The organism is Lacinutrix sp., assembly GCF_037625555.1.
Lineage (GTDB): Bacteria > Bacteroidota > Bacteroidia > Flavobacteriales > Flavobacteriaceae > Lacinutrix.
Genome location: NZ_JASJHV010000140.1, coordinates 1 through 57,671, shown reverse-complemented (window position 1 = coordinate 57,671; position 57,671 = coordinate 1). Strand labels below are relative to the sequence as shown.

Annotated in this window: 56 protein-coding genes, 1 tRNA gene and 2 pseudogenes (1 of these 59 running past the window's edge); 28 read left to right on the top strand and 31 right to left on the bottom strand. The window is 31.7% G+C overall.

From position 1 onward, the window contains the following. The 10 genes from QNK89_RS11745 to QNK89_RS11700 form a co-directional block, all read right to left on the bottom strand. Positions 1-1,491, bottom strand: partial view of an FAD-dependent protein gene (locus QNK89_RS11745; RefSeq protein ID WP_340171356.1) — the 5' portion only. It extends 66 nt beyond the left edge of the window; the window shows 1,491 of its 1,557 coding nt (coding positions 1-1,491); its start codon is at positions 1,489-1,491; its stop codon lies beyond the left edge, outside the window. 75 nt (positions 1,492-1,566) lie between these two features. Continuing rightward, positions 1,567-2,769: an OmpA family protein gene (locus QNK89_RS11740; protein ID WP_340171355.1), complete on the bottom strand. Its 1,203-nt coding sequence runs from the start codon at positions 2,767-2,769 to the stop codon at positions 1,567-1,569. Next, a complete protein-coding gene (locus tag QNK89_RS11735; RefSeq protein ID WP_340171354.1) occupies positions 2,756-3,646 on the bottom strand; it encodes a dihydrofolate reductase in 891 nt (296 codons plus the stop codon). Before QNK89_RS11735 ends, QNK89_RS11740 begins: the two co-directional genes overlap by 14 nt. Before the next feature lie 51 nt (positions 3,647-3,697). Beyond that, positions 3,698-4,081 (bottom strand): energy transducer TonB, encoded by a 384-nt coding sequence (locus QNK89_RS11730; RefSeq protein ID WP_340171353.1) that lies wholly within the window; start codon positions 4,079-4,081, stop codon positions 3,698-3,700. Beyond that, positions 4,082-4,300, bottom strand: a complete 219-nt coding sequence (locus tag QNK89_RS11725) for a hypothetical protein (RefSeq protein WP_340171352.1) — start codon at positions 4,298-4,300, stop codon at positions 4,082-4,084. A gap of 5 nt (positions 4,301-4,305) precedes the next feature. After that, a complete protein-coding gene (locus QNK89_RS11720) occupies positions 4,306-5,130 on the bottom strand; it encodes a thymidylate synthase (RefSeq protein WP_340171351.1) in 825 nt (274 codons plus the stop codon). Between the two features lie 253 nt (positions 5,131-5,383). Then, the gene (locus QNK89_RS11715; RefSeq protein ID WP_340171350.1) at positions 5,384-7,123 is read right to left on the bottom strand and encodes a nucleoside transporter C-terminal domain-containing protein; all 1,740 of its coding nucleotides are present in this window, start codon (positions 7,121-7,123) and stop codon (positions 5,384-5,386) included. A gap of 4 nt (positions 7,124-7,127) precedes the next feature. Further along, the gene (locus QNK89_RS11710) at positions 7,128-7,742 is read right to left on the bottom strand and encodes a bifunctional nuclease family protein (RefSeq protein ID WP_340171349.1); all 615 of its coding nucleotides are present in this window, start codon (positions 7,740-7,742) and stop codon (positions 7,128-7,130) included. A gap of 77 nt (positions 7,743-7,819) precedes the next feature. Further along, positions 7,820-8,782, bottom strand: coding sequence for an electron transfer flavoprotein subunit alpha/FixB family protein (locus QNK89_RS11705; RefSeq protein WP_340171348.1), 963 nt, complete (start codon positions 8,780-8,782; stop codon positions 7,820-7,822). Between the two features lie 20 nt (positions 8,783-8,802). Continuing rightward, positions 8,803-9,549, bottom strand: a complete 747-nt coding sequence (locus QNK89_RS11700) for an electron transfer flavoprotein subunit beta/FixA family protein (protein WP_340171347.1) — start codon at positions 9,547-9,549, stop codon at positions 8,803-8,805. A 206-nt stretch (positions 9,550-9,755) separates the two neighbouring features. On the opposite strand from QNK89_RS11700, the gene QNK89_RS11695 reads away from it, so the two are divergent. Both QNK89_RS11695 and QNK89_RS11690 read left to right on the top strand, forming a co-directional pair. Then, positions 9,756-10,733, top strand: a complete 978-nt coding sequence (locus tag QNK89_RS11695; RefSeq protein WP_340171346.1) for a pyruvate dehydrogenase complex E1 component subunit beta — start codon at positions 9,756-9,758, stop codon at positions 10,731-10,733. 74 nt (positions 10,734-10,807) lie between these two features. Beyond that, a complete protein-coding gene (locus QNK89_RS11690) occupies positions 10,808-13,309 on the top strand; it encodes a DUF5686 family protein (RefSeq protein WP_340171345.1) in 2,502 nt (833 codons plus the stop codon). 82 nt (positions 13,310-13,391) lie between these two features. On the opposite strand, the gene QNK89_RS11685 is transcribed toward QNK89_RS11690, so the two are convergent. Further along, a complete protein-coding gene (locus QNK89_RS11685) occupies positions 13,392-15,188 on the bottom strand; it encodes a DUF6029 family protein (RefSeq protein ID WP_340171344.1) in 1,797 nt (598 codons plus the stop codon). A 31-nt stretch (positions 15,189-15,219) separates the two neighbouring features. Continuing rightward, positions 15,220-15,699: a TlpA disulfide reductase family protein gene (locus QNK89_RS11680; protein WP_340171343.1), complete on the bottom strand. Its 480-nt coding sequence runs from the start codon at positions 15,697-15,699 to the stop codon at positions 15,220-15,222. A gap of 142 nt (positions 15,700-15,841) precedes the next feature. On the opposite strand from QNK89_RS11680, the gene QNK89_RS11675 reads away from it, so the two are divergent. After that, a complete protein-coding gene (locus QNK89_RS11675) occupies positions 15,842-17,149 on the top strand; it encodes an Omp28-related outer membrane protein (protein ID WP_340171342.1) in 1,308 nt (435 codons plus the stop codon). Positions 17,150-17,433: 284 nt separating this feature from the next. On the opposite strand, the gene QNK89_RS11670 is transcribed toward QNK89_RS11675, so the two are convergent. The 3 genes from QNK89_RS11670 to pruA all read right to left on the bottom strand — a co-directional run bounded on the left by QNK89_RS11670 (position 17,434) and on the right by pruA (position 22,527). After that, positions 17,434-17,742, bottom strand: coding sequence for a hypothetical protein (locus tag QNK89_RS11670; RefSeq protein WP_340171341.1), 309 nt, complete (start codon positions 17,740-17,742; stop codon positions 17,434-17,436). 567 nt (positions 17,743-18,309) lie between these two features. Then, on the bottom strand, positions 18,310-20,763 hold the full coding sequence (locus tag QNK89_RS11665; RefSeq protein ID WP_340171340.1) for a T9SS type A sorting domain-containing protein: 2,454 nt from the start codon (positions 20,761-20,763) through the stop codon (positions 18,310-18,312). Between the two features lie 138 nt (positions 20,764-20,901). Then, complete coding sequence (pruA, locus tag QNK89_RS11660; RefSeq protein WP_340171339.1) at positions 20,902-22,527, bottom strand: L-glutamate gamma-semialdehyde dehydrogenase; 1,626 nt, start codon at positions 22,525-22,527, stop codon at positions 20,902-20,904. Between the two features lie 205 nt (positions 22,528-22,732). On the opposite strand from pruA, the pseudogene QNK89_RS11655 reads away from it, so the two are divergent. From QNK89_RS11655 to QNK89_RS11640, 4 genes and pseudogenes are all read left to right on the top strand, one after another. Continuing rightward, positions 22,733-22,882 (top strand): annotated as a pseudogene (locus tag QNK89_RS11655) (hypothetical protein); the annotation flags it as partial. A gap of 36 nt (positions 22,883-22,918) precedes the next feature. Next, a complete protein-coding gene (locus tag QNK89_RS11650; RefSeq protein WP_340171338.1) occupies positions 22,919-23,380 on the top strand; it encodes a hypothetical protein in 462 nt (153 codons plus the stop codon). Continuing rightward, on the top strand, positions 23,376-23,852 hold the full coding sequence (locus tag QNK89_RS11645) for a DUF6695 family protein (protein WP_340171368.1): 477 nt from the start codon (positions 23,376-23,378) through the stop codon (positions 23,850-23,852). The genes QNK89_RS11650 and QNK89_RS11645 overlap by 5 nt, the downstream gene beginning before the upstream one ends. Continuing rightward, positions 23,801-24,259 (top strand): DUF6695 family protein, encoded by a 459-nt coding sequence (locus QNK89_RS11640; RefSeq protein ID WP_340171367.1) that lies wholly within the window; start codon positions 23,801-23,803, stop codon positions 24,257-24,259. Before QNK89_RS11645 ends, QNK89_RS11640 begins: the two co-directional genes overlap by 52 nt. A gap of 102 nt (positions 24,260-24,361) precedes the next feature. Here QNK89_RS11640 and apaG read toward each other — a convergent pair whose 3' ends face one another. Next, entirely contained in the window at positions 24,362-24,748 is a 387-nt protein-coding gene (apaG, locus tag QNK89_RS11635; RefSeq protein WP_340171337.1) for a Co2+/Mg2+ efflux protein ApaG, read from the bottom strand. A 96-nt stretch (positions 24,749-24,844) separates the two neighbouring features. After that, entirely contained in the window at positions 24,845-26,101 is a 1,257-nt protein-coding gene (locus QNK89_RS11630; protein WP_340171336.1) for a type IX secretion system plug protein domain-containing protein, read from the bottom strand. Between the two features lie 181 nt (positions 26,102-26,282). On the opposite strand from QNK89_RS11630, the gene QNK89_RS11625 reads away from it, so the two are divergent. The 10 genes from QNK89_RS11625 (at position 26,283) to QNK89_RS11580 (ending at position 36,121) form a co-directional block, all read left to right on the top strand. Continuing rightward, positions 26,283-27,638, top strand: coding sequence for a Na(+)-translocating NADH-quinone reductase subunit A (locus tag QNK89_RS11625; protein WP_340171335.1), 1,356 nt, complete (start codon positions 26,283-26,285; stop codon positions 27,636-27,638). After that, positions 27,638-28,915 (top strand): NADH:ubiquinone reductase (Na(+)-transporting) subunit B, encoded by a 1,278-nt coding sequence (locus tag QNK89_RS11620; protein WP_340171334.1) that lies wholly within the window; start codon positions 27,638-27,640, stop codon positions 28,913-28,915. The genes QNK89_RS11625 and QNK89_RS11620 overlap by 1 nt, the downstream gene beginning before the upstream one ends. Positions 28,916-28,917: 2 nt before the next feature. Then, a complete protein-coding gene (locus QNK89_RS11615) occupies positions 28,918-29,727 on the top strand; it encodes a Na(+)-translocating NADH-quinone reductase subunit C (RefSeq protein WP_340171333.1) in 810 nt (269 codons plus the stop codon). 1 nt (position 29,728) lies between these two features. Continuing rightward, a complete protein-coding gene (locus QNK89_RS11610; RefSeq protein ID WP_340171332.1) occupies positions 29,729-30,388 on the top strand; it encodes an NADH:ubiquinone reductase (Na(+)-transporting) subunit D in 660 nt (219 codons plus the stop codon). Between the two features lie 35 nt (positions 30,389-30,423). Then, complete coding sequence (gene nqrE, locus QNK89_RS11605) at positions 30,424-31,161, top strand: NADH:ubiquinone reductase (Na(+)-transporting) subunit E (RefSeq protein ID WP_340171331.1); 738 nt, start codon at positions 30,424-30,426, stop codon at positions 31,159-31,161. 1 nt (position 31,162) lies between these two features. Continuing rightward, on the top strand, positions 31,163-32,476 hold the full coding sequence (gene nqrF, locus QNK89_RS11600; protein WP_340171330.1) for an NADH:ubiquinone reductase (Na(+)-transporting) subunit F: 1,314 nt from the start codon (positions 31,163-31,165) through the stop codon (positions 32,474-32,476). 1,042 nt (positions 32,477-33,518) lie between these two features. Then, positions 33,519-33,671: a hypothetical protein gene (locus tag QNK89_RS11595; protein ID WP_340171329.1), complete on the top strand. Its 153-nt coding sequence runs from the start codon at positions 33,519-33,521 to the stop codon at positions 33,669-33,671. Positions 33,672-33,828: 157 nt separating this feature from the next. Then, complete coding sequence (locus tag QNK89_RS11590; protein WP_340171328.1) at positions 33,829-34,701, top strand: DUF4846 domain-containing protein; 873 nt, start codon at positions 33,829-33,831, stop codon at positions 34,699-34,701. A 67-nt stretch (positions 34,702-34,768) separates the two neighbouring features. Further along, positions 34,769-35,146 carry a Na(+)-translocating NADH-quinone reductase subunit F gene (locus QNK89_RS11585; protein WP_340171327.1) on the top strand — a complete coding sequence of 126 codons (378 nt, stop codon included), beginning with the start codon at positions 34,769-34,771 and terminating at the stop codon, positions 35,144-35,146. After that, a complete protein-coding gene (locus QNK89_RS11580; RefSeq protein ID WP_340171326.1) occupies positions 35,147-36,121 on the top strand; it encodes an FAD:protein FMN transferase in 975 nt (324 codons plus the stop codon). Positions 36,122-36,323: 202 nt separating this feature from the next. Here QNK89_RS11580 and QNK89_RS11575 read toward each other — a convergent pair whose 3' ends face one another. Together QNK89_RS11575 and map are read right to left on the bottom strand one after the other, a co-directional pair. Then, positions 36,324-37,088 (bottom strand): methyltransferase domain-containing protein, encoded by a 765-nt coding sequence (locus QNK89_RS11575; RefSeq protein ID WP_340171325.1) that lies wholly within the window; start codon positions 37,086-37,088, stop codon positions 36,324-36,326. Between the two features lie 8 nt (positions 37,089-37,096). Beyond that, the gene (gene map, locus QNK89_RS11570; RefSeq protein ID WP_340171324.1) at positions 37,097-37,915 is read right to left on the bottom strand and encodes a type I methionyl aminopeptidase; all 819 of its coding nucleotides are present in this window, start codon (positions 37,913-37,915) and stop codon (positions 37,097-37,099) included. Between the two features lie 120 nt (positions 37,916-38,035). Here map and QNK89_RS11565 point away from each other — a divergent pair, with 120 nt between their 5' ends. After that, positions 38,036-38,188 carry a hypothetical protein gene (locus QNK89_RS11565; RefSeq protein ID WP_340171323.1) on the top strand — a complete coding sequence of 51 codons (153 nt, stop codon included), beginning with the start codon at positions 38,036-38,038 and terminating at the stop codon, positions 38,186-38,188. Here the strand turns inward: QNK89_RS11565 and QNK89_RS11560 are convergent. The 7 genes and pseudogenes from QNK89_RS11560 to QNK89_RS11530 all read right to left on the bottom strand — a co-directional run bounded on the left by QNK89_RS11560 (position 38,145) and on the right by QNK89_RS11530 (position 41,828). Beyond that, on the bottom strand, positions 38,145-38,435 hold the full coding sequence (locus QNK89_RS11560; protein WP_340171322.1) for a hypothetical protein: 291 nt from the start codon (positions 38,433-38,435) through the stop codon (positions 38,145-38,147). The two genes, QNK89_RS11565 and QNK89_RS11560, sit on opposite strands and share 44 nt — an antisense overlap. 5 nt (positions 38,436-38,440) lie before the next feature. Further along, positions 38,441-38,653, bottom strand: a complete 213-nt coding sequence (locus tag QNK89_RS11555; protein ID WP_340171321.1) for a hypothetical protein — start codon at positions 38,651-38,653, stop codon at positions 38,441-38,443. A gap of 46 nt (positions 38,654-38,699) precedes the next feature. After that, positions 38,700-40,217 (bottom strand): 2,3-bisphosphoglycerate-independent phosphoglycerate mutase, encoded by a 1,518-nt coding sequence (gene gpmI, locus QNK89_RS11550; RefSeq protein WP_340171320.1) that lies wholly within the window; start codon positions 40,215-40,217, stop codon positions 38,700-38,702. Between the two features lie 122 nt (positions 40,218-40,339). After that, positions 40,340-40,813, bottom strand: a pseudogene (locus QNK89_RS11545) (M48 family metallopeptidase). Between the two features lie 45 nt (positions 40,814-40,858). Then, positions 40,859-41,071 carry a hypothetical protein gene (locus QNK89_RS11540; protein ID WP_340171319.1) on the bottom strand — a complete coding sequence of 71 codons (213 nt, stop codon included), beginning with the start codon at positions 41,069-41,071 and terminating at the stop codon, positions 40,859-40,861. A 29-nt stretch (positions 41,072-41,100) separates the two neighbouring features. Then, positions 41,101-41,451 carry a D-alanyl-D-alanine carboxypeptidase family protein gene (locus tag QNK89_RS11535; RefSeq protein ID WP_340171366.1) on the bottom strand — a complete coding sequence of 117 codons (351 nt, stop codon included), beginning with the start codon at positions 41,449-41,451 and terminating at the stop codon, positions 41,101-41,103. A 50-nt stretch (positions 41,452-41,501) separates the two neighbouring features. Continuing rightward, the gene (locus tag QNK89_RS11530; RefSeq protein WP_340171318.1) at positions 41,502-41,828 is read right to left on the bottom strand and encodes a D-alanyl-D-alanine carboxypeptidase family protein; all 327 of its coding nucleotides are present in this window, start codon (positions 41,826-41,828) and stop codon (positions 41,502-41,504) included. A gap of 85 nt (positions 41,829-41,913) precedes the next feature. Between QNK89_RS11530 and QNK89_RS11525 the strand changes: the two genes are divergently transcribed. After that, positions 41,914-42,183, top strand: coding sequence for a hypothetical protein (locus tag QNK89_RS11525; protein WP_340171317.1), 270 nt, complete (start codon positions 41,914-41,916; stop codon positions 42,181-42,183). Between the two features lie 203 nt (positions 42,184-42,386). Next, positions 42,387-42,459, top strand: a tRNA-Gly gene (locus tag QNK89_RS11520). Between the two features lie 31 nt (positions 42,460-42,490). Here QNK89_RS11520 and pepE read toward each other — a convergent pair. Beyond that, a complete protein-coding gene (gene pepE, locus QNK89_RS11515) occupies positions 42,491-43,198 on the bottom strand; it encodes a dipeptidase PepE (protein WP_340171316.1) in 708 nt (235 codons plus the stop codon). 116 nt (positions 43,199-43,314) lie between these two features. Here pepE and QNK89_RS11510 point away from each other — a divergent pair, with 116 nt between their 5' ends. The 5 genes from QNK89_RS11510 (at position 43,315) to QNK89_RS11490 (ending at position 50,349) form a co-directional block, all read left to right on the top strand. Beyond that, the gene (locus tag QNK89_RS11510; RefSeq protein ID WP_340171315.1) at positions 43,315-44,121 is read left to right on the top strand and encodes a hypothetical protein; all 807 of its coding nucleotides are present in this window, start codon (positions 43,315-43,317) and stop codon (positions 44,119-44,121) included. Continuing rightward, the gene (locus QNK89_RS11505) at positions 44,105-44,872 is read left to right on the top strand and encodes a hypothetical protein (RefSeq protein WP_340171314.1); all 768 of its coding nucleotides are present in this window, start codon (positions 44,105-44,107) and stop codon (positions 44,870-44,872) included. Before QNK89_RS11510 ends, QNK89_RS11505 begins: the two co-directional genes overlap by 17 nt. Before the next feature lie 46 nt (positions 44,873-44,918). After that, on the top strand, positions 44,919-45,419 hold the full coding sequence (locus tag QNK89_RS11500; protein WP_340171313.1) for a DUF6702 family protein: 501 nt from the start codon (positions 44,919-44,921) through the stop codon (positions 45,417-45,419). A gap of 66 nt (positions 45,420-45,485) precedes the next feature. Then, positions 45,486-47,786 carry a M1 family metallopeptidase gene (locus tag QNK89_RS11495; protein ID WP_340171312.1) on the top strand — a complete coding sequence of 767 codons (2,301 nt, stop codon included), beginning with the start codon at positions 45,486-45,488 and terminating at the stop codon, positions 47,784-47,786. A gap of 157 nt (positions 47,787-47,943) precedes the next feature. Next, positions 47,944-50,349, top strand: coding sequence for a sodium-translocating pyrophosphatase (locus QNK89_RS11490; RefSeq protein WP_340171311.1), 2,406 nt, complete (start codon positions 47,944-47,946; stop codon positions 50,347-50,349). A gap of 415 nt (positions 50,350-50,764) precedes the next feature. Here QNK89_RS11490 and QNK89_RS11485 read toward each other — a convergent pair whose 3' ends face one another. After that, the gene (locus QNK89_RS11485) at positions 50,765-50,890 is read right to left on the bottom strand and encodes a hypothetical protein (RefSeq protein WP_340171310.1); all 126 of its coding nucleotides are present in this window, start codon (positions 50,888-50,890) and stop codon (positions 50,765-50,767) included. 7 nt (positions 50,891-50,897) lie between these two features. Between QNK89_RS11485 and QNK89_RS11480 the strand changes: the two genes are divergently transcribed. After that, positions 50,898-51,428 carry an App1 family protein gene (locus QNK89_RS11480; protein WP_340171309.1) on the top strand — a complete coding sequence of 177 codons (531 nt, stop codon included), beginning with the start codon at positions 50,898-50,900 and terminating at the stop codon, positions 51,426-51,428. A 176-nt stretch (positions 51,429-51,604) separates the two neighbouring features. Here QNK89_RS11480 and QNK89_RS11475 read toward each other — a convergent pair whose 3' ends face one another. Next, positions 51,605-52,219, bottom strand: a complete 615-nt coding sequence (locus QNK89_RS11475) for a deoxynucleoside kinase (protein ID WP_340171308.1) — start codon at positions 52,217-52,219, stop codon at positions 51,605-51,607. A 1-nt stretch (position 52,220) separates the two neighbouring features. Then, on the bottom strand, positions 52,221-53,000 hold the full coding sequence (locus QNK89_RS11470) for a hypothetical protein (RefSeq protein ID WP_340171307.1): 780 nt from the start codon (positions 52,998-53,000) through the stop codon (positions 52,221-52,223). A gap of 183 nt (positions 53,001-53,183) precedes the next feature. On the opposite strand from QNK89_RS11470, the gene QNK89_RS11465 reads away from it, so the two are divergent. Both QNK89_RS11465 and QNK89_RS11460 read left to right on the top strand, forming a co-directional pair. Next, entirely contained in the window at positions 53,184-54,140 is a 957-nt protein-coding gene (locus QNK89_RS11465; protein ID WP_340171306.1) for a GLPGLI family protein, read from the top strand. Positions 54,141-54,178: 38 nt separating this feature from the next. Beyond that, positions 54,179-56,938, top strand: coding sequence for a carboxypeptidase regulatory-like domain-containing protein (locus QNK89_RS11460; RefSeq protein ID WP_340171305.1), 2,760 nt, complete (start codon positions 54,179-54,181; stop codon positions 56,936-56,938). Positions 56,939-56,985: 47 nt separating this feature from the next. Here the strand turns inward: QNK89_RS11460 and QNK89_RS11455 are convergent. Next, on the bottom strand, positions 56,986-57,671 hold a 686-nt coding region (locus QNK89_RS11455), incomplete at its 5' end, for a nitroreductase family protein (protein ID WP_340171304.1).

The window sequence follows — 57,671 nt, the reverse complement described above, 5'->3', positions numbered from 1 at the left end:
AGCATAACCACCACCTTCTCCACACGGAAATAAATTAGAAATTTCTGGATGTTGTAAAGTTTCGGTTCTAGGAATATTTACAGGAGAGCTTGTTCTAGATTCTACACCAATTATATTAGCCTCTGCAGTATAATAGCCATTCATTTTTCGGCCAAAAGCTTCAAAGCCTTTTCGTAATCTGCTACCAATTAATTTTGGTAATAGGGAATGTAATGGTGCACTATTTAAACCAGGTTGATAAGACGTTTCGTTTAAAGAGTTTGATAAATTACCTTCTACAAAGTCTGTTAAGCGTTGTGCAGGAGCTGCTTGAGTTCTTCCTCCAGATGTAAACGCAATACGTTCTAAGTTTTTTTGGTATTCTAAGCCTTTTAAAGCACCAAATTGTTCGTATTTTGGGATGTCTTGATCTACATTAATTTCTACTACAATTCCAGAATTTGCAAATTTATTATTGCGTCGAGATGGCGACATTCCGTTTACTACTACTTCGCCATTTGCAGTAGCTGCTGGTACAATAAATCCACCAGGACACATGCAAAAAGAATAAACACCACGATCTTTAACTTGTTGTACTAAACTATAGGAAGCTGCTGGTAAAGATTCATGACGCTCACCAGAACAATGGTATTGTATAGAGTCTATAATGTATTGTGGATGTTCTACACGAACTCCCATTGCAAAAGATTTTGCTTTTAAAGCAATCTTCTTTTTATCTAGAAGATAGAAAATGTCTCTAGCCGAATGTCCTGTTGCCAGAATAACACGGTCTGTTACCATCTCGTTGCCATTTTGCAGTACTATAGATTCTATTTTGTTATTTTTTATATTAAAATCTGTTAGACGCGTTTCAAAATGAACTTCACCTCCAAATTTTATAATATTTTCTCGAATATTTTGAACCACTTTTGGTAGTTTATTAGTTCCAATATGTGGATGTGCATCTACTAAAATTTGCTCTGTTGCACCATGGAAGACTAGATTTTCGAATATTTTTATTACATCACCACGTTTTAAACTTCTTGTATACAATTTACCATCGCTATAAGTGCCTGCACCTCCTTCACCAAAGCAGTAGTTGGAGTCTTCGTTTACAAAATGGTCTTGGTTAATGGCTTTTAAATCGCGTCTACGATCTTGAACATTTTTACCGCGTTCTAGAACAATAGGTTTGTAGCCTAACTCTATACATCTTAAAGCAGCCCACATTCCTGCAGGTCCAAAACCAATAATATGAACGGGTTTTGCCTTAGAAACATCTTTGTAATGAAATTGATAATCTGATTTTTCTGGTAAAGCTTCCTTTATATAAATAGATAATTTATAGTTAAGAATAATCTTAGCTTTTCTGGCATCTATAGATTTGCGCAACACTTTTATTCCTGTAATATCCTCTCTAGGAATGCTTAAATATTGAGCTGCTTTTATTAGCAATATATCACTACATTCTTCGTCTTTTAAGGTTAAACGTAATTGTATGTCTTTTACCATGTTGTAAAATTAGGGAAAAATGATGGTTTTTAACAATAGTAATGTTGATGTTTTCTGGCAATAAAAGTTATGGGTTTACTTGAAGAATATTATTTCTACACGACGATTATCTTTTGCTACATTATTTTTAAGTTTACTTTCTCCATAGCCTTCTATTGTAAAACGGTTTTTACTAACACCATTACTATATAGGTAATTACTTATGGTGCTTGCTCTTCTAAGAGAGAGTTTGTGGTAATAATTAATGGAACCAACGGAATCTGTGTGCCCAATAATTTTAATAGTAAGTTTAGGATTGTTTTTTAATGATTTAACGATTTTATCTAGTAATAAAAAATGATGTTTTCTTATTATTTCATAAGAGTCTGTTTCAAAATGTATTAAAACATCTGAAGGAATTTTAGCCTCTAAAGTACTTAGTAAAACTTCTTGTTTTGGTTTTTTGCCTATACTTTTTAAAGAATTTGTTTCTAGAAACATTGCAGAATCATAAAGTTGGTCTCCAACATCGCTAATACCTAGTTTAAAGTGATATTTAACATTTGGGATTACTTTTGTTCTTGCTGTTAAAATAGTTGTAAACCCATCATACTGGAAAGTTTTTGCTAACTCGAATTTTTTTTCATCTTTTTGAAGTGTTTCTATTGTTGAAACATCGTATGTGAAATTTTCAATATAATATTCTGAATTAATCTTTAAATTTATATGGTCTACAGTAATAGGTGTATTAACATCTCCATTTAATAAGGCTATATTTTTTGATGCTTTAGTGTCTGTATTGGTGACTAAAAATATAAAAACGTCATTAACATTTTTAAATACATATTCAGAATATTCTTCTGAAGCAAAACAGTATTTAAATTCAATTTCGTCTGTAGCAGATATAAGATCAAACTCAAACAAAGCAGTGTCATAACAGCCTTTTCTATCTGCTATTATATTAATATCATTATCACTTAAAAAATTAATTTTTGAGCTTTTTTTTGTGTCGTTGTTTGGTCCCTCAGCATCTTTTGCAACTCCAGTACTCATTATAATACCTTCTTTAAAAAAAAACATTATACTTTGAGGCTGTGGTAAAAGCCCAAAAGTTTTTTTGCTACCTTTAATAGTTGTGTTGCTAATAATTATGTTTTCGCCATCTCCAAGTAGGCTATTCATTAATTGGTTTGCATTAGAAATATTAGATACTTCTAATTGTGCAAAACTTAATTTACTTATAATTAGTAAAATAAATACGATGCTATTTTGTGTTAGTCTTGGTTTAGTGCCTTTCATATGTTAAAAAAGAAAATGCATACTTATGGTTTTCATCTTGAGCATGAACTTTGCTTTCTGTTTCTTTCCACTCTTTTAAATTTAATTCTGGAAAAAAAGTATCTGCTTCGAACGTAGAATGCACACGTGTTAATTCTATTTTAGAAGCAAAAGGCATGGCTTGTTTGTAAATTTCTCCACCACCAATTATAAAAGGCTGACTGTCTCCATTTGCAGCATCTAGAGCATCTTCTATAGAATTCACTACCAAGACGCCTTCTGGTACTTGGTAGTCTTTCTGTCTTGAAATCACAACATGAGTTCTATTAGGAAGCGGTTTTGGGAAGCTTTCAAAAGTTTTACGACCCATTATTATGTGGTGTCCAGAAGTTAAAGATTTAAAACGCTTTAGGTCGTCTTTTAAGTGCCAAATAAGATCATTATCTTTTCCTATTTCGTTGTTTTCTCCTGCAGCGACAATAATTGTTAGGCTTTTATGGTGTTTAATTGTTTGTATTGCCTCTTTTTTAACTTCAGGTTGGATAGTCCTTTTTAATGCTTCAATTTTTTCTTGTTGTTTTGCAACTAACTTTTCTATTTCCGATTTCTCCCAGTCTTTACCCATAAATTTATTAGTAATAAACACATTAAACACATGGTATAAAAAGAAAAATAACCATACAGAAATAGCAATTACAAACCAATTTAAGCCAAAAATGGTAAGGTCTTTTCCAATGCCTAAAACAGTATTAGCAAGTATTAGAAATACTGCGCCAATTAAGAAAATTACAAAATGGACATATAGTCCTTTTTTTTGTTTAACACGACGTTGTGCGTTTTCTATAAGTGCTAATTGCTCTTGATTTATTTGTGGTTTTTGTTTTTTTTTTCCAAACATAAAAGTGTTTTTAATTTAAATATTAGATGATTTGTATTAATCTCTAATAATTTATTTATTTCTGGCATCTTTTTTTGCTTGCTTTAATTGTTTTTCAATTTTTTTTGCAAGTTTTCTTTTGTCACGTTCTATTGCCTTTTTTTCTTTTTTAGTTAAAACTTTTGTGCTGCCTCCTACCATGAAATTTATTGGTAAAGCAAAAGTAACGTTAACCGGTTTGCCTTTATGCATGCCTGGTTTTTTAAATATAGGTATTAAATTAATAAGCCTTCTACTTTCTTCTTCCAATTTGGGATGTGGAGCTCTTACTCTAATATTGTCGACTAAACCATCTTTATTTATACTAAATAAAGTGTGTATTCTATTTTTTCCGCTAGGTAAGTTTAAATCTGTAGCGAGATCTACATTAAAATTTTTAATAATAAGTAACATCATTTAATTATTCATGCATTTTTTTAATGCTTGATTACTAAGAGATTCGTTACAGTTGGCATGAATTGGAACGCGTTCAATAACAGTAAAAGCTATTTCTTCTGCATCTGTATTTGTTTTACCTTCATCTGTGAGTGAAATTATTTCGTCTTTTGTTTCTTCTTGTGAAAAACCTAAACTTATAGAAAAGAATAATAGTAGTGTTTTAAATGTTTTTTTCATAAAATTTATACCGCAACTGCACCTTTAATGTGTGGATGCGGATTGTAATCTTCCAACGTAAAATCTTCAAATTTAAAATCGAAAATATTTTTAATATCTGGATTTAACTTCATTTTTGGCAATGGTCTGCAATCGCGAGAGAGTTGTAATCCTAATTGCTCAACATGATTGTTGTAAATATGTGCGTCTCCAAAGGTGTGAATAAACTCTCCAGCTTGGTAGCCACAAACTTGTGCCATCATTTCTGTGAATAATGCATAAGAAGCAATGTTAAAAGGAACACCAAGAAAGATGTCTGCACTACGTTGGTAGAGTTGGCAAGACAATTTACCATCTGCTACATAAAACTGAAAAAAGGCATGGCAAGGTGGTAAAGCAGCTTTACTATTGGCAACATTCTCGTCGAAAGATTTTGAGGTGTCTGGTAAAACTGAAGGATTCCAAGCAGACACCATCATGCGTCTACTATTTGGATTGGTTTTTAATGTGTTAATAACATCTGTAATTTGGTCTACCTCATCACTATTCCAATTACGCCATTGGTGACCGTAAACAGGTCCTAAATCACCGTTTTTATCTGCCCAACTGTTCCAGATTTTAACCCCATTTTCTGTTAGGTAATTAATATTTGTATCACCTTTTAAAAACCAAAGTAGCTCGTATATAATAGATTTTAAGTGTAGTTTTTTAGTTGTAACCATTGGAAAACCTTCGCTTAGATCAAAACGCATTTGGTACCCAAAAACACTTTTTGTTCCTGTACCAGTTCTGTCTCCCTTTTCGTTTCCGTTTTCTAAAACGTGCTTTACTAAGTCGTGATATTGTTTCATAATATTATTCCTGTAAAGACAGGAATCTCTTAATTAATAATAATGTTGCTAAAATTTTAAATTATAAAAATTACTAATACGAATTTAAAGAAAAAGTACTTTTACGATAAATTCTTATGGCTATTTATATGAAAAGTTATTAACGTTGAATTTTTTTATAAAAAACGCTCGAAACAATTTACCGTTAGGAGCGTTTTTAAAATATGTTGTATTTCTCTCAATTAAAAGCTTCTTGCTTTTGTAAGAAATTAGTTTATCCAATAATCATTCCTGCAATTGTAGCAGAAATTAAAGAAGCGATTGTTCCACCAATTAGTGCTTTCATTCCAAATTTAGAAAGTTGTTTTCGTTGTCCTGGTGCTAAAGAACCTATACCTCCAATTTGTATTCCAATAGAGGCAAAGTTAGCAAATCCACAAAGCATATAAGTAGCTATGATAATAGATTTCTCGTAAGTTAAATGTGTTGCGTTTGCAACATTTTTAAGTTCTGCTAATTGTATGTAGCCTATAAACTCACTTGCTGCTAATTTAATACCTAAAAGTTGTCCCATTAATGCCATATCTTCTTCTGCAACTCCCATTAACCACATTAAAGGCGCAAAAAGATATCCAAGGATAAGCTCTAACGATAAGCTTTGGTAAGGTGTGTTGGCAGTAATAAGTGTATTTAGAGATGTCACTTCTCCAATTGCGCCAAGAATGCCATTAAACATTGCTATGAAAGCAACAAATACTAAAAGCATAGCACCTACATTTACAGCTAATTTTAAACCTTCTGTTGTTCCATTTGCTATAGCATCTAAAAAATTAGAACCTATTTTTTCTTGAGATACAGTTACATCTGTATCGATTTTTTCAGTTTGTGGATATAATATTTTTGAAATTACAATAGCTCCTGGAGCAGCCATAACAGAAGCTGCTAATAAATGTTTGGCGTAAAATAATTTTAAAGCTTCGTCTTCTCCTCCTAGAAAACCTATATAAGCCGCTAATACAGCTCCTGCAACAGTTGCCATACCACCAATCATGACAAGTAGAATTTCAGACTTATTCATTTTTTCTAAATAAGCTTTTATTAAAAGTGGTGCTTCAGTTTGACCTAAAAAAATGTTTCCTGCAACGCTTAAGCTTTCGGCTCCAGAAATACCTAATACTTTAGATAATAACCAACCTAATGCTTGAACAAGCTTTTGTATAACACCTAAATAGAAGAGTACAGAAGTTAAAGCAGAAAAGAATAGAATTGTTGGTAGTACTTGAAAAGCGAAAATAAACCCAAAAGAATTAACATCTAACATGCCACCAAATAGAAACTCGCTTCCTGCTTGTGTAAAGCTTAAAAGTTCTATAAAACCTCTTCCTATAAATTCGAAAATGGTTTTTATAAAATCAACTTTTAATACTCCAATGGCGATAACCAGTTGTAAGGCTAGGCCTAATCCTACTGTTTTCCATTTAATTGCACGTCTATTACTACTGAATAAAAATGCAATAAAGATTAAAGAAATCATTCCTAATAAACCTCTCAAAAGACTATTAATCGAGAAACCCTGACTTGGGATAATTGAGTCATTATCGGTTGTTGTAATATCAGCTTTTGCTAATTTATCTTCAATAGATTTGTCAGAGTTATTTGTAACTGAACTAAATCTAGCAATACTTTTTTTTCCAGAAAACACTAACGTAGAATCTGTAAACTCTCTTATTTTATATTTTACAATTGTATCGTTTGGCTCATCGAAATATAGAACTAATACATTGTTTTGATGTATGTAATCTCCATTTGCTTGGACTTCAGTTTCAGATTTTAAAAAACTAAAAGAGCCATTATTAAATTCTAAAAATTTGAAATCATCAATCTCAAAAGGAACTTCTCCATAAACATAAGATGAAGCTGGAATATTTTCCCATGTTTTCTCTAAATCCTGCCCAAAAGAAGTTATTATTCCAAAAAAAATAGCTGTAATAGTTAATAGTAAATTCTTAATCATAAGGTTAGCGTTTAGAAATCTCATCACGAATTTTTGCCGCTTTTTCGTAGTCTTCGTTTGCAACAGCTTCGTTTAGGAGGTTATTTAATTCTTCTAGAGTATGAGATTTGTAGTCTTCTTTTGTAATATGTTCTAATTCTTCATTAATTATGTCTTCAACTAGAATACTGTCTATATCTGTATCTTCATCTTCTTTACTTGGATCTACCTTTAAGTAGATTCCAGCTTTGTCTAATATGTTTTTATAAGTAAAAATTGATGCTTGAAAACGTAAAGCTAAAGCAATAGCATCACTGGTTCTAGCATCGATTATTTCTTCAATATTATCACGTTCGCAAATTAAGCTAGAATAAAAAACACCATCTACTAATTTATGGATGATAACTTGTTTTACAACAATATCAAATCTATCTGCGAAATTTTTAAATAAGTCGTGAGTGAGTGGACGAGGAGGACTAATTTCTTTTTCAAGAGCAATAGCAATAGATTGTGCTTCAAAAGCACCTATTACGATTGGTAATTTGCGTTCTCCATCTACTTCGTTTAATATTAAAGCATACGCGCCATTTTGTGTTTGGCTGTATGATATTCCTTTTATTTTTAGTCTTACTAAACTCATATATTAAAAATAAAAAAACGATTTAAATTGTAAAATGCAACTTAAACCGCTTTTTTACGAGCACAATTTATAAAAAATTAAGCGTTTGTCGCTTTAAATGCTTTTAATTTTTCGATAAGTGTTGGTACTACTTCAAAAGCATCACCAACAATCCCATAGTCAGCAGCTTTAAAGAAAGGAGCTTCAGGATCTGTATTAATTACAACTTTTACTTTACTAGCGTTTATTCCTGCTAAATGTTGAATTGCTCCAGAAATACCAATAGCTATATATAAATTAGAAGCTACAGGTTTTCCTGTTTGTCCAACGTGTTCACTATGAGGTCTCCAGCCTAAATCACTAACTGGTTTAGAACATGCTGTTGCTGCACCTAGAACTTCGGCTAATTCTTCTATCATTCCCCAATTTTCTGGGCCTTTTAATCCTCGACCAGCTGATACTACTATTTCGGCATCTGCAATTGTTACTTTATCTGTAGCTTTATCTACTGATTGAACTGTTATACCAGATTCTGGAAGTGTAGGAGAAAAATCTTCAGAAGTAGCACTTCCGCTATTTTCAACCAATCCAAAAGCATTATTAGAAACGCCTACTATTTTTACATCTGTATTAATAGTGGTCATATTAAAAGCTTTATTTGTAAACGCTGTACGTTTTACCGTAAATGGAGTTGTGTTTGATGGTACTCCAACTACATTTGAAGCGTAACCTGCGTTTAATCCAACTGCTAAAACAGGAGCTAAATATTTGCTGTCTGCACTTTGGCTAACCACAACTACTTTAGCATCTTCTTTTTCTGCTGCTTGCTTTATAATTGCTGAATATGATTTTGCATTAAATTTATCTAAAGCAGAATTTATAACATTCAATACTTTATCTACTCCATAATTCCCTAATTCGCTTGTATCTGTTGCATTTACTGTAACAGCTGTAACAGTAGTTTTTAATTGGTTTGCTAATGCTTTTGCATAAGAAGCGACCTCTAAAGCTGTCTTCTTAAATTTTCCGTTTTCTGATTCTGTATATACTAAAATTGACATGTTTATTTTTTTTAAGATGATTAAATGACTTTTGCTTCGTTATGAAGTAAGTTTACTAACTCGTCTATGTTTCCTGCGTCTACTAATGTAACAGCACCTTTAGGTGCTGGCTTTTCAAACTGTACAGAAGAAGTGTCTGTGTTTGCATTTGTAGGTTCTATTACAGTTAAAGGTTTTTTACGAGCCATCATTATACCTCTCATGTTTGGAATACGTAAATCGCTTTCTTCAACTAATCCTTTTTGTCCTCCAATTACTAAAGGTAAACTTGTTGAGACTGTTTCTTTTCCTCCATCAATCTCTCTTGAAGCTGAAGCGCTTGTGCCTTCAACTTCTAAATTAATACAGTTAGTTACAAAGTTTGCACCTATTAATTCAGATAACATTCCTGGAACCATAGCTCCATTATAATCAATAGATTCACGACCAGCAATTACTAAATCGTATCCACCATCTTGTGTTACTTTTGCTAATTCTTTAGCAACCTGAAAGCCATCTTTAGCTTCTGTATTTACCCTTATTGCTGCATCTGCACCAATAGCTAAAGCTTTACGTAAAGTAGGTTCTGTTTCTGCACCACCAACATTTACAACATCTACAGTTGCACCTTGTTTCTCTTTAAACCACATGGCACGCGTTAATCCAAACTCATCGTTAGGGTTTATTACAAATTGTACACCATTTGTGTCGAATTTAGAATCTCCATCTGTAAAATTAATTTTTGATGTAGTGTCTGGTACGTGACTTATACACACTAAAATTTTCATATTTTTTTTTTAAAATTAAGACAATTTTTTAAAAAACGCTTTACTATAACGTTATCGCCATAGGTTAAATCTAAGCTTCTTTTTTCAGCTTACGAAGATAAATATTTTATTTCATAAAAATACTATGCACGCATAGTAAATTTTAAATAAATTCTTCTGCTTTAGTTTATAGTTATTCCTATTTTTGTTTCAATATTATAAAGAATATGAAGACAATTCAATTTAGAGATGCTATATGCGAAGCCATGAGTGAAGAAATGCGCAGAGATGAAAGCATTTATTTAATGGGTGAAGAAGTAGCAGAATATAATGGTGCTTACAAAGCATCTAAAGGTATGTTAGATGAGTTTGGTGCCAAAAGAGTAATAGATACTCCTATTGCAGAGCTTGGTTTTGCAGGAATAGCTATTGGTTCTACAATGACAGGTAATAGACCTATTGTAGAATACATGACTTTTAATTTCTCTTTAGTTGGTATTGATCAAATAATAAATAATGCTGCTAAAATTAGACAAATGTCTGGTGGCCAATTTAAATGTCCAATAGTTTTTAGAGGACCAACAGCATCTGCAGGACAACTAGCAGCAACTCATTCTCAAGCTTTCGAGAGTTGGTTTGCCAATACTCCTGGTTTAAAAGTTGTAGTGCCTTCTAATGTTTACGATGCCAAAGGACTATTAAAATCTGCAATTCGTGACGACGATCCAGTAATTTTTATGGAAAGTGAACAAATGTATGGAGACAAAGGCGAAGTTCCAGAAGGAGAGTATACTATCCCATTAGGTGTTGCAGATATAAAAAGAGAAGGAACAGATGTTACTATAGTTTCTTTTGGTAAAATTATTAAAGAAGCTTATAAGGCAGCAGACGAGTTAGCTAAAGAAGGGATTTCTTGCGAAATTATAGATTTACGTACTGTTAGACCTTTAGACAAAGAAGCTATTTTAAAATCTGTTAAAAAAACAAACCGTTTGGTAGTTTTAGAAGAAGCTTGGCCTTTTGGAAATGTTTCTACAGATATTACTTACATGGTTCAAGCTGAAGCTTTCGATTATTTAGACGCACCAGTAGTAAAAATTAATACAGCAGATACTCCTGCTCCATATTCACCAGTATTATTAGCAGAATGGTTACCAGATTATAACGAGGTAATTAAAGCGGTAAAAAAGGTGATGTATAAATAAAAACATTTAAAAAGTTAAAGACAAACTTCATTAGCACATTTGTTGATGAAGTTTTTTGTTTATATCGGAATTCTATGAAAAATAAATTACTTCTATTAATCTTTGCATTAATATCTTTTACTGCCTTAGCACAAACTAAAGTTAGTGGTCATGTGTATGATGAGGCTAACGATCCTGTACCTTATGTTAATATTTATTTTGAAGGCACAAGCATTGGTACAATTACAGATGAGAATGGAACTTATTACATAGAAGATGATGAAACTCATGAGGCCATCGTGTATTCATTTATTGGTTTTCAAACACAAAATGTAAAACTAACACAAAAGGTAAACTACAAGTTTAATGTTGTATTGCTAGAGGATACAGCTACTCTTGATGAAGTTGTTCTTGTAAGTGGTAAGCAACCAAAGAAAAATAATCCTGCAATAGATATTCTTCGTAAAATATGGGCAAATAAAAGAAGCAATGGTTTAAAACAGTATAAACAATACCAATACGATAAATATGAAAAGGTAGAGTTCGATTTAAATACAATTGATAGCGCAACAATGAAAAGTAAATTATTTAAAGGGATGGAATTTATTTTCGAGCAAGTAGATACATCTAAAGTAACTGGTAAAACGTATTTACCAATGTTTATAAACGAGTCTTCTGCGCAAGTTTATGGAGATAATATTATAAAAGAAAAACGCGAGATATTAAAAGGTAACAAAAATTCTGGTTTTAGTAATAACCAAGTTATTATTGATTTTGTTGATGATTTGTATAGTGATTATGATATTTATAATAACTATTTAAAATTTTTCGATAAGAGTTTTACCAGCCCAATTTCTAGAACAGGAATTCAAACCTATAATTATGTTTTAGCAGACAGCTCTTTTATAGATAATAAATGGTGTTATAATATTATTTATTATCCACGTAGAAAAAACGAGTTAACCTTTAAAGGCGATTTTTGGGTTGCAGACACCACTTTTGCTATTAAGAATATTAATATGCAAGCTTCTAAAAGCGCAAATATTAACTGGGTTAAAGAAATATATATTGAACAAGACTTCGATGTTTTAAACGATTCAACATTTTTAATAAAGAGAGATTATTTTATGTCTGATTTTGCTTTTAATAAAAAAGAAAAATCTCAAGGTATTTATGGAAAACGAACAACCTTATATAATAATTATAAGTTTAATGAAGAGAAAGAGCCTAAATTTTATAAAGAAAAAATTTACAGCTTTGATGAAGATTTGTATAACCAAGACGAAGCCTTTTGGGATAAAAACAGAATGGAATCTTTAAGCAAAGATGAACAAGGTGTCTATGTCATGCTTGATTCTTTAAAGAAAACTAAAAAGTTTAAACGATTATATAATTTAGGAAGCATATTAGCTTCTGGCTACATAGAGTTTGATGAGCTAAATTTAGATTATGGGCCTATTTTTTCAACATTTGGTTATAATGAAGTTGAAGGAGTAAGGTTAAGAGGTGGTGGAAGAACCTATTTTGGACAAAACGATTTATGGCGTTTAGAAGGATTTCTAGCTTATGGTTTTAAAGACGATAAATTTAAATATGGCATTTCTGGTAAATGGTTAATAGATAAGAAAAGTAGATTAATTATTTCTGGAGGAAACCGGAGAGATGTAGAGCAAATAGGAGCAAGCTTAACAAGCTCTACAGATGTTTTAGGACGTAGTTTTGCATCTTCATCTGTTGTAAATACAGGAATTAACGATAAGTTAACGACTGTTAATTTAACCACTTTAGCATTAGAAGCAGAAGTGTTTAGAAATTTTGTTACGCGCTTAAGTGGAACCTATAAAACACTAGAGTCTGCATCACCAACCTTTAGTTTAGATTATTTTACAGATGCAAGCCAAACTACAACAGAATCGGAAGTTAAACAATACGAAACTGCTTTATCTCTTTCTTATTTTCCAAAACGAGAAATGACAGGTTTTGGTGTAGAACGTAGAACAAAAAACGATGACTTTGCTAGGCTTTTTGCGCAAGTTACTGTTGGAGATCCAGATTTGTTTAATAGTGATTTCGATTATAAGAAACTACAGTTTTCTTACTACCAACCATGGGCTTTGGGTAGTTTAGGTCGCTTAACAACTAGTCTTGAGGTAGGTAAAACGTACGGAGAAGTTCCATTAGGCTTAATGAGTGTTGTACCTGGAAACCAAAGTTATTTTTCAATATATAATACGTTTTCTAATTTAGATTTTTATGAATTTGTAACAGATGAATATGCCACGCTTCATGTAGAACATAATTTTAATGGACGTTTGTTTTCAAGAATTCCTTTGCTTAAAAAATATAACCTTAGAGCTATTGTTGGATTTAGAGGAGTCATGGGTAACGTGTCGCAACAAAATAGAGACATAAATGCTTCAGGTTTAGTTTATGTTGCTCCAAACAAAGAAGCTTATTACGAATACAGCGTTGGTGTTGGTAATATTTTTAAAGTCTTTAGAATAGATTTTAACTTTAGAGGAAATTATTTAGATCCAATTGTAAATCCTGATGCTAGAAAATTTGGTGTAACAGGTAGCTTTGGGTTTTATTTTTAATCCACATAATACTTAGAGTATATAAAAATAGGCTTCCATTTGGAAGCCTATTTTTATATTTTTTAGTCTTAAATATTAAGTTTTAAAATGAAGTAGCTAGATTTAAAGAAAGACCTGTGTTTTCTGGTACAATTCTACAAACACCACCAACACATAGTAAGCCACCACGTTGTCTTCCGTAATTTAAAGCAACACGAGTAGCACCTTTAGTATAGCTGCCACCAATATTATAATAATGTGCCTTTGTTTCTGTGCTAAACTCATTATCATTACCATAATCATAAATATCTGAAACGTAAAAGCCTAGTCTTCTATTTGCAATATATTCTAAAGTTCCACCTACCCAGTTTTTTCTGTCCTGTTTTGTCCATAAATGTTGTGCTTCTACTCTAAAAGATTTTCCTTTACCTAGCTTGTGTGTAACATCAAAAATAGCAACTTGAGATTTTATGTCACCATCTGTGCCTAGGTTTCCTCCCAAGGCAACACCTTTATCAATAATAGAGTTTATATATGTGAAAATTGAAGACCAATTTTTAGATATTTTCTTTCTTACTTCAAAGTTAAAGTCTCTGTTTAAGCGCTTACCAAACTTTAAAAACTCGGCATTGTAAGTAGATTCTGCCTGATCAAACTCGGCATCTAAGAGTGCCCAATATGCAAAGTTGGCTGTAAATTTTGTTCCATATTTACCACCTAAAGTAGAGCCTTTTTTAAAGTTGGAAAAAACATCAAGGTTGTTACCTATTTCTCCGGCTTGTCCACCAAAATTTTGTAAAAATAATCCAGGCTGTACATTATAGATATATATGTTTGCTAAAGAATAGTCTTGCTGTTTAGTTAAAGTAGGAAGGTAATTAAAGTTTTGCATGTTAAATTGAAACTCAACAGAAGAAATATCTGCTGCATTTCTTTCAGCAGTAGAAACCATGTTTTCTATACGTCTAAATGTAGAAATAACTCCTAATCCTTTTTTACTATATCCTGCTGTAAAAATAAGGGCGTTTCCATCAAAATATTTTCCTTCAAGAACGCCAGTTCCTGGTAAAGAAGGAGGGATAAAAGAAACATCTTCTCCTTTTAAAGCATATTCTGTTTTAAAATAAACATTCCCTAAATCTAAATCTAATCTAGCTGAGTAAGAATTTATCATTTCAGGAAAAGCAGAAGTGTCAAACTCGTAATCTGGATCAAACTCATCTACTGGAGGCGTAAAATCTTCTTGTTTGCCTACGTAGCTAAAGCCTAAATTTAAACGATTTACACCTTTGATTTCTAATACTTTTGAAACATCAAAATTAGCATCAAAACCAAAAATATCACTATCGGATACATTAAAAGCAATACGTTGTTGCCCATATAATGCTGTAACATCAAAATAGTCTGTAGGAGCATATTTAACACGTCCACCTCTTAAAGCTGTATTAAGACCTAGTTGTCTTTCTTCAAAGGCACGTAGTAATAAACCGCTACCAAATTGTTCATAAAAGTAACCTGCTGTAACGTCTAATTGCTCGTTTCTAAAATTAGCATAATAGGTTGCTATTTGTGTATCGTTATATTCTGGATAATAGTTAATAAGTGGAAAAGGTTCGTAACTTTCAGCTTGTAAGCCTACTGTAAAGTTCTTTAAAAAATTATAATCTAAGCGTAAATAACTATTAACTCTTACGTGTTCATCTCTTAAATCAAATTCAGCAATGGGATCTACAAACTCACCTAATTTAGAGTCATTAGTGTACCACTGCGCATTAGTTTCTAAATTACCAGAAAGGTTATCTAAAAATTGTGAAAATATCGTATTGTCTTCTGTATCTGTTTCTTGTGCAAAACTTACAATAGGAAGTATTAGCACAATGAAAATTGCGATTTTTTTCATTTAGGTTGGTTGGTTGATTAGTTTTTGTAGTTTAAAAATGTTTTTTGATTTCTTCGAATAATTCGTCTTCAGCTCCAGGTGTATAGCCAGAATGTCTATACACAATTTTTCCGTTTTTTATTATTAATGTAAGTGGAACAGTTGCTGCTCCTAATTCTCTTTTGAGGTCATTATTAGTGTCTAGTAAGATGTCAAATTCCCATGATTTTCCATTTACTAAAGGCTTTACGCGATTTACAGTTCTAGAGTCATCTACAGAAACAGCATATAGTTTTACATTTGTTTCTTCCTGCCAATCTGTATAAACATCATTTATTGCATCTAATTCGTTCTTGCAAGGTACACACCAAGTAGCCCATAATGAGACAACAATAAGATCATTGTCTTTACTTATTTTTTGTAAGCTAGTTGTGTTTCCATCTAAAGTTTTAATTTCTATAGAAGGTAAAGTTTCTTGAGCTGTAACATTAATAGTTATAGCAGTTAATAATAAAAGAAGGAATTGTTTCATTTGATATATTATTAAATATTTTTTATAAAATTAGTGATTTATTTTTGAATTTTTTGATAAATATGTTATAGATTAGAACATTGAAACAAAAATTGTCTGAGATAATGGATAATTAGTATTTATTAACAAAACACATACCAAAATGAGAGTAAAAAGTATTTTAAAAGAATTAGTAGTATTAACCTTCGTGGTTTTTGCATTTGCATGTAGCGGTTCTGATGATGGAAGTGGAGATGGAAATGGTGGAGGTGGAGGAGGAGCTGCGGCAACTTCAATTACTGTAACAGGTAACCCATCTAGTGCTCTTACAGGAGAAGCTGTAACTTTTACTGTTGTAAACAATTTAGGTACAGATGTCACTTCAAGTTCAGTGCTAACACTTGGAGGTGCAGTAATTGCAAATCCTTACACATTTACTTCTGCTGCAGATTTTACTGTTACTGCTACTAATGGTAGTCTAACTAATTCTGTAACTATAAATGTTCAAGAAGCAAGTACTCCAACTGCATTAACTCTTACAACAAATGTAAATGATTTTTGGTTTGATTCAGGAAGTGCTGCTTTTGTAGTAACAGATAACTTTGGAGTTAACCAAACTGGTTTGGTTACTTATACTGCAGAGTCTGGAACATTAACGAATCCTGCTACTTTTGCAAGTGCTGGTACATATAATGTTTATGCAACTTATGTATTACCTGATGGTTCTGATTTAGTTTCTAATACAGTTGTTTTAAATGCAGTAGCATCTACACATACAACTAAAGTTATGATTGAAGATTATACAGGTACATGGTGTGGTTATTGCCCAAGAGTTGCTTCTTCTTTAGAAGATGCAGTAAACCAAAACGGTAATATTATACCAGTAGCAATACATGATGATAACCAAATGTTATTTCCATATGCTAACCAAATGGAAAGTGCTTTTGGTGTTAATGGATTTCCAACTGCTAAAATTAATAGAACAACAACGTGGAATGAAAACTTTAACCAATTGTCTTCACACATAAATACGAGACAAAATATGGGATTATCAATTACTTCTTCTCTTTCTGGCTCTACAATTACTGCTGAGGTAAACGTACACTATGATTTAAAAGCAAGTTCAGATAATAGAATTGTTGTTTATTTATTAGAGAATGGTTTAGTTTACAACCAAGTAAACTATTATAATGGAGATTCTTCAAGCCCTTGGTACCAAACAGGTAATCCAATTGTAGGTTTTGTACATGATCATGTAGCACGTACTGTTTTTACAGATGTTTTTGGTGATGCAATACCAGCGGCAGATTCTGATACAGGGAGCACACACACAGCTAACTATACTTTAACTGTTCCTGGAACAGTTCAAGATACAAGTGAATTAGAGCTTGTTGCTTTTGTAGTTGGCCCAGATAACAAAGCGTTAAATGTTCAAAAAGCTGATTTAGGAGAGAATAAAGATTTCGACTAATATTGTTTTATATATAGAAAAAGGCTTCCATGTTTGGAGGCCTTTTTTTTGTTTAATTATCTAGTTAATTTTACTTTTAAAACAAGACTAAAAAAAAGCGAACCATTTTGGTCGCGCTTTTTTTATACATTATTATCTCCTTTTAAAAGTAGTGTTTTTATACTATGGGTGTATTGTATTAAATGGTGGTTTGTATATTGCTTTATGAGTCCTAAGAATCATGTAGAAATTCAATTTGATGCAATGCTAGAGACTTCTAGGTTTATTCAAATTTTTATTTGTTGTTAATCTTCTGGTAATTGTTCTTGTATTTGATACGTACTAAAGTTTAAAAAATTACTCGGGTGAACTAAAACATTCTGAAGCACAAAAGGTGTGTCTGGTTCTGTTCCTGTATATTGAGTTTTTCCATCCATGTTTATGTCATTAGAACTGTATCCATTCACCACGTATGTTGGTAAATTAAGTAAGTTTCCCAAATCACTTAATACTTCAGACAAAATACTTATAATGTCTGGAGTGACTCCAGAATACTGTACTACAGTATCACTATTTACATTCCCTGCCCACATTGCTAATGTGTCTGAAGGCATTCCAAAGTTAGTTTGTGCATTAGAGCCAAATGTAATTGGTTTAGTTACGTCGCTAAAATTAATACTTGTAGTAATTATCGATAACGCTATAGGTGTACTTGATATAATACTTAAATGGTTTCTATGTTTAATAGCAACATAGTAATTAGTACCTGGAACATCGAATGCAAGACTAGAAATACCATCAATATCTAAAATATCACCATCTCTTTGTAATAATGCTGATTTTTCTGCAATTATCGATGTGTTATCATTTGCATCTCGTAGTTCTACCCATACCCAATCAATAATATTATCCTCAAGAGCTCCAGTGCCAGTAATACCAACACTATAAAAATGTTAGTTGGAATGCTAATGGTGTCGCTATAAGGACTAATTGCAGGTATTAATCGTCACGCATTAAGTTTTCTTCGCCTGTATTTGGGTTTAATGCAGGTCCTAGTACCTCAAGATGTTTTAGGTATAAGTAGAACTGCTTCTCCAGACTTAGGTGCTTACCAGCATATTACTTTTGATTAGAAATAATCTATGAATTTTTTTGTTTGAATTATGTTAAACAAAATAGATTTACTGTAAAACAACCTTTTTAGTAGTTAATTTTCCATCTTCATCTTTTAAACTAAACAAATAAACACCTTTTGCATAATTGCTAATATCAACTTTGTTTTTATTAGGTGTAAGTACTTGTTCTAATAATTGTCTACCTAAAATATTATAGACTATTAATTTAGTTTTTGATTTAATATTATTAATAGTTACTTTACCATTAGTTGGGTTTGGATGTACGCTTAATTTAGGTGCTTGAAGAACAATCTTAACACTTAAGTCTCCTTTTTTTAATATTTCGTCTAACGCAAATTCTACATTTCCCGAAGTTAATGTTACGTGAGGTTCGTTATTGTCTGGCATATACCAGTTTACAAATGGTGTTTGTGAGTTAGTGGTTGTAATTCCATCCCAAGGTGTATCTCCTATTCCTAAATTAATATTTTGAAACCAATTTATGTTTGGGTTTGTATTTAAAGCCATACCACTAACTGTTGGAATAAAATTAAAATAATCTGTAGATAATGAGGCAAAAAACGCATCAATTGTTGCATCTGTTCCAACCATTCCAGCTGCTAGAGCACCTAAGTCAAATAGGCCTCCAGGAGCTGCATCTACACCATTAGAATATAAAAAAGCTCTAGAGTCTGGCTCTGCATTAATGTCACAAAAACAAATCCAAGGAGCATTTATCCATATATCATCAATTTTAATAGTCTGATTGGCTAATGGTGTAAACCAAGTATCAAAATAGGCATCTGTTAAGGTTGCTACTCCTGGCAAAAATGCATCAATTACTTTGTTTCCAGGAATTAAATCGTTTCCGTTTTTATCCTGATAAGGGTTTCCAATTCCACTTCCATTAATGAGGGAAACATTTCTTGTTGTTTCAGGAAAACCAGTACTTGTCATGCTATTAATACTGTTAAAAAATATAGTTGAGTAAGGGTGTGCTACTGGTAGTAGAATATTTGAATTAAATTCTGCAATTTCTCCATTTGCTAAATGTGGTTCAAAATGATCTGTAAGCATTTGCCTTGCTGCAGCCGATTTTAACATTCCATCTACAATTGGTCTAACGGCTTCAAGACTAAAATCACCAACCCATGTATCTAGACCGTATCCTAAGTAGTTGAATAAATGTTGAAAACCAATTGGCACATTTGCACCTAAATGAGGAGAGTCGAAAGATAGCCATAAACGTGTTTCGTGGTCAATAGAATTAGCTTCCATATAATTTAAAGCGTATCGAGTTATAAGTCCACCCATGCTTGGGCCAATAATAACATTCTCCTCGCTACCTATTTTTTGCGAATTAATTAAATTTATTACTTCGACTACACTAAAAGCATTGCGCTCAATAAAATCTGCACCACCATCTACTAATAAACTTCCAGGATAATCAAGTACATCTATAACAGTATCTCCATTAACATCTGTCGAGTTTTCCAGAGATTGTAATGTTCCATTAGATAAAAGAAAGTAGGAAGGGAAATTAATTAAGACCACATCATAGTCATCATTATTTCTTACTTGGTCTGCAAGATTTTGTGTTGTACCATTATCGTCAAAATTTAATAAATCATATATTCCAGATATATTTCTTGTATCGCTTGGATCGAAACCATCAATAATAAAAATGGGCTTGTCTAAACTATTGTCTGCACCTAAAAAAACTTCATATTCAGCCAAACCAGCGTGTGATATTGCTCCATTATAATTAGATAAATTGGCAACAATAGAAGATGTAATATCAGATGGAGTCATTTTATTTTGAGAACTTAAATCTTTTTTAGAGTTTTCAATAATAATGCTTGAATACCTTGTTGTAATTTCTCCATTAGATAATTTTATATTGAATATGATGTTTTTTTTGCCTTCTACTGTATAATTTACTGTAACTGGTGTATTAAAATTTAATTCTATAAATCCATTACCATTATTAAAATCGGCCTGAATAGAAACAATAGAGTTGTTTGTGTTATTTATATAGAAATCATCATTTAAAACATAAGTGGTGTTTAAGCCTCTTTTAGTTGAGGCTAATGGAGCGATAAGCGTTGATGTATTGTAGTTGAAAATATAATCAGTATTTATCCTGCTAACAAGGCCATTATTTACAGAAACGTCATTGTTTTTAAGATTGTTTTTGTTTAAGGCTTCATATTCTATATGCATTAGCCCAATACTAATAATGCTAGAAGAATTAATTGGAATATTAAAGCGTTGCAGATTCTTAAAGTTGTTAAACAACTCATTATTGTTATTAGCAAACTCTTTATATTGTTGAATGAAACCAAGCATAGAATAAGTATCACTATTTTTTGCTATAGATGATAATGGACTGGCATTTTCAACAAAAAGATTAGTTTTTAAATCAGATACATCAAACCCAGAGTAGTCTAATGGTTGGAATTTTTGCGAATAACAAAATGAGGAGTATAGTAGAATTGCAATAAAGTAGATTTGTTTCATGGTAACTTTTTTAATAAAGTAAAATACAATATACATAATTTTAAATTCGCGCTTTAAACATAGATTAATCGAGGCGAAAAATAAAAAACCCAGAGCTATATGCTTTGGGTTTTTTAATAATTATAATAAAAATGGCTATTATCCTAAAAATGGATATCTGTAATCTGTAGGTGTTACAAATGTTTCTTTAATCATTCTTGGCGACACCCAACGCTGTAGGTTTAAAATACTACCTGCTTTATCATTTGTTCCAGAGCCTCTAGCTCCACCAAATGGTTGTTGTCCAACAACAGCACCTGTAGGTTTGTCGTTTATATAAAAGTTTCCAGCACAATTTTGAAGTGCTTTTGTTGCCTCTACTACAGCATAACGGTCTGCAGCTAAAATAGCTCCAGTTAATGCATAATCAGATGTTTCATCAACTAGTTTTAATGTTTCAGAGAATTTATTATCATCAAAAACATAAATTGTCATTACAGGTCCAAATAGCTCATCGCACATTGTAGTGTATTTAGGGTCGTCTGTTACAATAACTGTTGGCTCAATAAAGTAACCTTTGCTTTTGTCGTAACCTCCACCAACAATAATATCTGCATTTTTGTCTGCTTGAGCTTGATCAATATATTTTGCTAACTTATCAAAAGAACCTTCATGAATTACGGCAGTAATAAAGTTTTCCATATTTGCTGGAGAACCCATTTTAAAAGATTTTACATCTTTAACTAATTGCTCTTTAACTTCATTCCAAATACTTTTAGAAATATAAGCACGAGAAGCTGCACTACATTTTTGTCCTTGAAACTCAAAAGCACCACGCGCAATTGCTGTAGCTACCTGAATTGGATTTGCTGTTTTGTGTGCAACAATAAAATCTTTCCCACCAGTTTCACCAACAATTTTAGGATATGTTTTGTAGTTATGAATATTGTTACCAATTTGTTTCCAAAGTTCTTTAAATATGTAAGTTGATCCAGTAAAGTGTAATCCTGAAAAATCTGGACTTGCTAATACAATATCAGTAATCATTTTTGGATCCCCAAAAACAACGTTTATTACACCTGGAGGAACTCCAGCTTCTTCAAATACATCCATAATAACTTTTGCAGAATAGATTTGAGAGTCACTTGGTTTCCATAAAACAACGTTACCCATCATTGCCATACAAGATGGAAGATTTCCAGCAATAGCGGTAAAGTTAAACGGTGAGACTGCGTATACAAAACCTTCTAAAGGTCTATATTCAAGTCTGTTCCATGCATCACTTGTACTTTCTGGCTGTTCTTGAAACATATCTGTCATGTACTGTACGTTATAGCGTAAAAAATCTATAAGTTCACATGAAGCATCAATTTCTGCTTGGTGTATTGTTTTAGATTGTGCCATCATTGTAGCGGCATTTATTCTAGCTCTATATGGTCCAGCAATTAACTCAGCAGCTTTTAAAAAGATACCTGCTCTGTGTTCCCATGGCATGTTTGCCCAATTTTCTTTTGCTGCTAATGCAGTAGAAATAGCCTCATCAATATGAGATATTTCTGCTAAATGGTAGTGACCAACAACATGTTTGTGATCATGAGGTGGTGACATAGGTTTTGTGTTTCCAGTTGAAACATCTTTACCATTAATGTACATTGGCACGTCTAATACACTATTATACATTTTTTGGTAAGCTTTCGAAATTGCTTCGCGATATTTGCATCCAGGAGCGTAAGCTCTTACAGGTTCGTTTACTGCAATAGGTACATTAAAAAATCCTTTTCCCATTTTATTTGTTGTTTTTATTTGTAAAAAATTGAAGTCCAAAGTTACAAAATTTTTATAGATTTAAAACTTAAGAAAACGTCAAACAATTCTTAATTTTTTGTAAATTGTCATTCTTTTTTCTGACTATCAATATATGTGTACAGTAAGTCTTTTTTTTAAAAACAAATACGATTTTGTCTTAACTTCAAATTGAGACGAAGCACCAAATAGGAATGCATTATCGCCATGTTTTCATACTATTAAAACTACTGAATTGTTGATACCAAAAGATGAGCAGTCTGGAGGAAGTTGGATAGGAGCTAGTAATAAGAATAGAGTTGTATGTCTGTTAAATGGAGGGTTTGTGCTTCATTAGAGAAAACAACAATACAGACAGATTAGAGGTGTTGTTGTGACAGATTTATTAACTTTAAAAAATATTGACGAGGCTAAATTATACAACTATATAGGAATTGAACCTTTTACAATTGTTGTTGCAGATTGGAATACCAGTTTAAATTTCTATGAAATTGTTTGGGATGGTAATAAAGCGCATTTTAGCCAATTGGGTTTAACTAATCACATATGGTCTTCTTCAACTTTATATACTGAAGAAAAAAAAGCAGAGAGATACCAATGGTTTAAAGATTTTGAAACTAAAAACAAATTGTCTTCTGAATCAATTTTAAATTTCCATAAAACCGCAGGAAAAGGTAATACTGATTATGGTGTAATTATGCATCGAGGTTTTGTGAAAATGACCAGTATTACTCAAATAGAAAAAACTGGTGATACTATTGAAATAAAATTTATAAATTTAAAAACTCAAGAAACTTCGGTTAAGATTTTAAACTCTTTTGTATTGATAAATTAGTAACACGGCATTTGTTTTAATTTTAGCCTATCCATATACTATAGTGTCTCATGCCAAAGAATGGTACTCACCATATCTAAGGTTTGTTGTTGTTGGTAATAAAACAAGTGTTCTTGCTGGACATGCCGCTTTAGTTTTAATAAATAAAGAGACAAAGGTTTTAGAATATCATGATTTTGGTCGCTATATAACCTCTGAGCCAAACGGAAGAGTTCGTGGCGTATTAACTGATAATGAGTTACAGTTTCCTTTTAAGGCAGAAATTGAGGGTGATAAAATTTTAAACCTTGATAGAATATTAAAATTTTTAGCTACTAATCCTAAAATCACGCATGGTGATGGAAGGTTAGTTGCCTCGGTTTGTAATAAAATTAATTACCATATAGCTAGAGCTCATATTACTAAAATACAAGAGCGTGAATTTATTATGCAGTTTTTAAAAAAGACGCTTGTAATTGTGCGCGTTTTGTAACAGATAGTTTAATCGTTTCAGTTACAGATTCTAAAATTAAAAAAGCTTTGCAAAAATCTAAATGGTTTACACCTAGTACAGTAGGTAATGTTTTGCTTGCTAACACTCATGATTTTTCATTCGAAGTCTCAGATAAAGCTCTGATTTCGGAGTTTACGGGTTCTCAAAAAAGCGAAAATTTAAAATGTTTTCTAGATAGATTAAGAGGGTATAAACCTAATCCTGTAGGAACAATTATTCCAAAAAAAGTAGAAGGTCTAGATAAAAAAGCACAATGGATCTCTGTTATTGCGGCTGGTGCTTGGTACAAGATTTATGAAATCCAAACAGTAAACCAATATCGCTACAAGCGTATTTCACCTTATGGAAATATAGATTGTGATGCTATTTACATTTCAAGACTCTAGTTTTAATTATAATAAAGCATACCAAATTATTCATTACTCAAACTGCCATTTCTTTTATTTAAAACAGAATAATATGGTTTATAAATTTAATAGAAAAGACTTTTAATTTATAGCAAAAGGAGCGCTTAATTTAAAAGTAGGTATAGCAACATTAAACTTTTTTGTAGTTGTAAAGTTTACCATGCTATAATAACCTTTCATGGCTCCAAAAGGAGAAGTTAATAAACATCCAGAAGAGTAAGTGTGAGATTCTCCGTGTTTTAATACTGGTTTTAAGCCTATTACGCCTTCGCCAGAAACAGTTTCAACAGTATTTAAAGCATCAAGAATTGTCCAACGTCTATTATTTAGCTGTACAGTGTCTTTGCTCTGGTTTTCTATAGTAACATTATAACCAAAGGCAAAATGTATTTTATAGTTTTTATAAAATGTGCCTTCAAAATTTGTTACTACAGAAATTTTGATACCACTTGTTACTTGTTGAACCATTCTGTATGTTTATTTCTAAGCTAAAGTAATGAATTAGCTTAATAATAGCAATAAATAAGGTTTGTGGAAGGCTATTTTTAACTAATCTTTAATAGTTTAGTTTGTTATGTTTATAGAGTTTGCTTCACCTACGCCTATTATTCGATCGTATCGTGCACCCAAGTCTCTGTAATACACTAGCACTTTGTAGTTGTTTTCGGTTTGATGAAAATTACCGCTAATTGCGTTTTCATCTATACTGCCATCTTTGTTTTTTATAACATACTTATAACTATAAAAACCTTGTTTTAATAATAGTTTTCCTTCGTAAGTACTTTCGTCTTCGAAATAGCTTAGTTGTGTTGTTTCGTCTAAAGTATAGTTATTAAAATTTCCGTAAACATGTACCGTTTGTCCTTTGCTTAATTTGTTTAATTCTAGAGTAAAATGAACTTGAGCGTAATCTGCTCCAATTTTTGGATTGTCAGTATCTAATGCTGTAATTAAAAAATTACCATTAATATATTGATTGTAAGTATAATCTCTATCTGCACGTAAGATATTTCTGTATAAATGACTGTTGTAAAGCTCTATTAATTCTATAAACTGAACACCAGTATTTGCGCCTCTTAGGTCTTTGTTTTCAAAATACAAGTATTCGTTTCCTGCATAAAAGCTAGTTTCTTTTATGTAGCGGTATTGTAATTCGTTACCTAAAATATATTGAGGTTTTATGTTCATAATAGCAGTTTTTAAATTGTTATTCTGAATAATTACTGTTTTTATAGTTTCTAAAGGGTTATTGAATCTTAATGCTGAAGAGTTAATAGCTATATCTACAGATTGTCTTTCTTTAATATCACTTACATCTCTAGAACGTTTAATGGCTAAGCCTACATTGGCAATATCTTCATAGATCATGAATTTTCTAGTAAACTCTATTTCGTCATCTTCATTATATATGGTAATAATGTAATTCCCAGATTTTGTTATGGCTCGAGTTTGTTGGTTAGGAATTTTTAATGTAAAATGTGAATATATTTGATAGGTGTTAAATGAATTGTCCCATGTTCTTATACGTTGTTCATTAAAGCCTTGCAGGTATTCTGACTCTACTAATATTGATGGTGTCCAGTCGTAATTGTAATGTTTTATTTCATAGTAATAATCGTCCTCATTTCCATTTAAAACATCGAACTCAAGTACAAGGTATTCGCCAAGTCTTAAAATTGGTAATTGACTTTCTGGTGTATCACCTTTAAAAGTTATAGTTTTAATTTCTTCGGTAGGATTTATTTCTTCAATTTGACTGTATGTATTAAAAGAAATTGAAGCTATAAAAAAAAACAAAAAATGTTTAATGTAAATTCTCATTTATAAGGTTTTAAGGTGTATAAAGATAAACAAAATCCATACCTATTTTTCAGGTTAGTTAAAACTATCTAAATATCTATTCAATTATTGTGAAATCTTTATTATTAATTCGTATTTTTGCACCGATTTTTTATCCTCATAAAATCATATTACTAAACTATTAACAAATAGATTTATACACATGTCAAACGACATTAAGATTAAAAAAGGTCTAGATATAAAACTAAAGGGTGCTGCAGAAATGGTAACTGAAAATGCCATAGTAAGTAACACTTGTACAGTTAGACCACAAGATTTTCATAGTGTAATTCCAAAATTATCGGTAAAAGTTGGAGAGAAAGTTAAAGCTGGTCAGGCTTTATTTTTCAATAAATCCAACGAAAACGTAAAATTTGCTTCGCCAGTTTCTGGAGAAGTTGTTGAGATTGCTCGTGGACAAAAACGAAAAATACTTTCAGTAAAAATTCAAGCAGACAAAGAACAGTCTTATGAAGATTTTGGAACTTTAAATGTAGAATCTGCAAAAGCAGAAGACATTAGAGCAAGATTATTAGCTTCAGGTTGTTGGGCTTTTGTAAAACAACGTCCCTACGATGTGATTGCAAACTCAGAAGTAGCACCAAAAGCAATTTTTGTTTCTGGTTATGCTAGTGCTCCTTTAGCCGCAGATTTGGATTATGCTTTAGCAGGAAAAGAAGCAGAGCTGCAAGCTGCTGTTTCAGCTTTAGCCAAATTAACTGAAGGACATGTTCATGTAGTAGTTGGTAAAAATGGAAATTCACCATTAGCAGGATTATCTGGTGTTTCTATACACAAGGTTTCTGGACCGCATCCAGCAGGAAATGTTGGAACGTTAATAAATAAAATAGACCCAATAAACAAAGGTGAAACAGTTTGGACTGTTGCTGCTCAAGATTTAGTTATTATTGGAGAATTGTTATTAACAGGGAAATTTAATGCAGAACGTTTAGTCGCTTTTGCTGGTTCTTCTGTAAAGAAGCCACGTTATTTTAAAACAAAAATTGGGAGTGAAATCGCGACTATGGTTTACGATAATGGTGTCGATAAAGATGGTAACGATAGAATTATATCTGGAAATGTTTTATCTGGAACACATGTAAAACCAGATGGAAATCTAGATTACTACAGTAATGTAATTACGGTAATTCCAGAAGGAGACGATTACGAGTTTTTTGGATGGAATAAGCCAATTTTTAATAAAGTATCAACATCAAGGGCTTTAACTTTTTCTTGGTTGACACCAAAGAAAGAATTTGCTTTAAATACTAATACAAATGGAGAACATAGAGCATTTGTATTAACAGGAACTTACGAACAAGTTTTTCCATTAGATATTTTTCCATTACAAATCTTAAAAGCTTGTATGTATCAAGATTTAGATGAAATGGAGGCTTTAGGAATGTACGAAGTTGCTCCAGAAGATTTCGCCTTAACAGAATTTGTTTGTGTGTCTAAGCAACCACATCAAGAAATAATTAGAAAAGGTTTAGACTTAATGCTTAAAGAAATAGGATAATGGGTTTAAAAAGTAATTTACACAATTTAAAAGAAAAGTATAAAGGCACAAAAATGGCTCCTGCGTTTAATGCAATCCATACCTTTTTATACTTGCCAAATGAGACGACACACAATGGAACTCATATAAAAGCTGCAGATGATTTAAAACGTACCATGAACATAGTTATTATGGCAATGGTACCGTGTTTAATCTTTGGAATGTTTAATGCTGGTTACCAACATTATTCAGCCATATACGCTGCAAATGGAATTATTAGAGAAGTTTCTGTACTAGGAAACTTTTTAACATGGGATAATTTTATTATAGGAGCCTGGACGGTTTTGCCACTTGTTATTGTTTCTTATGGAGTTGGACTTATTGTAGAATTTATTTTTGCAGTAATAAAAGGTCACGAAGTAGAAGAAGGCTATTTAGTAACAGGAATGTTAGTGCCATTAATTGTACCAGTAGATATTCCACTATGGATGTTAGCAGTTGCTGTTGTTTTTGGTGTAGTAATAGGTAAAGAAGTTTTTGGAGGAACAGGAATGAATATTCTAAATCCAGCTTTAACTATTCGTGCATTTTTGTTTTTTGCTTATCCAACATGGATGTCAGGAGATAAAGTTTGGGTTCACAAAGCTACAGAAATGGCTGGAGGTCCAGATGCAATATCTGGAGAAACAATGTTAGGATTTTACGCAAAAGCAGGTCAGAATTTAACCGTTGAAGGTGTTAATGGTGCTGCAGACGTAGTTACAACCTATGGAGATAGAGCAGCAGAATTATACTCAATGAGTGATATGTTTTTCGGTTTTATTCCAGGATCTATAGGTGAGACTTCAAAATTATTAATTTTAGTTGGAGCAGGATTACTTATCTTTTCTAAAGCAGGAAGCTGGAGAATTATACTAAGTACTCTAATTGGAGCTTTAACAATGGGATTAATATTTAATGGTGTTGTTTCTGCAGAGTGGATTGGAGAATCAAGTAAATTCTACGGATTAATGAACTTACCATTCTGGCAACATTTAATTGTCGGTAGTATATTATTTGGTGCTGTTTATATGGCAACAGATCCAGTAACGGCCTCTCAAACCAATAAAGGAAAATGGATATATGGATTTTTAATAGGTTTCATTTCAATAATGATTCGTGTATTTAATCCAGCCTATCCAGAAGGAGTATTCTTAGCGATTTTATTAATGAACGTATTTGCACCAACAATCGATCACTATGTGATTCAAGGCAATGTTAAACGCAGAATGAAACGTTTAAAAGTTAAAACAGCATAATTATGGCAATTAATACAGATAAAAATTCATATACAATACTATTTGCTATTGCAATGGTTTTAGTAGTCGGTTCATTATTAGCGTTTACAGCGTCTTCTTTAAAACCTGCTATTACAAAAAATAAAGAAATTGAAAAGCAGCAGAATATTCTTTATGCTATGGGAGTTAATGGTAATGAAAGTGCTGGAGATATTACTTTTGTTGCTAAAGAAAAAGCAGTAGAGTCTTTTACTGCAAATGTTTCAGAACAAATTGTTTTAGAAGTAAAAGATGGTAAGGTTTTAAAAGTAATGACTCGAGATGAGTTTATGAAATCTAAAGACCAAGGTGCCGGAAAAGAACCCTTTTTAATAGACATTAAAAAAGAGCAAACCAAAGCAAAAAATGGTGAATCTAGATTTTTACCACTATTCAAAGGACTGCAAGATGGAAAAACAGTTTATGTAACTGTAGTTAGAGGAAAAGGCCTTTGGGATGCTATTTGGGGTTACGTTGCCTTAGACGAAAACATGGTTGTACAAGGAGCATTTTTTGATCATGCTGGAGAAACACCTGGTTTAGGAGCAAATATCAAACAGCGTTACTTTATGGATGACTTTAAAGGAGAGAAATTATTAACAGATGCTGGTGTTTTTAAAGGTATCAAAGTAGCTAAAGGAAATAACGATCCTGTTAATAACGATAAAGATGATTATGAAGTAGATGCATTAGCTGGTGCAACTATTACTGGAGATGGAGTATCTGCAATGATAAAGAAAGATTTAAAATTGTACATGCCATACTTTATGAACTTAAAAATGAATAACAACTAATATGGGACTACTTTCAAAAAAAGACGCAAAGTTAATCATAGATCCATTAGCAGATAATAACCCAATTACTATTCAAGTATTAGGAATTTGTTCTGCGTTAGCAATTACTGCAGAGCTAAAAGCTTCTCTAGTAATGGGAGTCGCTGTATTATTTGTACTAGGTGTTGGTAATGTTGTAATCTCATTAATGAGAAACATCATTCCTTCAAAAATTAGAATTATTGTTCAATTAATAGTAGTTGCTGCTTTGGTAATTATTGTAGACCAAGTACTAAAAGCATTTGCTTATGATTTAAGTAAAACACTTTCTGTATTTATTGGATTAATTATTACCAATTGTATAATTATGGGACGTTTTGAAGCTTTTGCTTTAGCTAACAAACCATGGCAATCATTTTTAGATGGAATAGGTAATGCATTAGGTTATGCAGTTATATTAGTGATTGTAGGATTCTTTAGAGAATTATTAGGATCAGGAACACTTTTTGGAATTCCAGTATTAGGAGATCCAATTGGTAGTCCAGAAACTGGACCAACTGGTGTTTATGCATTCGGTTACGAGAATAATGGATTTATGTTAATGCCACCAATGGCATTAATAATAGTAGGTCTTATTATATGGGTTCAACGTAGTAGAAATAAAGCATTAATAGAAGATTAACACAGAGTGTTATCCTGAATTAAAAGAATAAAAAAATGATAGAACATTTAGAATTATTTTTCAAGTCAATTTTTGTTGACAATATGGTGTTTGCGGTTTTCTTGGGTATGTGTTCATACTTAGCCGTTTCTAAAAAAGTAGCAACAGCAGTAGGACTTGGAGCAGCAGTTATTTTTGTATTAGCTATTACAGTACCTTTAAACTGGCTATTAGATCAGTACTTATTACAACCAGGAGCATTAGCTTGGTTAGATGGAAGTTCTAATGGAGAAGGTTTCTCTGGTATGGATTTAGGATTTCTTTCTTTTATCATGTTTATTGCAACCATTGCAACCATGGTACAATTAGTAGAAATAGTAGTAGAGAAGTTTTCACCTTCATTATATAACTCTTTGGGTATTTTCTTACCATTAATTGCTGTAAACTGTGCCATCTTAGGTGGTTCTTTATTTATGCAATCAAGAGAGATAGAATCTTTTGGATTAGCACTTAATTATGGTATTTCATCTGGAATAGGTTGGTTTTTAGCAATATTAGCTATAGCTGCTATTAGAGAGAAAATTAGATATTCTAACGTGCCAGCACCTTTAAGAGGATTAGGGATCACTTTCATTATCACAGGTTTAATGGGAATTGGATTTTTAAGTTTTGGTGGGATGTTAACAGGTGGTGAAGAAGAAGAAGCACCAGCAAAACCTACAACTCAAGTAGAGAATAACCAAACTGAAGAAGAAGCTAAAGAATTAGCTGAAAACACTAAAATAATTAATTAATATGATTTTAGCAGCAGGAACACTAGGAACTGTTATAACAACAGTATTTGCATTTTTAATAATAGCCTTAACACTTGTAAGTATATTATTATTTGTAAAGCAAAAATTATCGCCTTCAGGCCCAGTTAAGATTTTAATTAATGGAGAGCGTGAAATAGAAGTAGCTTCAGGTAGTACATTACTGTCTACTTTAGGTGGAAATAAAATTTTCTTACCATCAGCTTGTGGTGGTGGTGGAACTTGTATTCAATGTGAATGTCACGTTTTATCAGGAGGAGGCGAAGCACTTCCTACAGAAACACCTCACTTTTCTAGAAAAGAATTAGCTCATGGAGCACGTTTATCTTGTCAAGTTAAAGTAAAACAAGATATGGAAATTACAATTCCAGAAGAAGTTTTCGGAATTAAAAAATGGGAAGCAACTGTAGTTTCTAATTATAACGTGGCAACATTTATAAAGGAATTTGTAGTAGAAATTCCTGAAGACATGAATTATAAAGCAGGTGGATATATTCAAATTGAAATCCCTAATTGCGAAATAAAATATTCAGATATGGATGTGTCTGCTCACCCAGAAGATCATCCAGGTGAACCAGATAAATTTAAAGCAGATTGGGAAAAGTTTGGTTTATGGCCTTTAGTAATGAAAAACGAAGAGCTAGTTGAACGTGCCTATTCTATGGCTTCTTATCCTGCAGAAGGAAGAAAAATAATGCTTAACGTACGTGTAGCTTCACCTCCTTTTGATAGATTAAAAGGTGGATGGATGGATGTAAATCCAGGAGTAGCCTCTTCTTATATTTTTAACCAAAAAGTAGGAGATAAAGTTACTATTTCTGGACCATATGGTGAATTCTTTATAAACGAGTCTGACTCAGAAATGTTATACGTAGGTGGAGGAGCTGGAATGGCACCAATGCGTTCTCATTTATACGAATTGTTTAGAACTATAAAAACAGGACGAAAAGTTACATATTGGTATGGTGGGCGTTCTAAAGCTGAGTTATTTTATATCCATTATTTTAGAGCTTTAGAAAAAGATTTCCCAAATTTCAAGTTCTATTTAGCTTTATCTGAACCAATGGAAAGTGATAACTGGAAAGTTAAAAAAGATATTAATGATGCAGAAGGTGATGGATTTGTAGGATTTATACATAACTGTGTTATTGATAATTACTTAAGTCATCATGAGTCACCAGAAGATATAGAATTATACTTCTGTGGACCACCATTAATGAATCAAGCGGTTCAAAAAATGGGAGAAGATTATGGAATTCCAGACGAGCATATTAGATTTGATGACTTTGGAGGATAATTATAGAGTAAATTTTATTTTAAAGCCAGAACTTTTAGTTCCGGCTTTTTAATTTTTAGACTTACGATATAAAGTATAATATCTAATATTATTGATTAAAGAGACTTTATATTATTATAATTTATAAATTGTTATCTTTGCAATTAGTTAATTAAAATCCCCAATGTTATTAATAATACTACTTTAAAAGGGTTTATACTCTTTTTTTTATTTTTAAGTGTATCCACAATAAATGCACAACAATCAAAGAATAATACAAAAAGTAATGAGAGTTCTGATACGGCTAAGAATATAGCTGGTTTAGAGTTAATAATTGATGACCAAAGGTCTCTAGATGAGACAGGTTATGTTAGATGTGTCTCGGTTGAAATGCATCAAAGAAGAGAGTATAGAGCAAGAGTTTCAGGTTATAAAGATGCTTTCGAGAATTGCATATAACCATTAATTGAAGCAAAAAGACAGGAAATAGCACAAGCAAAAGCTAACGATAAATTTCAAAAAGCAGTAGTAAATGTTCCTATTATTACTAGTGGGTCAGGACCAACAAATCTATCTGATGCAATAGTTCAAGCACAAATAGATCAATTAAATTTAGATTTTAGTGATCAAGGTGGTGTTAACGGAACACAAAGTAGTTATGCTGTTTCAGCAGATTTAGAAATAGTATTCGTTCCGGCTACAATAAACCCAAACGTTAATCCTTTAGCTGCACCAGGAGTTAATAGAGTAACAAGTTTTGGTGCAGGTCCTTTTTCATCTACAGATTTCGATTTAGGAGATGGAGGTTTAGAAATTAAGCATGCTACAATATGGGATCGTAGTGTTTATGCAAATGTTTGGACTGCAGATTTACAGGGAGAATTATTAGGTTATGCACAATTCCCAAGTAATTCTACTCTACAAGGTTTCCATACAGATGGTGGAAGTGCTTTAAATGACGGAGTAGTATGTGGATATGGAACTATAGGTTCTAGAGATTTACCTGGTTCAGCAGCACCATATAACTTAGGGAGAACATTAACACACGAAGTAGGTCACTGTATTGGACTTAGACATATTTGGGGGAGATGGTAATTGTAATTATGATGACTTTGTAGATGATACACCTTTTATACTTCAAAATGTGTTAGGACATCCAGACAACTTTCTAAATTTTAGTACATATCAAATTCAAGAACAATTACCAGAAAACTAAATAGAAAAAACTATTAGAACATAAAAGTACCTACTGAATTTATCAGTAGGTGCTTTTTAATTTTTTACTTAGAAATAAATACTCGTTTTATTTTAGATAATCAGTTGAAATAAATTCTTTAAAAACATGTTCTATATATTGAACATAATTTTTAAAAATGAAGAAACTATTAATCATATTTTTTGTTATAGCATCTATAGTTGCCATTGCGCTTCAATTTAAACCATTCAAAGAAACAGTAAGTTATGTTTCCAAATCAATTATTTCTGAAGAAAATTTAATTAATGAGGATAGTTTAACTATATCTTCAAGAGTAAAAGCGCCAAAAGATTTTAAACGTGTAAACTATTCTAAAGGCTCTTTTGAAGAATATCTTAGAAACTATAAGTTAAAGCCCTTTGGAAGTAAGATAATAAATTATGATGACAGCGAATATTATTGGCAGCAAGGCCATGTAGGTATATTGAATATTCCAGTGCCTAAAAATGGGTTACAGCAATGCGCAGATGCTTTAATAAGGATAAGAAGTGAATACCTTTGGGATAGTAATAAAAAAAAAGAAATAGGCTTTAATTTCACCTCTGGTCATTACTGCTCATGGAAAAAATATGCACAAGGATACAGACCAAAAATTAATGGAAATAAAGTAACGTTTAGTAAAACAGCAACAGTTAATCACACAAAAAATAATTTTTACAAATACCTTAATCTTATCTATATGTATTCTGGCACATTATCTTTATCTCAAGAATTAAAATCAGTAACTTCTATTAAAGACTTAAGAATTGGAGATGTACTAATAAAAGGAGGCAGTCCAGGACATATAGTAATTTTAACAGATCAGGTTGTAAACACTAAAGGAGAGTCTTTGTTTTTATTATTTCAAGGTAATACTCCAGCACAAAGTGTACATTTAGTAAAGAATCTAAAAAATAATTTAATATCACCATGGTATAGTTTAAAAACTAATACTGTAATACCAGTATCTAATTATACTTTTTACGATTCTAAATTTGCTAGATTTAAATAGTTAGCTCTTTTTCCACTTGTTATAGAAACTACTTTTTATTAATAAAACCCTTTTGTATTTTTGTATAATGAGTAAAGCATTATCACCACAAGAACTTCATAATCTAGCCATGAACCATGTTGGTAAAGATTTAGAAAAAAGAGGTTTCGAATTTATAGCCATAAATAGTAAGTTAAAAAAGCATCCTCAATTTGTTTGTATGGATGCTAATAAGCAATATTTTTTTGTAATTGTAAGAGCTGTAAAGCTTCCTGATAACGCTAATAATTATGATATAGTTTGGATGGAATCTTTTAAAGAACATGCTCGCGAACACAATGCTAAAGTTTTGTATGCAGGAGTAGGTTTAGGAAATCCAAATGGAGAGTCTTTACCTGTACTTTTAAATCAAGAATATTTAATAGAATACAATGGTATTCAAGTTCTAGAAACTAATTTAAATTAAATGCGTTATTATTACTTTTTACTCTCTATGTTCTTTGTGTTTTCTTGTAAACAAGAACCTAATAATATTAGACTTTCTGGTCCTATATTTGGCACTTTTTACGATGTAACTTATGCTTCAAAAGAAAATTGCCAGAAGCAAATAGATAGTTTGTTTTTTATTATTAACAAGTCGATGTCTAATTATCAAGCAGATTCCGATATTTCAAAAATTAATATAAATGAATTAGATACAGTAGATTCCCATTTTATAAATGTTTTTAATGCTTCAAAAGTAATCTACAATCAAACAAATGGTGTTTTCGACCCAACTATCGGAAAATTAGTTAATAGTTGGAATTTTGGTTCAGAGGAGAATAAAACGAAATTAGACAGTATAAAAGTAGATAGTTTAATGCAGTATGTTGGCTTCGAACGTGTGGTTTTAGAGAAAAATAAATTGCACAAAAAAGAGCCAATACCTTATATAGATTTTAATGCGATTGCAAAAGGTTATGCTGTAGATGTAATAGGTGAGTTTCTAGAAGAAAAAGAAATTACTAACTACATGGTTAATATTGGAGGAGAGTTAAGAACTAAAGGGGTTAATGTAGTAAAGCAAAGTGGTTGGACTGTAGGAATAGAAAACCCAAATTTTGATGGTTCACAGAGTACAAATTTAATATTTGTTTTAAAAGATGAAGCGATGGCAACATCTGGAACCTATAGAAAATATAAACTAGACGATGAGGGAAATAGATATGCACATATTATAAATACAAACACAGGATATCCTACCAAAACAAATATATTAAGTGTCTCAGTAATTACCAAAAGTTGTATGTTAGCTGATGGTTATGCAACAGCGTTTCAAGCAATGGGAGTAGAAAAAACAAAAGCTTTTTTGCAAAATCATCCAGAGTTAAAAGTTTATATAATTTTCGAAAATTCTAAAAAAGAAATAGAAACACTTGCCTTAAATAGTTTTTTAGATTAATTTAATTTTTATGTTTAGAAGCCCAAAAGCGACTTTTAGAAGTTTAATCTAATAAAGACGAATCTAATCACGCAACTTTACAAATAATATATAAAGTAACTGGAAAATAAGTAGTCTTAAAATTCCAATTATAAAAACTAGAATGAAAGCATACCAAAAAATGCACCATTTGCAATTATAATTTCTTGTGTCATTGTATTTTTTATTTATAAACTACAGGAATAATTTCACCTTTAGCCAAGCAGTATTTGTTTACTTCTTCTTTAGAAAGTATTAAAGTGTAATCGACTTCTTTAACCTTAAAACTAATACTTCTAAGTTTGTTAAAATAGTCACGACCATAAACGCGTACATGGTCGTATTGCCCAAATATTTTTGCGCGTTCTTTTTTGTTTGTAATAGAATGGTTTTCAAAAGTTTTCTCTCGAGATAAATCTTGAGGAACCTGAAAAATACCATAACCACCAGGTTTCATTACACGATATAGCTCTTGCATGGCTTTAGTGTCATCTGGTATGTGTTCTAAAACGTGATTACAAAGTATAATATCGTAACTATTATCTTCAAATGGAAGATTACATATATCCGCTTTCACATCAGCAATTGGCGATTCTAAATCTGTAGTAGTATACTCTATATTTTTTAACGTTTTAAAACGTTTTAAAAAACATTGTTCGGGCGCAAAGTGTAGCACATTTTTTTTTGCAGTAAAAAAATCGGTTTCATTCTGGAGGTATAACCACAATAGCCTATGGCGCTCTAGAGAAAGTGTGGAAGGTGAGAGTACATTATTACGCTGTTTTTCATAGCCATAAGATAAAAACCTTTTAAAGCTTTTGTTATCTATTGGGTCTGTATAATTATTTCCTTTTAAAAGGAATGCTAGAATTGGGTGAATAATATAGCTTAACATTATAAGTAAAGGTCTTGGGACTAAATTTAGTGTAATTGATAAAAGATGTTTCATTTTCATATTTAAAGCACCAAAGCCTTCTGTCTAAATTCATCTTCTTCATTACTTTCTATACCTAAAGCATCGTATATATAACCAAAAGTGGATAGTATTTCTGGCTTTCCATCTACAATGGCTACATCATGTTCAAAATGTGCGCTAGGTTTGCCATCTTGTGTTGTAATTGTCCAACCGTCTCTATGTTGTTTAATGCGTTGTGTTCCTAAATTTATCATTGGCTCTATAGCAACAACCATACCTTCAATAAATTTTTTACCACGACCACGTTTACCATAGTTTGGCATTTCTGGATCTTCATGCATAACAAGCCCTAAGCCATGCCCAACAAGTTCTCTTACTACTCCATAACCATGGTCTTCGCAATATTTTTGTATCGCATAGCCAACATCGCCTACACGATTTCCAACTTTTAATTCTTTTATACCAACATATAAAGATTCTTTGGTTACTTGAAGTAATTTTTTGGTTTCAGGATCTATTTCTCCAACACCAAAAGTATATGCGTGATCTCCATAAAAGCCATGTTTTATAGCACCACAGTCTATAGAAATAATATCGCCTTCTACCAATGGTGTTTTATTTGGTATACCATGAACTACTTGCGAGTTCGGACTCATGCAAAGTGTATTAGGGAAGTCATATAAACCTAAAAAACCAGGTATTGCACCTTGATCTCTAATGCAAGCTTCTGCAATTTCATCTAACTCTAATGAAGTAACACCTGGTTTTACGGCTTTTGCAACTTCACCTAAAGTTTTAGAAACTACAAGTGCAGCTTCTCGCATTAATTCAATTTCCTCTTTTGTCTTTACTATAATCATATTCAAAAAAATATGCACAAATATAATTAAAATAAACTGCTTTTTTCTTCTTAGAATATGACTTTTGGTAGGTTTTTAAAATGTTTTAGATTGTATTTTTGTAATCTAAAATTTTAAAATATGTTTTCACCAGTTAGTGCAGAAGAAGCAGTAAAAGTTAAAAAATCTAATAATCGTGTTTATATACAAGCAGCAGCTGCGGCTCCACAAGCTTTAATTCACACAATGACTAATAGGTATGAGGAGTTAAAACATGAATTTGATATGAAGTGAAATTTAAAAAATTTCCTGGATGCGCTAAAACATTTTGTAAAATTAAAGTCGTGTCTGGTTCTGAATCTGTGTATTGGGTTTTACCATCCATATTCACATCATTAGCATTATATCCATTTATTATATAGGAAAGGAAATTTAGAAAATTACCTGAATCGTTTAAAACTACTGAGAGTATACTTGGCACGTCTGGGTTAGTACCAGAATATTGTACAATATCATCATCATTTAAATTCCCAGACCACATACCTACTAAAACACTAGCATACCAAAAGCAGTTTGCGCATTGATTCCATAAGTAATTTGGTTGTTAGCATCTGTAAAATTTATAACCGAAGGTGTTCCATTTAAACTGAAAGTATTATTAGTTATTACGCCTAAGTGGTTTCTATGATTTATTGATACGGAATAATTAGTGATAGGTTGATCAAATTCTAAGGTAGATACACCATCTACAGACACCACATCTCCATCACACTGTAATAAAGCTTTTTTTTCAATCTATAACGGATTATATCAAACTCTCCTGTGTCATAACTAAAGGCTTTTCTATACCTATAAGTTTTAGAATTGTTGGTGCTAAATCACCTAAAACACCATTCTTTATCTGTTTTAATTTATTGTCAATTAGAATAATAGGAACAGGATTTGTAGTGTGTGCTGTATTTGGAGAGCCATCAGTATTCATCATTGTTTCGCAATTTCCATGGTCTGCAATAAGTAGAGTTGTATAGCCATTTACTAAAGCAGATTTCACCACTTTTTCTACACAAACGTCTACAGCCTCACAGGCTTTTATGGCAGCAGACATAGAGCCAGTATGCCCAACCATATCTCCATTTGCAAAATTTAAGCACACAAAATCTACATCACCTTTCTGTAATTCTGGAATTAAAGTTTCTGTTAATTCAAAAGCACTCATTTCTGGTTTTAAGTCATAAGTCGCTACTTTTGGAGAGTTTTTTAATATACGAGATTCGCCCTTAAAAGGCTCTTCTCTTCCTCCAGAAAAGAAAAACGTAACATGTGGATATTTTTCTGTTTCCGCAATTCTAATTTGGGTTTTATTGTTTTTTTCTAATACTTCACCTAAAGTTTCTGTAATATTATCTTTATCGAAAATAATATGAATACCTTTAAAAGCATCACCATAATTTGTCATTGTAACATAGTACAAATTTAATTTATGCATGTTTTGTGCGTGATGATCGTTCTGGTATAATACGTCTGTTAATTCTCGACCTCTATCTGTTCTAAAATTAAAAAATAGAACAACATCGTCTTCTTTTATAGTTGCTAACGGAAGGCCATCTGTATTGGTTTTTATAATGGGTTTTATAAATTCATCTGTAATATCTGTATCGTAATGTTTTTGAACACTTTCAGTTAAATTATTAGATAATTCGCCAGCACCATTAACCAAAGCATTGTAAGCTAGTTTAACACGTTCCCAACGGTTATCACGATCCATTGCGTAGTATCGACCTATAATTGATGCTATTTCTGTATTCTTATTTTTAGTGTAGTTTTCTAAATCTTCAATAAATCCTTTTCCAGATTTAGGATCTACATCACGACCATCTGTAAAGGCATGAATATATGTGTTTTTAACACCAGCATTTTCTATAGTATCCATTAATGCTTTTAAGTGGTTAATATGAGAATGTACTCCACCATCACTAACCAAACCTAATAAATGAATGTTTTTTTCTTTAGCTTTAGCATAATTTAACGCATCTACTATTACTTTTTCTTGCGCTAAAGTATTGTTTTTTATTGCTAAATTAATTTTTGCTAAGTCTTGATAAACAATGCGTCCAGCACCTAAATTCATGTGTCCAACTTCACTATTTCCCATTTGACCTTCAGGTAAACCAACATGTAAACCATCTGTTCTTAGTTGCGCATGTGCATATTTTGTGTACAAATTATCTATAAAAGAAGTATTTGCATTGTCTATGGCGGATACTTTTGGGTCTGGGCTTTTTCCCCAACCATCAAGTATCATAAGGATGACTTTTTTGTTCATGTGTATTATGTTAAGTAAACAAATATAATAAAGAAAGTCCTGTATTAATAGTACTTTAAAGCGTAGTTTAACGAAAACGATTTAGTTTCGTCTATAGCGTTCTATGGCTTCTCTAATATTTTCTATTCTATTCTATTGTCTGGATCTGGGTGAGAGCTTGCGAACTCTGGCTGTCTGTTAGGTCCAGCTGCATCTTTTAAAATTTGCATAACGCCTATCATTTCTTCTGGATCGTAACCTGCACGCATCATGAAACGAACTCCAAGCTAGTCGCTTTCTAATTCGTCGTCTCTTCCGTTTTTAAGTAAAAGACTTTGTCCTCCTTGAGATATTAGTCCACCAATATCTGCACCAACAGATCCAGCAGTGGTAAGGCCTTGAAGTAATTTTCCGCTTTCAATTCTCTCTGCAGAATGTTTTTCTAAAACATGTCCAATTTCATGGCCTAAGACTCCTGCTAGCTGATCTTCATTTTTTAATTTTGAAAACAAAGCATAAGTAATATATATTTGTCCACCAGGTAAGGCGAAAGCGTTTATTGTATTTGGATCTGCAAGAAGATGAAAATCGTATTTGTATGGTGTGTCTTTTGCTATACTACTATTAACAAGCTTATTGCCAATATTATCTACTAATGTTTGCTATTGCTCGTTTGGATATAAACCACCATGTTGTTGTGCCATTTGGTTTATTCCAGAGAGTCCCATTCGAATTTCATCATCAGGAGTCATAGATATAGATTGAACTCTTCCAGTGTAAGGATTTTCTTCTCTATTCATAAAATGCTTAATTAGAAAAAATGCTGCAATTGCAACACCTATTAATAATCGTCCTTTAAGCCCACCTTTTTTCATGTATTGAATATGTTAGTTAGGTCATAAAGTTACAAAAGTTCGGGATTAATATCTAAAATATTTTCTCTTGTATATTTTGTAATAAAACCTTCTGTAAAGCTTTTGCTTCCTATAAGATTATCGTTTTTTAGAATTTGTTCAATATTCAATTGCTTATAAGCTTTTAGGTATTTAGAAGATAATGGTTTGTAACTGTAATGCCAAGGCTCGTATTTAAAGCCTTTTCGCATAGGTAAATCTGTATAAGCTAAATAAAAGCCATAATTTTTCGCATGTAAATCCATCCATTCTTTAAGCTTACAATAGGCTCCATTATTATGAAAATTAGATTCTAATAGAGTGCATCTTGGTTGCTTTACATTGGTTTGAAAAACATCTATGTCTGTTCCCTAATGATGTCTAGAAGTTCCTGGAATTGTTGAGTATTCTATTATTTTTTTATGTTTTCTTTAGGTAAAAGCCCGTTCGCTTCATTACTTTTAAATTTACGTTCCCAAATGCGTTTTTGGTGTGCAAAACTTCGATAACTAGAAACAGCTCCAATTTTAAGATTGCTTTTTATGGCTTCAGCTTGCATTTCTTTAAAAGCTAAATAAGCATCCTTTCTTAATTTAAAACCTTCTCCATAAAGATTAGGGTTTCCTTTTCCAATTAATTCGTCTTCAGAAATTGTAGTTTGGCAAAAAGCAGGTTGAGGAAGAATAGTAATTACTGAAATTACTATTATTAGAATTTTAAAAAACCTTTTGTTATTCATTAAGTTTAATATTTGTATTTCTAGTTGTTTTTTTGAGTGTGTTGAAGTGTTCTAAATTTAACTAAAATTACTAAAAATTATTGCCATGCCTTTCAGTTTTAAAATTATTGATAAAAAAGATATTAATAGTATCATTCCGTTAATTCAAAAATTAACGAATAATCCAAATTCAGACAGTTTACTAGAAGAATGTTTTTCTTTAATGGTAAACGAGAATTACGAGTGTGCTGGTGTTTTTGAAAACGAAAAATTAATAGGTATTTGTGGCATGTGGTTTCAAACAATGCATTATTGTGGGAAATCCACGGAGGTAGATCATGTTTACATAGAAGATAGTTTTCAAGGAAAAGGTTAAGTAAATTATTTTTTAAATGGTTATACGATTATGCTTTGTCTAAAGGTTGTAATGCTTCAGAATTAAACACTTATGTTCAAAATTACTCTTCTCATAAATTTTATTACAATGAAGGTTATGAAATTTTTGGATATCATTTTCATAAAACGCTATAATTTTCTTGCATTACATATAATAGTTTGTATATATTTACCATCGGAAATGCGAGAGTAGCTCAGTTGGTAGAGCGTCAGCCTTCCAAGCTGAATGTCGCCAGTTCGAACCTGGTCTCTCGCTCTAAAGCTTCATCTAATCGATGAAGCTTTTTTTATTTTAATTCATTTAAAAAAGTATTTGTTTTAATTTCATAGGCTTCCTTCTCGTATTCAAAAATTCTTGCTTCTAAGTTTCCTCTTAAAATAATATCTTTCCCTTTTACTTCAATAAAACTTCCTTCTCTTAGCCCAATTACTGGTTGAGTATTAAATTTATGAAATTCTTTAATACGTGTTTCTCTTGTTTCACCCATATGCTTGCTTCCTTCTATAGGGTCTAAGTAATGCGGATTAATATTAAAAGCCACAAGGCCTAAGGTTTTAAAACTAGGAGGATAAACAATAGGCATATCGTTAGTAGTGTTCATGTTTAGGCCACAAATATTACTACCAGCACTTGTTCCAAGATATGGTGTGCCGTTATTTATAACCTCTTTTAAAACGTTGATACAATTATTTTTATAGAGCTGGCTTACTAAAACAAAAGTGTTTCCACCACCAACATAAATACCTTTAGCTTCCTTTAATGCTTTTTTTGTGTCTTTAAATTCATGAATTCCCTTTACGCTTTTACCAATGCTTTTAAATGGCTTTTTTATTTTTCGGGTATATTCTTCATGAGAAATACCACTTGGCCTAGCATAAGGGATAAATAGAATTTCCTCTGTGTTTTTAAAATGAATTTTTAACTCATCTAAAAGGTATTCTAATGGTTCTCCACCGTAAACTGTAGATGTACTAGCTATAATTATGCTTTTCATTGTGTTAAATTTGTTGTAAATTTATATAAAGTATGTTTTTAACAAAAGTTTAAAACTCCTTTAAATTTTAATTAAGATAAAAAAAAACGTTATTTACAATACTAAATCTACCATAAATGAAACACTTATTAATTGTTTTAACATTCTTTGTTTCAACATTCTCCTTATTTGCTCAAGATGATACGCGTATTGAAGTAAAGGGTAAAATAATTGTAGATGTAGAAAATTTAGAGAATATTACAATTTTTAACACAACTTTTAATATTGGTACTGTTACAGATTCTATTGGTAATTTTAAAATAAGGGTAGCTTTAAATGATGAAATTAGAATTTCTTCAATTCAATTAATACCTTTTACTGCCAGAATTAATGATGCAGTAATAGATACCAAGGTTCTAAAAGTATACCTAAAAGAGTATATAAACACTTTAGATGAAGTTGTTTTATTGCCTTACGACTTAACTGGAGATTTAGCTACAGATGCTTTAGATGCAAAGGTCTCAGATCCAATAGTTTTTAACTTTGAAAGTTTTGAAAATTTCGAAATGCCAGACGATTATCATTCTAGTGTAGATAATATTGCAATGGGTACTCAAAATGATAGGCAACGATTTCAGGCAGATGGTATGGCAATAATAGGATTGTTAACCAACTTGATTTTTAAGAAGAAAAAGAATAAAAAAGAAAAAAAAGACCCAAGATTACAAACGCTAATATCCATACTTTCTCAGAAATTTAGTCATTCCTACTTTATAGAAAATTACAAAATCCCTGAAAATAAAGTAAGCGATTTTATAGGTTTTATAGAACAATCTCAATACGATGTAACACTTTTAGAACCTAAAAACGAATTAAAGTTGATAGAGTATATCCATTCACAAAGCAAAACTTTTTTAGCACTCGAGAATGGAAATAAAAAGTAAGATATTTTTTCTTTTAGTTCTAGTCTATAGTGCTAGTTTTTCTCAAAATACAATATTAGAAGGCGCTGTAAATGCAGAAGAAGGTGTTGAAAGCGTTCATGTAATTAATCAAACCCAAAAGCGCTACAGTATTACCAATGATAAAGGTTTTTTTAAAATAGAAGCTAAAAAGAATGATAGTATTGTTTTTACTTCTGTACAGTATACAACACTCACTCATGTAGTTACTTTAGATAATATTAATAATAAAAAAATGTCTGTTAATTTAGAAGTTCAAGTTAACGAGCTGCCAGAAGCTTTTATAGGTTTTACTTTAACTGGCGATTTAACAAAAGACGTTTTGAGTTCTAATGCAAAAAGAACAATAGATTTTTACGATGTTGGCATTCCAGGATACAAAGGAAAATTAAAAACTAAAAGCCAAAGACTGTTAAGTGAGGCAACTTCGGGAGGAGGATTAATTCCTCTAAATCCAATATTAAATGAAATATCTGGACGTACAAAAGAACTTAAAAAAAGAGTGAAATTAGAGGCAAATACAAAAATGATGAATGCTTTAAAGAACAGACTCTCTGAAGCTTTTTTTAAAGAAAATGAATTAATTGAAGATTTAAGAGCAGAATTTTTTTATTTCTGTGCAGAAGATGCAACATTTAAGCAACGTTGTGAGATTAGCGATTTAGAAGCCTTAAAATTTATGAAAGAAAAATATATTAGGTACAAGGAGAATTTAGCCGAAAAGAATAATTAATACCTTTTTGACTTCTTTCTGTAAGTTTGCAACAGAAAATAAAATCATGAAAATTATTAAATCGTTTTTACTACTAGCAATTATCGCATCTCTTGCATTTGTAAGTGCACACAAATATTACGTTAGTATTACTAAAATTGAATATATAAGCGAAAAGCAATCTGTACAAATTATTACACGTGTTTTTATAGATGATTTCGAAAAACTCCTTAAAGAACGATACAATAATAGTATAGTACTAAATACAAACACAAAAGAAGACCAAATAGATAATTATATAGCGAGTTATTTACTATCAAGAATAATAATTTCTATAAACGGAAAAGAATCTGAAATAAAATTTATTGGCAAAGAATACGATGGAGATGTTGTACAATGCTATTTAGAAGTCGAGAACATAGACAAAATTTCATCTTTTAAAATTGAAAACAAGGTGCTTTTTGATATGTTTAGCGATCAAAAAAATATTGTTCGTCTTAAAATAAACGATAGAACCAAATCTTTTATTTTAATACCAGAAAACAATAAAGGAATGTTAAATTTCTAAAAAAAAAGATGTTTAAATCTTAAAAATTGTTAAATTCAGCCTTTATTCTGAAAAATAATAATTTATATGAACAACTTAAAGTACTTCGTGCTATCTGCACTTTTTGTTACTGTTGGTGTATTCGCTCAACAAGACCAAGAAAAAAAAGAGCCTCAACAAGGCCATAAAAACGAAAATAAATTCAAGCAACTTTACGAGGAGTTTTCTACTCCAAACATGTATCGTGCAGCCTCTGGTGCGCCAGGTTCTGCTTATTACCAGCAACAAGCAGATTATAAAATGGATTTAGTGCTTGATGATGTTAATGCTAAATTATCAGGTTTCGAAACTATTACTTACACAAATAATTCACCAGATGTATTAAATTATCTTTGGGTACAATTAGATCAAAACATGCGTGCTAGAGATTCTAAAACACCTTTAATTCAAGGTAGTGGAGTTAGCCCAGTTGCTCAAATAGGATCGTATGCAAACGATTATATGGGAGAAGGATTTGATGGAGGTTTTAATATTGAGGAAGTAAAAGATTCAAACGGTAAAGCTTTACAGCATATGATTAATCGCACAATGATGCGAGTAGAAATGCCAAAACCTTTAGCTTCAGGAGCGCAGTTTTCTTTCTCTATTAAATGGTGGTACAACATTAATGATCACGTTAATGGAAGAGGACGTTCTGGATATGAGTATTTTAAAGAAGACGACAATAGAGCGTACGTTATTGCACAGTTCTATCCTAGAATGGCAGTTTATAATGATGTTGAAGGATGGCAAAATTCTCAGTTTTGGGGACGCGACGAGTTTGCATTACCATTTGGAGATTTCGATGTAAACATAACAGTACCAGCAGATCACGTATTAGATGGTACAGGAGTACTTACCAATAGAAAAGAAGTATACTCAAAAACTATGATGAAGCGTTATGAGAAGGCTATGAAGTCTTTTGATGAGCCAGTAGTAATCGTAACTCAAGAGGAAGTAGTTGCAGCAGAAAAAACAAAATCCACAAAGACAAAAACTTGGAAATTAAGTGCTAAAAATGTGCGTGATTTTGGTTTTGCAACATCAAGACGTTTTATTTTAGATATGATGGCTGTAGATATCAATGGTTCAATTAAAATGGCTGTTTCTATGTATCCAAAAGAAGGAAACCCATTATGGGAAGAATGGTCTACTAAGGCTGTAGCAAGTACTTTAAAATCATACTCACGTATGACTTTCGATTACCCTTATCATAAAGCCATATCTGTTCACGCTAAAAATCAAGGTATGGAATACCCAATGATTTGCTGGAACTATGGTCGTCCAGATGCAGAAGGAAACTACAGTGATCGTACAAAATTCGGTATGATGTCTGTAATCATCCACGAAGTTGGTCACAATTTCTTTCCAATGATAGTAAATAGTGATGAGCGTCAATGGACATGGATGGATGAAGGTTTAAATACTTTTGTACAGTATGTTGCAGAGCAGGACTTTGGGAAATGGTATCCAGATGCATTGTCTTCAGGACAATCATCTTACCCATCCCGTCGAGGACCAGCAGCAAATATTACACGTTATATGGGAGGAGATCAAAATTATATTGCTTCAATCATGACTAAAGGTTTAAATACATACCAATTTGGAAACAATGCTTATGGTAAGCCAGGAACTGCATTAAATATTCTACGTGAAACAGTAATGGGTGAAGACCTATTTGACTATGCATTTAGAGAATATTCTAAGCGTTGGATGTTTAAACACCCAACACCAGAAGACTTTTTCCGTACAATGGAAGATGCTTCAGCAGTAGATTTAGATTGGTTCTGGAGAGGTTGGTTTTACACTACAGATTACGTAGATATAGGAATTAAAGATGTAAAAAAATTCTATGTAACTACAAAACCAAATAAAGTAGGTGCAAATATGGCTAAGCGTTACGGAATAGATGAAAAAGATTTAGTGTATTTTGTAGAAGAGGGAAGTGATGAGTATAGTGAAGGAATGACTAGCGAAAGTGTTTCAGAAAAATCAACCTCTTTAAAAGAATATTTAATGGATAACTTTTCTGCAGCAGAACGTGCAACAATGGAAGAGCCAAAGTATTTTTATAGTGTAATTTTTAATAAACCAGGAGGTTTAGTAATGCCAATAATTGTTGAGTATGCTTACGCTGATGGTACTAGTAAAACAGAAACATATCCAGCTCAAATTTGGAGACTTAATGATAAAGAGGCTAGTAAAGCTATTGCTTCTGCTAAAGAGATTGTTACTATAACTGTAGATCCAAAATTAGAAACTGCAGATGTAGATACATCTAACAATACTTGGCCAAGAGAGGTTAAAGAAGGAGAGTTTGATGAATTTAAGAATAAAGTTAAAGACTAGTAATTAGTTTATTTAATTTCTAAAAAGCCTTTTCGAAAGATTAGGTTTTTTTTTATTGTTAACCTTTAAAGTTTTAACACAATTAAAACATTTTTTTCTTCTCGCTGATTTTCTTACTTTTGCAGACGTTAAAAAACTAATCAAATTAAAAAATAATATGGATAAAATGATGATTTACTTGCCAATAGCATTGGCAGTATTAGGCTTAATCTACATGTTTATTAAGCAAAAGTGGGTAATGAAGCAAGATGCAGGAGATGGTAAAATGAAAGAAATTTCAGATCATATCTATGAAGGCGCTTTAGCTTTTTTAAATGCAGAATATAGATTACTTGCAATTTTTGTAGTAATAGTAAGTGTATTATTAGCAATCGTTTCTTTTGTAGTACCAACAACACACTGGTTAATAGTTGTTGCATTTATTTGTGGAGCTGTATTTTCTGCTTTTGCAGGAAATTTAGGTATGAAAATAGCAACTAAAACTAACGTTAGAACAACACAGGCTGCAAAAACAAGTTTACCTAAAGCCTTAAGTGTTTCTTTTGGTGGTGGTACTGTTATGGGACTTGGTGTTGCTGGTTTAGCAGTATTAGGTTTAACAGCATTTTTTATTCTTTTCAATAATTACTTAGGAGGTGAAACTTTTAGTGTAGATAACATGACAATAGTTTTAGAAACATTAGCAGGATTTTCTTTAGGTGCTGAATCAATTGCTTTATTTGCAAGAGTTGGTGGTGGAATATACACCAAAGCTGCTGATGTTGGAGCTGATTTAGTTGGTAAGGTTGAAGCTGGTATTCCTGAAGATGATCCAAGAAACCCAGCGACAATTGCTGATAATGTTGGAGATAATGTAGGTGATGTTGCAGGAATGGGAGCAGATTTATTTGGTTCATACGTGGCAACTGTATTAGCTGCAATGGTTCTTGGTAACTATGTGATCCAAGATATGGGTGGTAATATTGGTGAAGCCTTTGGCGGAATTGGTCCAATTTTATTACCAATGTCAATTGCAGGAATTGGAATCATTATTTCTATAATTGGTACTTTACTGGTTAAGATTAGTAGCAATGATGCTAAGGAATCTCAAGTAATGGCTGCGCTTAATAAAGGAAACTGGACTTCAATCGTTTTGGTTGCAGTTGCTTGTTTTGGATTATGTAGGTGGATGTTACCTGAAACAATGAGCATGAACTTTTTTGGTGAAGGACCAGATGGTGGAAACTTATTGAAAGAGATTAGCTCTATGAGAGTATTCTATGCAACACTTGTTGGTTTAGTTGTAGGAGCTGTTATTTCTGGAGTTACAGAATACTATACAGGATTAGGTAAAAAACCAATTTTAAAAATTGTTCAACAGTCTTCTACAGGAGCAGGAACAAATATAATAGCAGGTTTAGCAACAGGAATGATTTCTACATTCCCATCAGTATTATTATTTGCTGGAGCTATTTGGGCATCTTATGCTTTTGCAGGTTTTTACGGAGTAGCTTTAGCTGCTTCTGCTATGATGGCGACAACTGCTATGCAATTAGCGATTGATGCTTTTGGACCAATTGCAGATAATGCAGGTGGTATTGCTGAAATGAGTGAGCAAGATCCAATTGTTAGAGAACGTACAGATATTTTAGATGCTGTTGGTAATACAACTGCAGCAACTGGTAAAGGTTTTGCAATTGCTTCGGCAGCATTAACATCTTTAGCTTTATTTGCTGCTTATGTAACGTTAACAGGAATCTACGGAATTAACATTTTTAAAGCACCAGTTTTAGCCATGTTATTTGTTGGTGGAATGGTACCTGTAGTGTTTTCTGCTTTAGCTATTAATGCAGTTGGAAAAGCTGCCATGGAAATGGTAGAAGAAGTAAGAAGACAATTTAGAGAGATTCCTGGAATTATGGAAGGAACTGGTAAACCGGAATACGATAAGTGTGTAGCCATTTCAACTAAAGCTTCTTTAAAAGAAATGATGTTACCTGGTTTATTAACGATTGGTTTTCCATTAGTTATTGCATTTGTTCCGATGTTGTTTGGAATGGAGAATAAAGCAATTGCTGAAATGTTAGGTGGTTATATGGCTGGTGTAACTGTTTCTGGTGTGCTTTGGGCAATCTTCCAAAACAACGCTGGAGGTGCTTGGGATAACGCTAAGAAATCTTTTGAAGCTGGTGTAGAGATTAATGGAGAAATGACTTACAAAGTTTCTGAAGCGCATAAAGCAGCAGTAACTGGTGATACTGTTGGAGATCCATTTAAAGATACCTCTGGACCATCAATGAACATTTTAATTAAATTAACATGTTTAATTGGTTTAGTAATTGCTCCAATTTTAGGAGGTCATACTGAAGAAGGAATAGCTACGAATACTTCTAATGTTGAAGTTAAACGTATTATTTCTTTAGAAACTGCAGATGATGGAGCTGTTATATCAGGAACTGCTTCTGCAAAAGTTACTACCAAAGTGATTAGTGATGATAAAATAGAAATCACAGAGAAAAATTTTGAAGGAAATTTAGAACAAGTTTCTAAGGAAGCAAGTGATTACGCAAAATCTAAAGAGTAAAAATATTCGTTTTCAGTTTTTAGATTAGGAATTATAAACCACGCTTTTAAGCGTGGTTTATTTTTATTTTGAAGTTTTATAATAGATAAAATATTCATGGCATTATTCAAAAAAGATCCTTTACAAATTATTGCATTCCAAAGTTATGGAACAGATACACATTTCTATTTGCGTGGTAGAGCGTTGCAGCACGAATCTATAGATTAGATAAACAAGGTTTCTTTAGTCTTCTAAGAAACAGTTGGAAACGTTTAGAATCTAATGAAGTAAAACATACTGCAATAACCATTAAGCTACCTAACGGTATTGTTTTAAATACAAAAAGTGATAATCATGGTTATTTTAAAGTAAAAGCAGACTTACAAGCTTTAAGTACAATAACAAATAGTGAAGGTTGGTTAACTTGTGAAGTTGCTTATAATGATGTTAACATAACGCGAAATATACAAAATAGTAATCGTTTTCCTGCTGAAATTTTAATACCATCAACCACTGCAGGATTTGGTGTTGCTAGTGATATAGACGATACTATTTTACACACAGGAGTAGTGTCTAAATTAAAATGGCGTTTATTATATAATTCGCTATTTAAATCTGCAAAAATGCGTTTACCTTTAGAAGGTGCTGCAGAATTTTATCATTTATTGCATAGAGGGAAATCTGGAGAAAATGCAAACCCTATATTTTATGTCAGTCACAGTTCATGGAATTTATACAGATATTTAGAGTTATTTTTAAGACAAAACAACTTTCCTAAGGGCCGAATTTTGCTAAGAAACTTTAGTGATATATTAAAGAGGAAGACAGCAAATCAAAAACCTCAGAAACAAAAAGAGATATTAAACTTATTAAAAACCTATCCTGAATTACCATTTATTTTAATAGTAGATAGCGGAGAACCCGATCCAGATATTTATATAGAAATAGCTAAGCAATTTTCAGAGCGTATTAAAGCCATTTATTTGCGTAGTGTAAAGCATAATAAAAGGATATTGCGTGTTAAAAGTTTACAAGAGCAGTTTAAAACAACACCTATATTATTAGTAGATAGTAGTAATCAAGCAATAGCTCACGCTTGAGAAAACGGATTTATTGAGTAGGCTTGCGTTAGTGATTACTCATCCAAATTATTTTGGAAGAAATCGTGATTACTTCGCAGTTGAAATGGCATCCTTTTTTTTGCTTCAGCAAATGGCAAAAAAAATATAGTGGATAGCGCGACCCTTGTGGTAACGCCCTAAACAGTATTAAAGAGTTAAAACAAACCGTTAATTTCTGCGTCTATTTTATTAAGTATCAATCCTAAATCTTCAGGATTTGCAACAAAATCTAAATTATCGACATCAATAATTAATAATTTTCCTTTGTCATAGCCTGTTATCCAAGCTTCGTAGCGTTCGTTTAATCTGCTTAAATAGTCTATACTTATTGAGTTTTCGTACTCACGACCACGTTTGTGTATTTGTGATACTAAGTTGGAGATAGAACTGCGTAAGTAAATTAATAAATCTGGACCTTGAACAAAGCTTTCCATAAGCTCAAAAAGTGAAGAGTAGTTTTTAAAGTCACGATTTGTCATTAAGCCCATGGCATGAAGGTTAGGTGCAAAAATATGTGCATCTTCATAAATGGTACGATCTTGAATAATATCTTTACCACTTTCACGTATTTGTGCAACTTGGCGAAATCTACTGTTTAAAAAGTAAACCTGTAAATTAAAACTCCAGCGTTCCATCTGGTTGTAGAAATCATCTAAATACGGGTTGTCAACTACATCTTCTAATTGTGCTTCCCATTTGTAATGTTTAGCAAGTAATTTTGTGAGCGTAGTTTTTCCAGCTCCAATGTTTCCGGCAAGTGCAACGTGCATATTATTTTAATTTTAGTTGGTAAGTATATAGCAATTTATCTGTGTAAATATACACGAATTGATTGGTTACAAAAAACTGACTTATTAACAAATTTGTAATGCTAACAGGTTTAATGGTTTCTGTGTTTTTTGCAGCATAAAATAATGTATTCTCCTTTTTTAAAATAATGTTTTCGTTGCACTCTTCAATCTTTGTGTATCCTTTATTAGGAGTTTTAGAGACTAAACTGCCAAAATAATTATATTTATAAATAAAATTCTTAGTAAGTAACCAGCACCAATTATAGTTGCTGGCAATATCTAGAATATTGTTTTCAATTGGTAATGTTTTTGCACGTATGGTGTTGTTTTTGTAATCGTACAATTCTAGTTGCATTAAATCTTGATTAAAAATCCATATAGTATTATCACTTCCAGTAGAAACATGAGATACATTTTTATAAGGTTTAGTTTGGTTAAAGTCTATTTTAAATATTTCCGCTAATCTGTTATCTAAAATTATAACCGTATTAAATGCTTTGTAAAAAAGGTTGATTTTTAAAGGATTAAAACTATTTGCAGATGTAATTGGACCCAATTGTACATTACTATATTTAAGTAATTTATTGTCTTGTTTTTTTGTTAGCGTATTATTTAAGGTGAAGAGTATAGTATAGAAGTTGTCTATGCCAATAATAGAATCGGCCTTAAATTCGATTTTGGTTTTTAATTCTGCCTTAATACTATCTTGAGCGAAAGCCGAAAATGTAAGGAGAAAAAGTATGTATTGTAGCTGTTTCATTGTGAAGTGAAAAGTACAAAAATTGAACCACTTTAATACTAAAAGCTTCATTTAGATAGTTGATTCTTTTGCTGGAATATTTTTTAAGAAAACTTTAACACATAAGCGTTAAACGTTTTTAGCTTTTAGTCGTCTTAACAATTATTAACTGTATTTTTACAAAATAAATTAAGAAATAATATTATGAAATTAAAAGCACTATTAACCTGCATTACACTTTGCTTAGCAGCATTTACATTTGCACAAGACGATTTTCAAGGTCAAGCAACATACATGTCTAAAACAAGTGTAGATATGGATGCTTGGGGAGGAAAAGAAATGAGTCCTGAACGTAAGAAAATGATAATGGAAAGAATGAAAAGTATGTTCGAGAAAACATTTATACTTACGTTCAATAAAACAGAGTCTATGTATGTTGAAGATGAAAAACTTGATACTCCAGGAGGAGGTAGAGGTATCATGATGAAAATGGGAATGGGAGGCGGTTCTCAATATAAAAACATTAAAGGCGGACTTATTATGGAAGATAAAGAGTTCATGGGCAAGCAATTTTTAATTAAAGATGAGTTAGAGAAATTTGAATGGAAGATGACAGGAGAGAGTAAGCAAATTGGTAAATACCTTTGCATGAAAGCCATAGCTATGAAGCCCGTAGACCAAACAGACTGGACTAAAATGCGAAGAAAAGATAGAGATAAAGATAAAAAGAAAGAAGAGGAAGATGCTAAAGGTGTTAGAACTGTAAGTACATTTGGTAAAGATGAAACTAGTAAAACTGATATAGCTAAAGATACTACAGTAGTTGCCTCTACAGAAAAAGAAACAACAACACTTACAATGGATGATATAGAAATTCCAAAAGAAGAAGAAGTTGTGGCTTGGTACACTATGCAAATTCCAGTAAATAATGGTCCTGGAGATTTTTGGGGATTACCAGGTTTAATTTTAGAAATAAATTCAGGTAGAACAACTATTTTGTGTTCTAAAATTGTAATGAATCCAGCTGAAAAGCAAGACATAAAACAACCATCTAAAGGTCAGGAAGTAACTAGAGCAGAATACACAGAAACTGTAACTAAGAAAATGGCTGAGATGCGTGAAATGTATGGCGGAAGAGGTCGTGGAGGACGCGGTAAATAGTAAAGTAACTTATAGAAACACATAACCAAACCACATTTATGAAACACATTTTCATACTGTTATTATTAATAGTAACAAGTATAACTTTTGCACAAGTTAAATACGAAGGTATTGTAACAGATAAAGAAGGTGAGCCATTAGAGTTTGCAAATGTTATTGCTATAAATAAAGAATCTAAGGTTTTAGAGTCTTATGCAGTAACAAACGATGCAGGGAAATATAAATTAAGTTTAGGAAAAAATACAACTTATAGTATTCAAGTAAGCTACATTGGTTTTACAACAAGCGAGCTAGAAATTACAACCAAAGAAGAAACTATAAGTAAAAATTTCAGCTTAGTAGCAGACAATACTCTAGACGAGGTAGAGTTAGTTTACGAAATGCCTGTTACTATTAGTGGAGATACCATAACTTATAATGCAGATTCTTTTAAAAACGGTACAGAGCGTAAGCTTGGAGATGTTTTAAAAAAATTACCTGGAGTTGAGGTAAATGACGATGGTGAAATAGAGGTAGAAGGAAAAACTGTTGGTAAAGTAATGATAGACGGAAAAGATTTTTTCGATGGAGACAGTAAGTTAGCAACTAAAAACATACCTGCAAATGCTATTGATAAAGTACAGGTTTTAAAAAATTACTCTAACAATAGTCAGTTAAGTGGTGTTACTAATAACCAAGATAATATAGCCATTAATATAAAACTTAAAGAGGGTAAAAAGAATTTCTGGTTTGGTACAGTTACTGCAGGTGTTGGAGATTCTCCAGACGGAGAACTGTATTTAGCACAACCTAAATTATTTTATTATAGCCCCAAAAAGAGTATTAATGTTATTGGTGATATTAATAATATTGGTGAGTTAGCCTTGTCTAGGCGAGATATACGTAATTTTGGAGGTGGTTTTCAAAAACCTAGCCAACAAAGTGGTACAAATATTAATTTAGGAAATAACGACTTGGGCTTTGCACAACTACAAAACAATCAAGCCAAAGATATAAACTCAAAGTTTTTAGCTGGTAACTTTAGTTACTCACCAAAAAGCACATTAGATTTATCTGGATTTGCCATTTTATCTAGTAGTAGAATTGAGTTACAACAAAATAGTAATGTATTATATACTAACCCAGCTTTTCGTATTCCAGATGAATTTACCCAAAGTAATACCAAGCAAAAAACAGATTTAGGATTAATAAAGTTAAGCACTAAGTATAAACCAAATGCAAATAATCAATTAGATTATGATATTATTGGTCGTATGTCTAAAGACATACAAATTAATGAAACATTTTCTAATGTTGTTGGTGCTGTAAACCAACTTGAAGATGCAACACCTTTTAGATTAAATCAAAATTTAAATTATTACTACACACTAGACGAGACTAATATTTTCGCTCTTTCAGTTCAGCATTTACTGCAAAATGAAGATCCTTTTTACAACGCTTTGTTAGAAAATGACCCTACAAATAACGATAATGGTATTGATCCAGACGATATGCTTCCTGATGAAGATCCTTATGATGGTACAGCTGAAGGTTTAGGTTTCGATAGGTCACAAATTAACTACAGCGTTAATCAAGAAAAACTTGTAAAAACAAATCAAATAGATGCAAAACTAGATTATTGGAATATTTTAAATAAAAAGAGTGATATCAATTTTACTATAGGAACTATACACAGTAATCAACAATTCGATTCTAATATTTTTCAAACGCTTGATAATGGAAATGAATTAGATACCAACTCTAGTATTACAGGAGTGTCAGACGTTAACGATATAAAGTACACCTTTAGCGATGTTTATTTAGGAATGCATTACCGTTACAAAACTGGAAAATTTACAATAAGTCCAGGTTTATCTGCACATGCCTATAGTGTGGTAAACGATCAATTTAATACAGAAACTAAAGACAACTTTTTTAGATTATTACCAGATTTAAATGTAAGAGTACAATTAAAAACCTCTGAAAATTTAAATCTCTCTTACCGTATGCAATCACAATTTACAGATGTAAATCAATTTGCTAGAGGTATTGTATTAAACAATTATAACTCAACATTTATTGGTAACCCAAATTTAGAGAATTCATTGTCTCATAATTTAAATTTAAGCTACTTTAGTTTTAATATGTTTAACTATACAAATGTATTTGCTTTTTTAAACTATAGTAAAAACATAGATAATTTAAGAACACAATCTATCTTCCAGCCAGGTTCTGTTATTAGAAGTAGTACACCATTTAATTCTGGGTTAGAGGACGAAACATTTACAGCAAGTGGTCGTTTTCAAAGACGTTTTGGTAAGTTGCAAGCCAGTATTAGAGGTAATTTTAATTATTCTAAATTCAACCAATTTATTAACAATCAATTATCTGTTAACGAGAATTTATCACAGACCTATACACCAACGTTACGTTCTAATTTTAGAGATGCACCAAATTTCGAGTTAAGCTATAGATATACAACAAGCGATAACGTGCAAGGTGATAGAACTACAAAAATTATTACAAATAGTCCATCTGTAGAGTTTGATGCGTTAATATTTAAAAAGTTTACATTTAAAACCGATTACGGTTACACCAGACAAACTGTAGGAGGTAATACCAATAGTTTTGGTCTCTTAAATGCTAATTTAATTTATAGAAAAGAGAATGATAGTAAATGGGAGTATGAAGTTAAAGCAACTAATATATTAGACGTAGATTCTAATTTAACTAATAACGTAGGAGGCTTTAGTGTTAGTACCAGTGAGTATTTTATACAACCAAGATTCTTAACGTTTAGAGCAGTCTACAATTTATAAAGTAAAGATTATAGTAATAAAAAAAGCGAGCATTTAGCTCGCTTTTTTTATACTTTAAAATAAACCTCTTCAAAAGGTATCCTAAACCTAGGTCCATAAACACCTTCTGGTTTTCTTATGCCACAGCTGATTACCATATTAATTTCGGCACTTCTAGGTAAGCCTAAAATCTGTTTTACTTTTAAGCTGTCACTGCCTTCCATTGGGCAAGTGTCGTAATTTATTTCAGACATGCTTAACATAAAATTTTCAGCAGCTAAACCTGCACTTTTGTGAGCCACAATTCTCATATCGCTAGATCTTACTTGTCTATAAATGGGTTTAAAAAGACCAATAACTTGAAATGTAAAATATTTAATTTGTCCAAGAATACCTAACAAGTCTGTGTAAATGGTTGGGATTAGTTTCTTATAATAATCCGTTGCCATTTTTTTTCGTTTTTCTTCTCTTTTAGATAAATCTGGTTTACTGTAAACACTATTTAGAAAACTTATGTTTGCTTTTGCGCGTTGTTTCCATAAATCTTTTCTTGCTACCACAATAACTAATTGCTTAGCCGTTTTTGCTGCACTTTGGTTAAAGCATGCTTTTGCTAATGCTTTAAGTTTAGTAGTATCTGTTACATGATAGAATTCCCAAAGCTGTAGATTACTACTGGTAGGAGCTAAAGATGCATTATAGATACATTGTTTAACTTTTTCGGTATCTATATCTGTGTCTTCATACACTCTAA

Coding starts and splice junctions, on each gene's coding strand:
- QNK89_RS11740 (WP_340171355.1), bottom strand. CDS start 2,769: ATGAAAGGCACTAAACCAAGACTAACACAAAATAGCATCGTATTTATT.
- QNK89_RS11735 (WP_340171354.1), bottom strand. CDS start 3,646: ATGTTTGGAAAAAAAAAACAAAAACCACAAATAAATCAAGAGCAATTA.
- QNK89_RS11730 (WP_340171353.1), bottom strand. CDS start 4,081: ATGATGTTACTTATTATTAAAAATTTTAATGTAGATCTCGCTACAGAT.
- QNK89_RS11725 (WP_340171352.1), bottom strand. CDS start 4,300: ATGAAAAAAACATTTAAAACACTACTATTATTCTTTTCTATAAGTTTA.
- QNK89_RS11720 (WP_340171351.1), bottom strand. CDS start 5,130: ATGAAACAATATCACGACTTAGTAAAGCACGTTTTAGAAAACGGAAAC.
- QNK89_RS11715 (WP_340171350.1), bottom strand. CDS start 7,123: ATGATTAAGAATTTACTATTAACTATTACAGCTATTTTTTTTGGAATA.
- QNK89_RS11710 (WP_340171349.1), bottom strand. CDS start 7,742: ATGAGTTTAGTAAGACTAAAAATAAAAGGAATATCATACAGCCAAACA.
- QNK89_RS11705 (WP_340171348.1), bottom strand. CDS start 8,782: ATGTCAATTTTAGTATATACAGAATCAGAAAACGGAAAATTTAAGAAG.
- QNK89_RS11700 (WP_340171347.1), bottom strand. CDS start 9,549: ATGAAAATTTTAGTGTGTATAAGTCACGTACCAGACACTACATCAAAA.
- QNK89_RS11695 (WP_340171346.1), top strand. CDS start 9,756: ATGAAGACAATTCAATTTAGAGATGCTATATGCGAAGCCATGAGTGAA.
- QNK89_RS11690 (WP_340171345.1), top strand. CDS start 10,808: ATGAAAAATAAATTACTTCTATTAATCTTTGCATTAATATCTTTTACT.
- QNK89_RS11685 (WP_340171344.1), bottom strand. CDS start 15,188: ATGAAAAAAATCGCAATTTTCATTGTGCTAATACTTCCTATTGTAAGT.
- QNK89_RS11680 (WP_340171343.1), bottom strand. CDS start 15,699: ATGAAACAATTCCTTCTTTTATTATTAACTGCTATAACTATTAATGTT.
- QNK89_RS11675 (WP_340171342.1), top strand. CDS start 15,842: ATGAGAGTAAAAAGTATTTTAAAAGAATTAGTAGTATTAACCTTCGTG.
- QNK89_RS11670 (WP_340171341.1), bottom strand. CDS start 17,742: ATGCCTTCAGACACATTAGCAATGTGGGCAGGGAATGTAAATAGTGAT.
- QNK89_RS11665 (WP_340171340.1), bottom strand. CDS start 20,763: ATGAAACAAATCTACTTTATTGCAATTCTACTATACTCCTCATTTTGT.
- pruA (WP_340171339.1), bottom strand. CDS start 22,527: ATGGGAAAAGGATTTTTTAATGTACCTATTGCAGTAAACGAACCTGTA.
- apaG (WP_340171337.1), bottom strand. CDS start 24,748: ATGGTTCAACAAGTAACAAGTGGTATCAAAATTTCTGTAGTAACAAAT.
- QNK89_RS11630 (WP_340171336.1), bottom strand. CDS start 26,101: ATGAGAATTTACATTAAACATTTTTTGTTTTTTTTTATAGCTTCAATT.
- QNK89_RS11625 (WP_340171335.1), top strand. CDS start 26,283: ATGTCAAACGACATTAAGATTAAAAAAGGTCTAGATATAAAACTAAAG.
- QNK89_RS11620 (WP_340171334.1), top strand. CDS start 27,638: ATGGGTTTAAAAAGTAATTTACACAATTTAAAAGAAAAGTATAAAGGC.
- QNK89_RS11615 (WP_340171333.1), top strand. CDS start 28,918: ATGGCAATTAATACAGATAAAAATTCATATACAATACTATTTGCTATT.
- QNK89_RS11610 (WP_340171332.1), top strand. CDS start 29,729: ATGGGACTACTTTCAAAAAAAGACGCAAAGTTAATCATAGATCCATTA.
- nqrE (WP_340171331.1), top strand. CDS start 30,424: ATGATAGAACATTTAGAATTATTTTTCAAGTCAATTTTTGTTGACAAT.
- nqrF (WP_340171330.1), top strand. CDS start 31,163: ATGATTTTAGCAGCAGGAACACTAGGAACTGTTATAACAACAGTATTT.
- QNK89_RS11590 (WP_340171328.1), top strand. CDS start 33,829: ATGAAGAAACTATTAATCATATTTTTTGTTATAGCATCTATAGTTGCC.
- QNK89_RS11585 (WP_340171327.1), top strand. CDS start 34,769: ATGAGTAAAGCATTATCACCACAAGAACTTCATAATCTAGCCATGAAC.
- QNK89_RS11580 (WP_340171326.1), top strand. CDS start 35,147: ATGCGTTATTATTACTTTTTACTCTCTATGTTCTTTGTGTTTTCTTGT.
- QNK89_RS11575 (WP_340171325.1), bottom strand. CDS start 37,088: ATGAAACATCTTTTATCAATTACACTAAATTTAGTCCCAAGACCTTTA.
- map (WP_340171324.1), bottom strand. CDS start 37,915: ATGATTATAGTAAAGACAAAAGAGGAAATTGAATTAATGCGAGAAGCT.
- QNK89_RS11565 (WP_340171323.1), top strand. CDS start 38,036: ATGTTTTCACCAGTTAGTGCAGAAGAAGCAGTAAAAGTTAAAAAATCT.
- QNK89_RS11560 (WP_340171322.1), bottom strand. CDS start 38,435: ATGTGGTCTGGGAATTTAAATGATGATGATATTGTACAATATTCTGGT.
- gpmI (WP_340171320.1), bottom strand. CDS start 40,217: ATGAACAAAAAAGTCATCCTTATGATACTTGATGGTTGGGGAAAAAGC.
- QNK89_RS11540 (WP_340171319.1), bottom strand. CDS start 41,071: ATGAAAAAAGGTGGGCTTAAAGGACGATTATTAATAGGTGTTGCAATT.
- QNK89_RS11530 (WP_340171318.1), bottom strand. CDS start 41,828: ATGAATAACAAAAGGTTTTTTAAAATTCTAATAATAGTAATTTCAGTA.
- QNK89_RS11525 (WP_340171317.1), top strand. CDS start 41,914: ATGCCTTTCAGTTTTAAAATTATTGATAAAAAAGATATTAATAGTATC.
- pepE (WP_340171316.1), bottom strand. CDS start 43,198: ATGAAAAGCATAATTATAGCTAGTACATCTACAGTTTACGGTGGAGAA.
- QNK89_RS11510 (WP_340171315.1), top strand. CDS start 43,315: ATGAAACACTTATTAATTGTTTTAACATTCTTTGTTTCAACATTCTCC.
- QNK89_RS11505 (WP_340171314.1), top strand. CDS start 44,105: ATGGAAATAAAAAGTAAGATATTTTTTCTTTTAGTTCTAGTCTATAGT.
- QNK89_RS11500 (WP_340171313.1), top strand. CDS start 44,919: ATGAAAATTATTAAATCGTTTTTACTACTAGCAATTATCGCATCTCTT.
- QNK89_RS11495 (WP_340171312.1), top strand. CDS start 45,486: ATGAACAACTTAAAGTACTTCGTGCTATCTGCACTTTTTGTTACTGTT.
- QNK89_RS11490 (WP_340171311.1), top strand. CDS start 47,944: ATGGATAAAATGATGATTTACTTGCCAATAGCATTGGCAGTATTAGGC.
- QNK89_RS11475 (WP_340171308.1), bottom strand. CDS start 52,219: ATGCACGTTGCACTTGCCGGAAACATTGGAGCTGGAAAAACTACGCTC.
- QNK89_RS11470 (WP_340171307.1), bottom strand. CDS start 53,000: ATGAAACAGCTACAATACATACTTTTTCTCCTTACATTTTCGGCTTTC.
- QNK89_RS11465 (WP_340171306.1), top strand. CDS start 53,184: ATGAAATTAAAAGCACTATTAACCTGCATTACACTTTGCTTAGCAGCA.
- QNK89_RS11460 (WP_340171305.1), top strand. CDS start 54,179: ATGAAACACATTTTCATACTGTTATTATTAATAGTAACAAGTATAACT.